The 41,737-nt window shown below is 58.3% G+C and carries 29 protein-coding genes (1 of these 29 only partly in view); 28 read left to right on the forward strand and 1 reads right to left on the reverse strand.

The features are described from left to right. The 6 genes from HYZ49_13820 to HYZ49_13845 all read left to right on the forward strand — a co-directional run. Positions 1 to 226: the 3' portion of a glycosyltransferase family 39 protein gene (locus tag HYZ49_13820; GenBank protein ID MBI3243362.1), read on the forward strand. Its footprint begins 1,418 nt before the window's first position; only the last 226 of its 1,644 coding nucleotides appear in the window; its start codon lies off the left edge, out of view; it ends in the stop codon at positions 224 to 226. Positions 227 to 425: 199 nt separating this feature from the next. Beyond that, the gene (locus tag HYZ49_13825; GenBank protein ID MBI3243363.1) at positions 426 to 5,063 is read left to right on the forward strand and encodes a hypothetical protein; all 4,638 of its coding nucleotides are present in this window, start codon (positions 426 to 428) and stop codon (positions 5,061 to 5,063) included. Next, entirely contained in the window at positions 4,984 to 5,679 is a 696-nt protein-coding gene (locus tag HYZ49_13830) for a class F sortase (GenBank protein ID MBI3243364.1), read from the forward strand. Before HYZ49_13825 ends, HYZ49_13830 begins: the two co-directional genes overlap by 80 nt. Before the next feature lie 320 nt (positions 5,680 to 5,999). After that, positions 6,000 to 7,460 (forward strand): glycosyltransferase family 39 protein, encoded by a 1,461-nt coding sequence (locus HYZ49_13835; protein ID MBI3243365.1) that lies wholly within the window; start codon positions 6,000 to 6,002, stop codon positions 7,458 to 7,460. Between the two features lie 48 nt (positions 7,461 to 7,508). Further along, the gene (locus HYZ49_13840; GenBank protein MBI3243366.1) at positions 7,509 to 9,902 is read left to right on the forward strand and encodes a twin-arginine translocation signal domain-containing protein; all 2,394 of its coding nucleotides are present in this window, start codon (positions 7,509 to 7,511) and stop codon (positions 9,900 to 9,902) included. Further along, positions 9,820 to 10,695 (forward strand): hypothetical protein, encoded by an 876-nt coding sequence (locus tag HYZ49_13845; protein ID MBI3243367.1) that lies wholly within the window; start codon positions 9,820 to 9,822, stop codon positions 10,693 to 10,695. Before HYZ49_13840 ends, HYZ49_13845 begins: the two co-directional genes overlap by 83 nt. Before the next feature lie 209 nt (positions 10,696 to 10,904). Here the strand turns inward: HYZ49_13845 and HYZ49_13850 are convergent, their stop codons facing one another. Then, complete coding sequence (locus tag HYZ49_13850; GenBank protein ID MBI3243368.1) at positions 10,905 to 11,813, reverse strand: hypothetical protein; 909 nt, start codon at positions 11,811 to 11,813, stop codon at positions 10,905 to 10,907. A 16-nt stretch (positions 11,814 to 11,829) separates the two neighbouring features. On the opposite strand from HYZ49_13850, the gene HYZ49_13855 reads away from it, so the two are divergent. The 22 genes from HYZ49_13855 to HYZ49_13960 all read left to right on the forward strand — a co-directional run. Continuing rightward, complete coding sequence (locus tag HYZ49_13855) at positions 11,830 to 13,122, forward strand: hypothetical protein (protein MBI3243369.1); 1,293 nt, start codon at positions 11,830 to 11,832, stop codon at positions 13,120 to 13,122. A gap of 126 nt (positions 13,123 to 13,248) precedes the next feature. Continuing rightward, positions 13,249 to 16,926, forward strand: a complete 3,678-nt coding sequence (locus HYZ49_13860; GenBank protein ID MBI3243370.1) for a hypothetical protein — start codon at positions 13,249 to 13,251, stop codon at positions 16,924 to 16,926. A 101-nt stretch (positions 16,927 to 17,027) separates the two neighbouring features. Continuing rightward, positions 17,028 to 17,888: a class I SAM-dependent methyltransferase gene (locus HYZ49_13865; GenBank protein MBI3243371.1), complete on the forward strand. Its 861-nt coding sequence runs from the start codon at positions 17,028 to 17,030 to the stop codon at positions 17,886 to 17,888. Then, on the forward strand, positions 17,885 to 19,348 hold the full coding sequence (locus HYZ49_13870) for a flippase (GenBank protein MBI3243372.1): 1,464 nt from the start codon (positions 17,885 to 17,887) through the stop codon (positions 19,346 to 19,348). The genes HYZ49_13865 and HYZ49_13870 overlap by 4 nt, the downstream gene beginning before the upstream one ends. Positions 19,349 to 19,365: 17 nt before the next feature. Beyond that, the gene (locus tag HYZ49_13875) at positions 19,366 to 20,691 is read left to right on the forward strand and encodes a glycosyltransferase family 4 protein (protein MBI3243373.1); all 1,326 of its coding nucleotides are present in this window, start codon (positions 19,366 to 19,368) and stop codon (positions 20,689 to 20,691) included. Between the two features lie 28 nt (positions 20,692 to 20,719). Next, positions 20,720 to 21,502, forward strand: a complete 783-nt coding sequence (locus tag HYZ49_13880; protein MBI3243374.1) for an ABC transporter permease — start codon at positions 20,720 to 20,722, stop codon at positions 21,500 to 21,502. A gap of 39 nt (positions 21,503 to 21,541) precedes the next feature. Continuing rightward, complete coding sequence (locus HYZ49_13885; GenBank protein MBI3243375.1) at positions 21,542 to 22,783, forward strand: ABC transporter ATP-binding protein; 1,242 nt, start codon at positions 21,542 to 21,544, stop codon at positions 22,781 to 22,783. Between the two features lie 24 nt (positions 22,784 to 22,807). Further along, complete coding sequence (locus tag HYZ49_13890; GenBank protein MBI3243376.1) at positions 22,808 to 24,013, forward strand: DegT/DnrJ/EryC1/StrS family aminotransferase; 1,206 nt, start codon at positions 22,808 to 22,810, stop codon at positions 24,011 to 24,013. A 30-nt stretch (positions 24,014 to 24,043) separates the two neighbouring features. Next, positions 24,044 to 25,477, forward strand: a complete 1,434-nt coding sequence (locus tag HYZ49_13895) for a glycosyltransferase (GenBank protein MBI3243377.1) — start codon at positions 24,044 to 24,046, stop codon at positions 25,475 to 25,477. Next, positions 25,449 to 26,639 carry a glycosyltransferase gene (locus HYZ49_13900; GenBank protein MBI3243378.1) on the forward strand — a complete coding sequence of 397 codons (1,191 nt, stop codon included), beginning with the start codon at positions 25,449 to 25,451 and terminating at the stop codon, positions 26,637 to 26,639. The genes HYZ49_13895 and HYZ49_13900 overlap by 29 nt, the downstream gene beginning before the upstream one ends. 5 nt (positions 26,640 to 26,644) lie before the next feature. Continuing rightward, complete coding sequence (locus HYZ49_13905) at positions 26,645 to 27,667, forward strand: glycosyltransferase (GenBank protein ID MBI3243379.1); 1,023 nt, start codon at positions 26,645 to 26,647, stop codon at positions 27,665 to 27,667. A 155-nt stretch (positions 27,668 to 27,822) separates the two neighbouring features. Then, complete coding sequence (locus tag HYZ49_13910) at positions 27,823 to 29,313, forward strand: flippase (GenBank protein ID MBI3243380.1); 1,491 nt, start codon at positions 27,823 to 27,825, stop codon at positions 29,311 to 29,313. A 24-nt stretch (positions 29,314 to 29,337) separates the two neighbouring features. Next, positions 29,338 to 30,672, forward strand: coding sequence for a glycosyltransferase family 4 protein (locus tag HYZ49_13915; protein ID MBI3243381.1), 1,335 nt, complete (start codon positions 29,338 to 29,340; stop codon positions 30,670 to 30,672). Beyond that, entirely contained in the window at positions 30,669 to 31,583 is a 915-nt protein-coding gene (locus tag HYZ49_13920) for a glycosyltransferase family 2 protein (protein ID MBI3243382.1), read from the forward strand. The genes HYZ49_13915 and HYZ49_13920 overlap by 4 nt, the downstream gene beginning before the upstream one ends. Before the next feature lie 297 nt (positions 31,584 to 31,880). After that, positions 31,881 to 33,023 (forward strand): glycosyltransferase, encoded by a 1,143-nt coding sequence (locus HYZ49_13925; GenBank protein MBI3243383.1) that lies wholly within the window; start codon positions 31,881 to 31,883, stop codon positions 33,021 to 33,023. Next, the gene (locus HYZ49_13930) at positions 32,995 to 34,461 is read left to right on the forward strand and encodes an O-antigen ligase family protein (protein ID MBI3243384.1); all 1,467 of its coding nucleotides are present in this window, start codon (positions 32,995 to 32,997) and stop codon (positions 34,459 to 34,461) included. The genes HYZ49_13925 and HYZ49_13930 overlap by 29 nt, the downstream gene beginning before the upstream one ends. Next, entirely contained in the window at positions 34,458 to 35,375 is a 918-nt protein-coding gene (locus HYZ49_13935; protein ID MBI3243385.1) for a glycosyltransferase family 2 protein, read from the forward strand. The genes HYZ49_13930 and HYZ49_13935 overlap by 4 nt, the downstream gene beginning before the upstream one ends. An 11-nt stretch (positions 35,376 to 35,386) precedes the next feature. Further along, positions 35,387 to 36,586, forward strand: coding sequence for a glycosyltransferase (locus HYZ49_13940; protein ID MBI3243386.1), 1,200 nt, complete (start codon positions 35,387 to 35,389; stop codon positions 36,584 to 36,586). Then, positions 36,583 to 38,112 (forward strand): hypothetical protein, encoded by a 1,530-nt coding sequence (locus HYZ49_13945; protein MBI3243387.1) that lies wholly within the window; start codon positions 36,583 to 36,585, stop codon positions 38,110 to 38,112. The genes HYZ49_13940 and HYZ49_13945 overlap by 4 nt, the downstream gene beginning before the upstream one ends. Before the next feature lie 24 nt (positions 38,113 to 38,136). Further along, positions 38,137 to 39,834, forward strand: a complete 1,698-nt coding sequence (locus HYZ49_13950; GenBank protein ID MBI3243388.1) for a hypothetical protein — start codon at positions 38,137 to 38,139, stop codon at positions 39,832 to 39,834. A gap of 15 nt (positions 39,835 to 39,849) precedes the next feature. Further along, positions 39,850 to 41,424 (forward strand): glycosyltransferase family 39 protein, encoded by a 1,575-nt coding sequence (locus HYZ49_13955; protein MBI3243389.1) that lies wholly within the window; start codon positions 39,850 to 39,852, stop codon positions 41,422 to 41,424. Between the two features lie 27 nt (positions 41,425 to 41,451). Next, the coding region (locus HYZ49_13960) for a hypothetical protein (GenBank protein MBI3243390.1) at positions 41,452 to 41,737 on the forward strand (286 nt) is incomplete at its 3' end.

Here is a 41,737-nt window from a genome sequence, read left to right on the forward strand (position 1 = left end):
CCCGCCGCAATTGTTGCTGTACACCGCCGTCAAATACATCTGGCTTGAAGATGCCCAAACCGCGCCGTCCGACGAATACCATTTCGTGGAAACCGAACGACCCCCTTACGTCATCATCTCAACCTTTGGCCGCTTCGTCGAAGTGTATCCTTACCAGATAATGGAAGCTAACTACGATCTGGTGACAACAATTGGCGAGTACGAACTCTACGAACTCAAGAAATAACGCCCGCTTCTAAACAAATGCCCCGGACACAGAGTCGGCCACCCCGGCTGATTCTGGTTTCTGAATCTGCCAACCGTCCACCTCGGGCTGACACTTTCCATATCTGCCTTAATTTATTACTAATTTCTGACCAGCCGTTGGTACAAACGGGCCAGTTCAGTTTGGGCTGAAAGTATTAGCAAGCCTGGCAGGGGAGTCCATGAAACCACAACATCACATTTGGAAAATAATCTCGGCAGTTTGCGTTCTGTTTTTGCTCACGGGTCTCTGGCAACCGGGCCGTTCACTGGCCGTTGCGCCCGCGCCCATTTTGCTGGTCGTCAACGACTCCGCCGCCAACAAATTTGGCCGCTACCTCGGCGAGATTTTGCGGGCCGAGGGCCTCAACGAGTTTGACGTGATCACGATCAGCTCGATGACATCTACCGAGCTGAGTTTGCATGATCTGACCATTTTGGCCGAGACGACGCTCACAGCCTCTCAGGCCACCACCCTCACCAACTACGCCAACGGGGGTGGCCGCCTCATTGCCATGCGGCCCGATTCTCAGATCACCGGCCTCTTCGGACTCGGCGCTTCCGCCGGAACGCTCACCGACGGCTATTTGAAGATTGACGACACGGCCCTCATCAACGGCACTGCGCCTGGCCAGGGGCTGGCGACGGCCACTCTGCAAATTCACGGCGTCGCCGACAGATACAACCCACTAGTTGGGGCCATCACCGTTGCCCAGCTTTACAGCAACGCCACCACCGCCACGACTTACCCGGCGGTGGTGAGCAACAGCGCCGGCTCTGCCGCCGCCTTCACCTACGACCTGGCCCGGAACGTGGCCTACACCCGCCAGGGCAACCCGGCCAACGCCAACGTGGATGTGGACGGCGACGGTGTTCTGCGAACCATTGACTTGTTCCAACCCGCCGCCAACCCCTGGGTGAACCGCGACCGCATTTACATCCCTCAGGCCGACGAGCAACAACGGCTGTTCGCCCGCCTCGTCAAGCAGTTCATCGCCAGCGTCAAGCCCTTGCCGCAGTTGTGGTATTTCCCCGGCTCGGCCAAGACCATGTTGATTCTAACCGGCGACGCCCACGCCAACCCGCAAAGCTATTATCAGAACGAGATCAACAGCCTCAACTCGCGCAACGGCAAGATCACGTTCTACATTTCCACCGGCGGCGGCATCCTGGCCGACTCGGTCGTTCAGGGCTGGCGGGCGCAAGGCCACGAGTTTGGCATTCACCCCTATCGTCAGCCCGACTTGAACGGCGGTTACAGCAGTTCGATGACGGCCTTCGATTTCTACTATTCAAGCCCGGCCTCGCGCACCGTCCGCAACCATCAAGTGGCCTGGTTGGGATGGACCGACGCCGCCGACGTGGCCGTGAGTTACGGCATGGGCATGGACACTAACTTCTATCACTGGGGTCAGTGGCTCAAGAAACCCGACAACACCTGGCCGCACGGCTACATCACCGGCAGCGGCCAGCCCATGAAGTTCGTCAAATCCGACGGCGCGATTGTGAACTACTACCAGCAGTTGACGCAGTTGGTGGACGAGCAACTCTTTGACGTTTACGACCTGGCCGGTTTTGAGAGCGAGCAACTCAGCGCCGCGCAAGGCATCACCGTGTCGCAACAGATGATTGACGCTAGTCTGGCCGGCGATTATGCGGCCCTGATGACTCAGCACCACGTGGATTACTACGGCTTTGGCACGCCGCAAACGTGGGCCGAGGGCACAATGGATTACGCCAACACCAAAGGCGTGCCGATCTGGAACGCCGACCAGTGGCTGACCTTCACCGAAACCCGCCATGACGCCACTTACAGCAACGTGGCCTGGAGCGGCGCAACCAAAGCCCTGACGTTTGATTTGATCTCGGACGGCACGAACTCGAACCTGACCACAATTCTGCCTTTGACTTATAACGGCAATGCCTTGCAGTCGGTCACCATCAACGGCATCGCCGCTTCGTTCAGCACCCAGACGGTCAAAGGCGTGAACGTGGCCTTTGTCTCAACTACTTCCGGCGGCACCAAAAATCTTGCCGCTTATTACCAGGTAGTGACGCCGACCAGCACCCCGACGGCCAGCAACACGCCGACAAATACGCCCGTTCCGACCAACACCTTCACGCCCACAGTTGGCCCGTCGCCGACGCCGACGAACACGGCAACCCCCACCTTTACATTCACGGCCACCCCGACAGCGACGGCGACCACCAGCGGCCCGACCGCCACCTTCACGGCGACGGCGACCCCGTCCTCCAACAGCATCACCCACACCACCTTCGGTGATTTTGGTCAGGGGTGCGCCACGCTCACCAACACTCACGTCACCGACATCGGCGGCGGAGCGGTGGCCCTGGCGGCCTCGCTCGCCGACGACTTCAACAGCCCCACCCTCGACGCGGCCAAGTGGGCCACAGGCAAGTGGAGCGGCGCGGCCTACACGCCGACGATCAGCGGCGGCATTCTCACCATCAATGGCGGCGACAGCGCCTGGGTGCGTTCGCAAACCACCTACACTCACGGCGTCATCGAAGCCAATGCCGAGTTTGGCCTCGGCGCTTATCAGCACTTTGGTTTCGGTAGTTTAGGTTTTGCCGGTAACCGTTACTTCCTCTTCAGCACCCTGAGCGGCGACGGCAACCTCTTCGCCCGCGTGAACAACAACGTCAGCGAGCAAAGTTGGAACCTGGGGCCGTTGCCCACCGGACTGCATCGCTATCGCATCGAATGGGCCGCCCTCAACGGCACGACCGATCGCATCAGTTTTTATCTGGACGGCGTCTTCAAAGTGCAGATGGATGTGACCAACGTTGGCGCATCCAACTTCCACACCTACATTTCCAACAACGGGGCCGCCGCCTGGCGCGTGGACGCGATTCAGACAACCCCGCCCTACCTTGCCAGCGGAACTTACACAAGTTGCGCTCTCGACGCCGGCGCAGGCAATGCCTGGCAGACCATTAGCTGGGCCGCCGCCGCTCCAGCCTCAACCGGACTCTCGGTGCAAGTTCGCACCTCCAGCGATGGCCTGAACTGGAGCGCCTGGAGCGCCGCCGCCAACAACATTGGTAGCGCCATCAGCCCGGCGGCGCAATTTGCCCAGTACCAACTCTCGCTCTCCACGAGCGACACCCAGAACACGCCCCTCGTCAACTCGGTGACGTTGAACTTTGCCTCTGCGCCGGCCACGACGACCAGCACGCCTCTGCCGCCAACCGCCACATTCACGGCTACGGCAACAGACACGCCGCTCCCGCCCACCGCAACCTTTACGGCAACTAACACTAACACGCCGTTGCCAACGAATACGCCGACGGCGACGCTCACAGCCACCTCGACTGACACGGCCACGGCCACTGCAACCAATACTCTTGAACCGCCGACGGCGACGTTCACGGCGACAGCAACCGACACACCGATCAACACGCCCACGCCCAGCAACACGCCGGTGAACACCGACACGGCTACAACAGTTCCATCCGATACACCGGTTCCACCGATAGCGACAGACACGCCCCTGCCGCCGACCGCTACCGCGACCTTTACAGCGACCAATACGCCCGTGCCACCGACGGCTACTTTCACGGCGACCAACACACCTTTGCCGCCAACTGCTACCGCGACTTTTACAGCTACAGCGACCAGCACCCCGACCCAGAACCCGGACTTGATCTTCGCCGATGGCTTTGAGTCTGGCACGCTCTCGGCCTGGACATCGAATGTCAACGACCTGGGCGACCTGAGCGCCCAGACCGCGGCGGCCCTGATCAACGCCAACGGCCTGCGGGCGGTCATTGACGACAACAACTCGATCTACGTCACCGACGACACGCCCAACGCCGAGCCGCGTTATCGAATGCGCTTCTATTTCGACCCGAACAGCATCACAATGGTCAGCGGCAACGCCCACTATCTTTTCTACGGCTACAGCGGAACGACTACAGTAGTCGTCCGCGTCGAGTTCCGTCGCTCAGGCTCGCTGTATCAGATTCGCGCCGCTTTGAGCAACGACAGCACCACCTTTACCAGCACGAGTTGGTTCACTATCGGCGACGCGCCGCATTACATCGAAATTGACTGGCGGGCCTCGTCGGCGGTGGGGGCCAACAACGGCGGCCTGACCCTCTGGATTGACGGGACGCAACAAGCTAACCTGACCGGCATAGACAACGACACTCGCCGTGTTGATCGCGCCCGGCTTGGGGCGGTCTCTGGCTTGGATAGCGGCACACGCGGCACTTACTACTTCGACGCCTTCGAGTCGCGCCGCACTACATACATCGGCCCGGCGGCCTCCGGCGCGCTCCTGGCCGTAGCATCGCGTCCTGATTCGAACGCGCCAGCGCCTACCCACCCGGCTAATGACCAGACGATTCAACTGACGACTTCTACCGATTCAGCCGGGCAGGTAGCGGCTTTTGCGCCTATTGTGCAGGTGGAAGCCGCCTCTCAATCTCAGGGCTTGATTCAGCCCCAAAACGCAGAGCAGGTGAGCGAGCCGCCGCAACCCATAACAGTGGCGGCCAGCCCTGCCACAAATGTTCCAGCCAATAGCCAGAATTTAATTTCCTTGTCAGATAAAACTGCGGTACAATCCGGTTCATCTGGTACTCAAGTCCCAGACGCGATAAACGGCCCAGGCCTCAACAGTTGGATAAGCCTGTTGCTGGCTTGGCTGTTTGCCGCTGTGTTGCCCATCACTGTGTGGCAATTGTGGCGTGAACTGCGATTGAAACCGCAAGATGAGTCTGCTCTCCATCCTGTTTGCCTTTCTGATCGGCCTTGCCTTCACTGTGTTGCTGGCCGAGTATCAATCACGTGAGGCTTCCATTTTTCGCCGCTCGCGCAAAAGTGTGAACCCGATGTGGTGGGTGGCAGGCGGGAGCGGCGTTCTTGGGTTAGGGCTGGTGAGCCTGGCCGGGCTGAGTTTGCTCACCGAGCGGGCGCCGGCCCCGGCAAACGCGCCGTTGCCGGAACCGACAATCAAGATCAGCTACGCGCCAGCCCGGTTGTTGATCCCCTTTTTAGGCGTCAACGAAAAAATAGTGTCAGTGCCGATGGCCGGCGGCGCCTGGGACGTGTCGCGGCTGGGTCAGCACATTGGCTGGTTGCCCACCACCGGCGAGCGCCCCGGCGACGACCTGGCGATGGTGTTCATCGGCCACGTGACGCTATCGGCAATGGAGCGCGGGCCGCTGGCTGACTTGTGGACTCTGCCGACGATGACCGAGATCATCTATCGTTCTAACGGCGCCGATTATATTTACGCCATTGACGACATCGCCGAAGTCGGCCCCAGCGAAGTTGGCCGGCTGTATGTGAAGAAAAGCGACCATGTTTTGCTGGTCACCTGCACGGCCTGGAATTACGTGACTGAGACTTACGACAGACGGCTGGTGGCCGACGCCGTGCTGGTTAAGCAGTTGCCTTCGCCATAGACTAAATTCCCCATTGCCGTTCCCGGCTTCAGCAAGTAAAAGTTCCCCATCAATTCAAAATCTAGCGTCGGCAGTTCAGATTAGAGCAGTTTCCTGATCCGATTATGGTTTGGGCGGCAGTTGCACTGCCGCCGCGCCACGTGCAGGTTCTGCACAAGACCTGACAGGTCTTGACTTTATTCTCGATAGAGTCCAATGAGTTTTGCCCGGCGACAAAATAAAAACTTCAGGAGTTTATGCAACCTTTGACCAAACCCGTTTCTCAGGCAAGAGTTTATCTGGACTTCGCGTGGACAAAATGGTTCGTGGCAGTCGCAGGGATGGCAGTGTTTCTGTGGCTCATGCTTTTCCGTCAGACTCTCTACCCTCACCCTTGGTTCGACGAAGGCCTTAACATCAGCACAGCGGCCATGCTGGCGCGCGACGGCGTTTATGCCCTGCCCGACAGCGCCGGTCTGCGTCTTATTGATCCGGCCATTCAAACCGGGCCAACCGTGCTGGGAGCAACGGCCCTCATCTTCAAGTTGTTTGGCACGGGCTTGTTGCAGGCCCGGCTGGTGATGTTGCCCTTTACGGCGCTGGCAATTGTCTCGATTGCTTTGCTGGCTCGCCGCCTGGGTGGCAACAAGGCGGCGGCCCTGGCCGTGCTCTTGTTGCTGGTTGGGAGTCAGGAGCCGTATCTCAGTTTTGTTTTTATGGCCCGCCAGGTGCTGGGCGAAGTGCCGGCAATTGGCTTTTACCTTCTGGCTCTGCTCCTCTGGTTGTGGGCGGTGGCCCAACCCAAACGGCACTGGCTGGCACTGGCACTGAGCGGGCTGGCCTGGGGCGTGGCGATGATCACAAAGTCGCAAGTGATGTTGCTCACGCCGGTTTGCCTGGGCGCGCTGGCCCTGCTCGACGGGCTATATTACCGTCGCGCCGGGTGGCTGGCTTTTATCCTGCCGGGGGCGGTGGCCGTGTCGTGTGTGGCCGGATGGTATGCCTTTCAAATTGCTGTCCTGGGCCTGGAGCAGTTTCAGGAGAACTCGCGCGTTTTGCGTGAAGGGTTCCTTTTGCACATCGTCGGCCTCAACCCGGCTCACTGGCTCAACGCCGCCCACTCCGTCTGGCGCTCCGGCTTCTGGCTTTGGGGCCTGCCGGGCCTGCTCTGGGGCATGGCGCAAGCGCGCCAGCGCACTGCTCTTGGATTCGCCCACGCCGCCGCTCTGGCTTTGCCTATTGTCGGTTTTATCTGGTTTGCTCTGTTTTCGGTGGGATGGTCGCGTTACGCGTTTTACACGGCGGCACTTGCGCCGATCTGGGTGGCCGGGCTGGCCGTTGATTTTTTACGCGGCGGTCTTCTGTCACACCGGCGACTCAACAAACCGTTGTTGTTGACTATTGCGCTGGGGCTGTACATTGCCTTCCACGGCTGGCCGATGGCAAAAGAGCTTCTGGCTCCGAATGATATTGGTTACGAGGACATGCGGCGCTATCTGGCAACGCAGGTTCCGGCAGACGCCGTCATTGAATCGTGGGAATGGGAGTTCAGCCTCGACGCCCGCCAACCGATCCATCACCCGACGACGCCGGTGACCAACGCTTACACCAACTATTTGATGAGCGGCCACCCCCGGCCAGTTGGCCTCTATGATTATCAGCAGGCAAACCCCGACTACATTTTGTCCGGCCCGTTCGCCCAGTGGACCGGGATTTACGATCCGGAATTGAAAGACGCCCGCCTGGTAGCCCGCTTCGGCCTGTACTACTTGTATCAACCCCGCCCGTCCAACGCCCGCTAAACCACCATCATCTTTGCTCGCCTTCACGACGCGCACTGGAGTGTTTGAATGTTCAACCATCCCAAAAGAGCGCGGCTGACTCGCCGCGACTTTCTCAAATTAAGCGGCATCCTGGCAGGCGGGGCCGCCGCCCAGGCGGCAGGCGTCTTTGAAACAGTGGCGGCTTCCCCGTCGTTCCAGGCCGCTGTCAAGAAAATCTATCTCGCCGCCGACGATCACACCGATTACATGTGGACGGGCGACGAGGCGGCCTACAAGACGGCCTTCCTGGAGATGATTGACTATTATCTCAACCTGGCCGACTCGACTCTGGGCAACGCCCCGGAGCACCAGAGTCGCTGGAACTGCGACGGCAGTTTTTGGATGTGGACGTACGAGAAGAACAGGACGGCGACTCAGTTTCAGCGTTTCATTAACCGCCTCAAGAGCGGCCACCTGAGCGTGCCGCTCAACACGCTGGTGTCGTGCTACGGCGGCGCTCCGGCAGAGGCGGTGTTGCGCGGCATGTACTACCCCGGCCAGATCGAACGCCGTTACAACCTGCGCTTCACGCTGGCGGTGGCCATGGAGAATCAAACTTTGCCTTACGGCCTCGGCGCGTTGTGGGCCGGCGCCGGCGCAAAGTATAGCTGGCGCGGCGTGTGCGGGTGCGCCACCCAGACGACCGGGCTGGGCAACCGCCAGCACGAAATTTACTGGTGGACCGGCCCCGACGGAAGCAAGATGTTGATGAAGTGGTACTCGTTGTTAGGCAATACCGAACTGGGCGGCTACGCCGAAGCCCGCAATCCGTCGGTGGCAGTAGATCAGGCCACCAACAAGTGCGGCGCGGCCAATTATCCTTACGACATTGCCGGCGCGTTCGGCCACGGTTGGGACAACCTCAAAACGTTTACCAGCGCGTTCGTCACCGTTGCCCAGTCCAAAACCAACGCCAGCCGCAAAGTCTTCGTCTCCAACGAGCACGACTTCTTCGAAGACTTCGAAGCCACTTACGGGGCCGGCCTGCCCTCGCTGGCCTGCTCCTTCGGCAACGAGTGGGATTTGTATTGCGCCTCGCTGGCTGAAGTCTCGGCCCGCGTCAAGCGCGCCGTCGAAAAACTGCGCGGCGCTGAGGCCCTGGCGACGCTCGTCAATTTGCAAAACGCCAGCTTCATGACGAGCCGGGTTGCCGACCGCGACCTGGCCTGGATGAATCTTGGCCTCTATTGGGAACACAACTGGACGGCGGACGGCCCGACGATCACTCGCCCCCAGCGCGCCGCCTGGCAACGCGGCCTCGCAAGCCAGATCGAAAGCTACGTCAACACCTTGCACGGTGACGCCGCCAGCGCGTTGGGCGGCCTGATTCAAAAGACCGGCCTCAACCAGCGCTTCTGCGCTTTCAATCCTCTCAGTTGGACGCGCACTGACGTGGCCGATTTTCCATACACCGGCGCCACGCCCGTTCAGGTCATTGATCTTTCGACAACTCTGGAGACGCCGTCTCAGATCGTGACGATTGACGGCCAGCAATACTTGCGTATTTTGGCAACCGACGTGCCGCCCGTTGGCTACAAAGTGTTCGAGATACAGTCCGGCGCAGGCGGCGGCTTCTCCGACGCGGCCACAGTGACGGGCAACGTGATCGAAAACGACTTCTATCAGGTCGCCGTCGCCGACCGGGGCGCAATCACCAGCCTGATTGACAAGACGCGCCTCAACCGCGAATTCGTCCGCAACATCAACGGACGCGACATGAACGATCTCGGCCCCGGCTCCGGTTCCGGCTCGCTTCAAGTGGAAAACGCCGGGCCGGTCTCGGTGACTCTGCTGGCAACCGACACCAGTCCGCTGGCCCACTCCAGCCGCGTTACCCTCATCCGCAATTCCAACCGGGTCGAGATTCGCAACGACATCACTCAAAACTTTGGCAGTGTGCTCACCTGGGGCTTCGGGTTTGAGATCAACACGCCTGAGGTCTGGCACGAAGAAGTGGGCGCGGTGATCCGGGCGAAATTGCTGGCCGACGGCGGCCACTACTCGCCCGTCAACGCCCGCTACGACTGGCTGACGCTCAATCACTTCGCCGACATCGGCGATGGCGTGGTGGGCGCTACGCTTTCAAACGCCGATTGTTACTTTATGCGGCTGGGCAACAGCACAGTGAATACGCTCGACACGACCACCCCACAGCTCTCGCCGCTCGTCGGCGGGCAGGTGGATGGCTCCAACTTCGGCATCCCCAACCAGGATGGCGATACGCAGTTCCGGCAACGCTTCGCCCTGCAAACACACGATGCCTACGATCCGGTGGCCGCCATGCGCTTTGCCCTTGAGCACCAGAATCCGTTGATCGTCTCGGAAGTGACGGGCGGAGATGCTTACCCCCGAAACCGCCTTCTCGTTGTTGACCGTCTCCGATCCCAGCGCCTTGTTGTGGGCGCTCAAACCCGCCGATGACGGCCTCACCCAGGGCCTCGTCGCCCGGCTCTGGAACCCGTCCCTCAACCCGATCAATTTTTCGATCTCGCTCTCCATGTTTGCAGCGACAGGGGCCAAGCGCCTGACTCACATTGAAACGCCCCTTGAGAATGCGACCGTGAATGCCGGGGCGGTCTCGGCCACATTGGCCGCCTCTCAACTGGGAACCTGGTCGTTCACCATCGCCCTCCCGGCGCCGACGCTCAAATTTCCAGGCGGGGGCGAGATGGCCATCTCAAGGCGGCCTTTATTCGATTGGACGAACGTGACCGGCGCGACTTCTTACACGTTACAAATCGCAACCAACAGCACCTTCAGCGTGCCGCTGGTGAACCTGAACATGACGCCGTCGGCTTATCAACTGACGAGCGACCTGCCGGCGAACACATTGTTGTTCTGGCGAGTCAGGGCCAACAGTGTCTTCGGGCCGGGCCTTTGGTCGCGCACCCGGCACTTCATGACTCCCAACCCGCCGGGCGTGCCGGTTCTGCTTGCCCCGGCTAACGCAGAGGCAGTGACGAGCCTCACGCCGGCTCTCGATTGGAGCGACTCGTCGCCGGGCGCGGATCACTACGAAGTGCAAATCGCCTCCGATCCGAACTTCACCGTCATCGCTCGCGGCCACCAGATGCGAGTACCCGTTTCGGCCTTTATGCCCGAAACGCCCCTCGCCCCAAGCCAGATTTATTACTGGCGTGTGCGAGCCGTGAACGCTCAGGGCCAGTTCAGCCAGTGGTCAAGCTTTCGGACGTTTAGCACACCGGCGTCTTAACTTTGTTTGAGTAGTTCACAACCGGATATTTTTTGTCCGAATCGTAAACCGCGATTCAAAAGTTGTCATTTCTGGATCGCGATTTGCATCTCGAAAAATCTTTACCACCTTGTAACCAGATGCTGACGACTCACGCGCCCTCAAAGCCTTTTCTGGTATCAGCGTAGGATAGGTGTTGCCAGGCGCATTCGTTACAATCCGATGCAGAGTCATGTGACGGCATGGGGTGCAACTTTGAATCGAGAACTCCGAATCTGGATTGTAGCAACTGCATTGTTGGTGATGGCTGGCGGCGCGGTGTTTTGCATTTTGTCCGCGCCGCCTCGGGCTTCGTCGGCGTTGCCGTCCACCGTCGTCATTGTGCCCTCCACCCAAACGCCGCCCGGCCAGGTGTCGGGTAGCATTGATCGCACCCGTGCCGCCGTCGCTTCTCTACCCGAATCTGCTGGAACAGAGACCGCCTCGCCCGGAACCCTGCCGACCAGTTCGCGACTCGTTTCAGGCATAGCGAAGAAGACGACCATCACACCCGGCTCGCCCGCCGCGTCGGCCAGCAACACCAAAACGGCCACGAGCGGCACGCCGACGGCGACCAGAACACCGTCGCGCACTCGCCCACCGTCCAACACGCCGACGATCACTAATACTCCGTCGAAGACGCTCACCCCCTCGATCACGTTCACCCCTTCCAAGACGTTTACCCCGTCCAACACGTTTACGCCGTCAAAGACGTTCACGCCGTCCAATACTTTTACGCCCTCCAGAACGTTCACGGCCACCAACACTAAGACAAACACGCCAACGCGGACGCCGACTTTTACAGCTTCGGCCACCCGCACCTCAACGGCCACCTCGACGAACACGGCCACGCGCACGCCAACCTTCACATTCACGGCGACGGCCACCCGCACCGCCACGTTCACGCCGTCGTTTACGCCGACGGCCACCGCAACTTCCGTCGCGCCAACAACTACTTTCACCTTCACGCCGACCGCCACTGCCACCTTCACGGCTACGTTTACTTCCACTTTCACGCCAACCGCCTCGGCCACCACTTCGGCTTCGATCCTGGAGCCGTTTGAAGCGGCGCAAGGCTCGTGGCAAACGTTCAGCGACACGTCTGGAACGGGCAGTGTGGCTCAGAGTAGCGCTCAGGTTGCCGCCGGAAGTTTCGCGGCGCGGGCTTCAACCTCAAGTAGTGGTAGCGCGGCCAAAGTGCGCTATAACTTTTCTGACTCTGCCGGGAGCCACGCTTGGGAAGAGCGCCCTGGCACTTATTACTGGCAATGGGCCAACGTCTATTTGCCTTCGTCCACCGTTGCCCAGCTTGGCCCAACCGAGTACCTCACCATTGCTGGGCTGTGGCCCAGCGCCTCTGGCACGCAAGGCTGGTTCCTGCGCGTGCGGCAGGGCGGCGAGATGTACGTGGTGGGCAACCGCGACTTCGACAACGCGCCGATCGAGTTCCGGGTCTACGGCACGTTCCCGCAAGACCAGTGGGTGGATTTGGAGATCGGCTTGCATTCACAATCCGGGCCGGGGGTGAAGCGGGCCTTTGCTTTCCTGCTCAACGGCAACTTTTACGGCTGGTATCACCAGGGCCGCATGCAAGGCGAGACCTACGACCAGGCCGGACTGGGCATCCTGTCTACCAACAGCAACGACCCGCTCAACGTGTTTGTGGATCAATGGCGGTTCTCCACCAGCGCCAGCCTGCCCTCCGGCCCCGACAATCGTTCGACCGCCAGCCTGCAACAACAGGATTACACCAATCAGAGTGGCGTGCAGTGGCAGATTGATTGGACGACGTGGGAATCGGATTTGCGGCTGGAGTCGCCTTACGGCCTCTACTCGAACACTAACCGCCTGCAATCGGGCCGCAACCTCGACCGTATGCCCGACTTGACCAGCGGCTGGGCCGAGATTGAAGTTGACTGGCCGAAAGGCACGCCGGGCCTCTCACCCTCCAGCTACTTTGGGCCGATGGTGGGCTTCCGCAAAGAGATCAACCGCGAAGAGAATCTGGAGATCATTCCCATCGGCTACGGCGGCGGCAATGTGAGACTGACCTTCGAAGCCTGGGTCGGCAACCCGGTCATCCTCGCCGACTGGCAGATGCCGTTGAACGCCGCCGGCGCCTCGCGCATCCCTGAGCCGGGCGATATTATTCGGACGCGCTGGGATCAGGTGACGGCCACCGACTTGAATGTGCGGGTGAGTTACTACGACGCCAGCACTGCTACCTGGCACGCCAACATCATCAACATCACGCTTGACGTGACGGCCATCAACGACTCCGATCCGGGCACGAACGCCGTGGACTACACCGACGGTCTCCACACCGCCTCTTCAGTCACAATTGACTCGTCGGTGTATTCAATCCGGCGCTTCCAGGTTGGTACTTTAGGCACATACCCAGGCCCGTAGCGTAACCTGAGCGCGTTTGGCGCGTTCTTACAAGAGACAGAACAGGATCGTTCGCGCCCTTTTTGCTTCGGGCGATGGGACGTGTTTTAGGGCAGGACCAACTGAATTCTTAACGGGGGATTTTGGGTGAACGCCGCGCCACATTCTGCCAAACAATTTCACCGCTACCAGGCCCGCACTGCCCTGCTGGCCTTGTTGCTGATCGCGCAATTGGCGTTCGGTTGGTTCCCGGCTTCGTCGGCTGGTATCATCCCGGCTCCGGCTTTGCCGGCGGGCAACGATCCAACTTATTTCCCGATCGGCGTCGGTAGCTCCGATGTCATCTCTCATCAACTCGTCCGCACCAACACCGACCGCCTCTACGCCTTCTCCAGCAGGCAATACACAACCACCCTCTTTGCCTACTGGACGACCGCGCCCGGCCTGCCCGACGCGCAGACGGCCTTCGACGGCTCGGCCACCGTTGCCGACAGCGCCAACTTGATCTCAATTGACGCAGTTTACGACGGAAGCAACACCATTCACGTCCTGGTCAACACTCAGGCAGGCGCGCTCAAAGATTATCCCTTCGACACGACGGCCAACACTTTCAGGCCTGCGCTCACACTGGCCACCGGCAACCCAACCGTGTCCGGCGACTACATCGGCTCGGCGGGTGTGTCGGGCATGGTGGACTTGAGCGGGACACTGCATGTAGCCTACTGGTCGAGCGACAATCACATCACGCATGTCTCTTACACTTACGACAGCCTTGCCAACAGCCTGACTCCGGTCGGAGCCGCCACTCAAGTGGACGTTTCCGGCAACGCCAATCACCCCTCGGTAGCCATCTCGCCGCTGGATAATTCGTTGACTATTGCCTGGGTTTCAGAGGCGGGGACCCCGAAGAAAATTCTGGCCCGGGTCCGGGCCGCCAACGGCGCGTGGGGCAGTGTCGAAGAAGTCAGCGCCTCACCCGTTTGGACGAGCGCCAACGGCGGCCTCAACATTGATCAAGGCCCCAGCCTCGTCATCGGCGCTGATGGCGTCAAACATCTTACCTACATCGAAAACTACGACGGCTCCGGCGATTATGGCCGCATTCATTACGCAACCAACAGCGGCGCAGGTTGGGTAGATCAACCGCTGGCCGCTTATACCCACAACCCGACTCTAGCCCTGAACAGCGCCGGCGAAGTTTATATCATCGGTCACGGCCATCCCAACAACCCGGCTTGCCTCGACCTGCGCGACATGTGTGTAATGCAGAAGAACGGCGACGGCTCGTGGACTGCGCCTCAGTTGTTTGCCGCTCACACTGGCCTGGACTCGTTCGATGCCAGCCCGTCGGTAAAGTGGTCGGCCATCGGCTTCAACCGGCCTGAGACGGTGGAATTTGTTTTCTTCCGGGCAGATAGCGGTAACTACAACAACCCGACTCTGTTTTATGGCCGTCTGGCAACTCCGGTTCCGCCGACACCGACCGGCACGCCGACCCTCGCGCCCTCTGCGACCAGCACTTCTGAGGCTGTGGCGACGAACACGGACACGCCTCTGCCGCCCGCCGACACGGCGACTCATACTGCCACGAGCACGGCCACGAATACACCCACCGCAACGGCCACCAGCGGCCCCACCATCATCACTATTCTGGTGTCGACCTCATCCGATGACGCCAATCAGGATGGCGCGACTCTTTCACTCACTTCACCCACTGTGTGGTTAGGCAACGGCTCGTCCACCACGTCCAGCTACACCGGCCTGCGCTTCAACGCCCTATCCATTCCACAGGGAGCGACCATTACGTCGGCTCACCTTGAAGTGTTCTCCAGCCAGAGCCAGTGGCTCAGCATTAACCTGAGCATCGCCGCCGAAGCTGCCGGGAACAGCCCGACGTACTCGACCGGCAACCTGCCGTCGCAACGGATTCTCACGACACAGAGGGTGGCCCATACCTCAAACACACAATGGTTGTCGTCCACCTGGTATTCGCTAAATGAAATGAAGCTGGTGATTCAGGAAGTGGTCAGCCGCGCCGACTGGCAGAGCGGCAACAGCCTGTCGGTCATTCTTAAAGGCACTGGCGGAAGCTGGGGACGCAAGTTCGTCGGCGGTTACGACGGCTCGATAGCCAATGCGCCCAAGCTGGTGATCAACTATGTCGCCGCAGGCGGAGCAACCAATACGCCCACGTTCACCTCAACGGCTACCGCCACCTTCACCTCAACCTCTACTGCGACTGCCACAGCGACAAACACGCCTCTGCCGACTTTTACACCACTTCCGACCGACACGCCGACCAGCACTGCGACATTCACGCCGACCGATATTATTCTGGCAACCGACACGCCAACCTCGACGCCGACCGCTAGCGCGACCGACACGCCTCTGCCAATTGTGACGGCCACCAACACCTTGCCGCCGACTGAGACGCCCACTTCGACGCCGACGGAATTGCCGACCGACACCCCGACGTTCGCGCCTACGCCAACGGACACGCCGGCGGCCACCGCCACGCCCACCAGCACCTTCCCGCCGACAGCCACAGTCACGAACACGCCCGGCCCGACCGACACACCGACCAGCACCGCAACCTCAACGCCGACGAACACAGCGCCGCCCACGTTCACAGCGACGGCTACATTCACCAACACCCCTCTGCCGACATTCACGCCCACCCCGGCCAGCGCCTGCCTCTATAGCCCTGGCATAAGCGGCGGCGCAGGCACTTATTTTGACGCCCAAGCCGAGAACTGGATGAGCAACTTGCCCGGCGCCGGCTCGCTCGCCGGCAAGAACTGGTCGAGCGTCACCAGCCCGACAGGTTACTTTGGCGCGTCAGCCATGCAGTCTCTCCCCAACTCCGGCGTGTCCAGCGGCGACGCCACCACCGGTCCACGTTTGGACTACCGGCTCAACTTCCCGGCAACCGGCGCTTACTATGTTTACGTTCGTGGCCGGGCCGACAGCCTCAATGCCAGCGGCAGTGATTCGATTCACGTTGGCCTGAACGGGGTCGCCGTCACACTGGGAGCGCAAGGCGTCACCGGCTACACCTCAGGCAATTACACCTGGCGACGCACTTACGGCGGCAACGCCGTGACTCTGACGATCTCAACTGCCGGAACTCACACCCTCAATATCTGGATGCGTGAAGATGGCACGATCGTTGACGAGATTGTGGTGAGCACGATCAACAACCTGAGCACGACGACTCTCAACGGTTTGGCCGACAGCGCCGGGTGGGCGGCTTCTTGTTCGGGTGGAACCTTTGCGACGGCCACGCCAACTGCTATGTTCACAGCCACCATCGCGCCCTCCCTAACGCCAACGTTCACCCCCACCTCGGCGGGCGCCCCGGCGCTGTTGCTGGGTGTTCAAACGATCGGCTCGAATCAGGATAACAATCCTGCCGGCCTGGCCGAAGCGTTCCAATACACCGCCAGCGCCAGCGGCGCGGCAAATCAGTTGTACGTTTATGTGGATGGCAATAACGCAGCGACTCAAGTCATCGTCGGCCTTTACACCAACACGGTGACCGACGACCCGGGCAATTTGCTGGCGCAGGCGACCATCACCAGCCCCACACCCGGCGCGTGGAACCTGGCCGCGATCCCGGCGACCAATCTCACCGCTGGAACAAAATACTGGATTGCTGTGCTGGGGCCAACCGGCGCGGGCACAGTGCAATTCCGCGACATGGCCTCAGGTAGCAAGGCCCAAACCAACGCCGCCAGCAACCTCACGGCGCTCCCGGCAGCCTGGTCGCCCGGCACAACTTTCGCCAACTCGCCGCTCTCGGCTTATGCTGTTCAAAGCCCGTGACCTCTGTCTCCCCGCTCGTGGCGCTCAAGCGTATAATGCTGGCTGGACGATGAACTGACTGGGGTCAGTTCATTGATCGCTGACGCGAGCCGAACGACCTTATGAAACCGACCCAGGTTGTCGAACGCATTGAAGTTGATCCGGAGAGCCTGTTCTATCACGAACATGCGGCTCGTTACGAATTTGCCCGGATGCATGTTCAACCCGGCTTGCTGCTAGACCTGGCCAGCGGCGCTGGCTATGGCGCGAATCAGCTTTGCCGCAACCCGGGCACGCGAGTGGTAGGCGTTGACATTCACCTGCCCAGTGTTGGCAAGGCCCAGAAGTCTTACCCGGATCGCCGGATCAGCTTTGTCGCTTCCGACGGCCTGAGCCTGCCGTTCGAGAACCATTGCTTTCAAAGCGTGGTCTCGCTGGAAACCATTGAGCACGTGGCCGACGACGCCGGATTCCTGCGCGAGGTCGTGCGCGTGCTCAACCCCTACGGCCTTTGCATTCTCTCGACGCCCAACCGGGCTTACTCGGCGCGGCATTCAATCGTGAACCCTTATCATGTGCGCGAATATTCGGAATCGGAACTGCGGGAACTGCTTCAGGCTTTTTTCGCCAAAGTGCATATTCACTACCAGGGCTTTGCCGACAGCTTCTATGCCGAAGTGAATCGCTATGCAACTGCTATTCAAACCCACAAGAAAACCATGCCTCCACTTCTGCAGTTCGCCGTCAACTACATTTATCGGCCAGTCAAACGCCTGGTTCCAGAGCCGTTGACCAACTTCTTCATCAATCGCTGGCTCAAGCTGTCTTATCCAGCGCCTCACTTGACCGACATCACCATCTCCGGCGAGCCGCTTCAGGATACCAATGTCTTCGTCGCGGTCTGCCAACACCCTCGCGACTGGCAAGAGCCGGCTTTGCGCGCCCGGCTGGCAAAGCCTCGAAAGAAACGAAACACTTCATGAAAAAGTTTTCCATCACGGTTCTCCGCAACTCGGCCTTTGGCATGGTTGCTCAACTGACCATTAAAGCCCTGTCGTTTGCGTTTTCGGTGCTGGTGGTGCGCAACCTGGGCGCCGAAGCCTTTGGCCAGTATGCGGCCGTAATGGCCTTTGGCGCCCTCTTCGCCTTCATCTCCGATCTCGGTCTTGGCGTTTACAGTGTGCGCGAAGTGGCCCGCTGGCGCGATTTGCCGGATGGGCCGGCGCAGGCCAACGCCCTCTATGCCAACGTCTTGACCTTGCGGCTGGCGCTCTCCCTGCTGGCGGCCCTGCTGGTGACGTTGACCGCCTGGCTTTCGGGGCGGCCTCTGGTGATGGTAGGCGCGATTGCCCTCAACGCCTGCGGTTTAATCCTGTACGCCGTGCAAGGCACTAGCGAAGCTGTGCTGGCCGGGTTTGAACGACTGGATTTATCGGCCGGGGCCAAGGTCGTCAACCAGTTGGCGTTTGTGGTTGTCGGTGCGGCCGCCTTGTTTTGGGGATTCGGTTATTACGGGTTGATCCTGGCCACCCTGCTCGGCGTGGCCTTGATGACGTTTGTGTGCTGGCGCGGGGTGCATGCTCTGGGCGTGCGCGCCGCCGGTGTGCAGGCCCAAAGGTGGCCGGCTCTTTTGCGAGCCAGCCTGCCGTTTGGCGTTATCGGGTTTGCTCTGGGGCTATCTTATAAATTTGACAGCGTCCTGCTCAACATCTTCCGCAGTGACGCCGAAACCGGCTATTACAACGCGGCCTATAACTTGATCTTCTCGGCGGCCATCATTTCCAACGTCTTCAACACCGCCCTGTATCCCTCGCTGACGCGGCGGGCGGTGACAGAGCCTGAAAGTTTGCCGAGGGTGTATGAACGCGCCCTCCGCTACATGTTGCTGATCGCGCTGCCCATCGCCGTCGGCGGCTGGACACTGGCCGATCAACTCATCCCGTTCCTCTTCGGCGCTGATTATGCGCCCGCCGTCCCGGCCTTCAAAATCGTGATCTGGGTATTGCCGCTGATGTTCGCCTCCGAGTTCCTGGGCTACGTCGTGTTGATCTCAGGCAAAGAGGCGCGGGCGGCGCGGGCGGTGCTGGTTAGCACCGGCTTGAATGTCGCCGCGAATCTGCTGCTGGTGCCGCGCTTCGGATTTATAGGCGCGGCGGTGATGACCGTGCTGACCGAGGCGGTGCTGGTGGGGCAGTACGTTTGGACGTTGCGCCCGGTGATGCAAAAAATTAATTGGGGCAACAGTCTCCTGCGCCCCTTGCTGGCCGTATTCCTGATGGGCGGATTGGTGTTGCTGGTTCATTCTTTGTTGCCGTTGCTGGCCAGCGTGGCTGTGGGAGGAGTGACGTATGGCCTCTTGTTGCTGGCGCTGGGCGTGATTGGCATGGACGACCTTCGGTTTGTGCAAAATATCCGCTCGGCATCAAAAGCGGCGATAGGCTAACAGGGCCGAAGACAATCGTGAAGATTTTATTCGGCATTCATCATTTCCCGCCGCACTACAGAGGCGGCGCAGAACTGGAAACCCACCGGCGGGCGCTTGCTCTGCAGGCTCATGGTTACGACGTTCAAGTGATCTGCGTAGAGAAAATTGATCGCGGGCCAAAAGAGGGCGTGTCCTGGGTGGATGAAGTGTACGAGGGCGTAAAGGTTCGCCGGCTTTCTTTCAACATGGCCGCCACCCCCGACCCGTTCCTTTGGGAGTATGACAATCCCTGGATTGGCGATCATTTGCGCCAGTTGATGCTGGATTATCAACCTGACATTTTTTACTTGGTGAGCGGCTACCTGATGTCGGGCCGCGCTCTGCTCGTGGCTCGTGAACTTGGCATTCCAACCGTGGTGATGCTGACGGATTTTTGGTTCCTCTGCCGCCGGATTACACTTTTGCGTAGTAACGGCCAGCTTACGACAATGCCGATTGACCCGATGAATTGCGCTCGCTGTTTGGGCGAAGAAAAGCGCCGCTATCGGTGGCCGGCGAAACTTGTGCCCGGCCTGATGGATTCTTTCTGGCGACTGCAAAAACACAAGCGGATCAGGTTTGAGGCCAGGGCGAGGTTTCTGCTTGAGACTCTGGGCCAGGCCAACTGCGTGATCAGCCCCTCTAATTTCCTGCGGTTGGCGCATATTGAAGCTGGCCTGCCCGCCGACAAGATTATCTTTTCGCGTCAGGGACGGGATTTCCCCGGCCTGACTGAGGCAATGTTGGAAAAGAAACCATCCGGCGCACTGAGGGTGGGCTATTTGGGGCAAATTGCTCACCTGAAGGGCGTTCACGTTTTGCTGGAAGCCGTGAAACAACTGCCGCAAATGCCGATCGAGGTGCAGGTCTATGGCGACTTGAAACACTTCCCAGGATACGTGGCAAAGTTGCGCCGCCTGATCGGCGACGATAGCCGGTTCCATCTCAACGGGTTGTACGACCAGCTCACCAACGCCTTGCACGAGTTGGATGTGGTGGTGGCGCCGTCGTTATGGTACGAGAACAGCCCGAACGTGATTCTGGAAGCTCTGGCGCACTGCACGCCGGTGCTGGCTTCGAATCTGGGCGGCATGGCCGAACTGGTGCAGGATGGCCGGAACGGCCTTTTGTTCAAAGCGGGCGACGCCGGTGATCTGGCCCGTCAATTGCGACGTTTGCTGGATGAGCCGGGCCTGCTGCCCAAATTGCGGGCCGGCATTCAACCGGTGAAGACGGTGGCCGAAGAATTGGACGAACTCAAAAGCATCTGTCAGGAACTTCTGGCCGGTAAAAGCCGCCCGGCTTCGGAAATTTCAGGCTGACGGCCAACCCCGCCAGACAAAAAGAGCCATGCTGACTTACATCAAAGAATTGATAAGGGCCAGGGAACTGTTGTGGACTTGGACGATGCGCGACTTCAAGGTGCGCTACAACCAATCTTTTCTCGGAGCGGCCTGGGCCATCCTCCAACCTTTATCACTCATGGCAACTTTCAGCGTCATTTTTTCGGTGTTTATCAAAGTGCCCACCGACGACGTGCCATACCCGATTTTTGCTTATGTGGCCTTGTTGCCCTGGACGTTTTTTACCAACTCGCTGAACTTCGCCATCCCCAGCCTGGTGGGCAACATGGATTTGGTTGGCAAGATTTATTTCCCGCGAGAGATTTTGCCGCTGTCGGCAATCCTGGTGGGTTTTATTGATTTCCTGATCGCCTCCCTGATTTTTATTGTGATGCTGATCGTCTACCACATCCCGGTTGGCTGGACGGCGGCCCTGGCGCCGTTGGTGTTCGCCATTCAGTTGATATTGATCTTTGGCATCAGCCTGTTGGCCTCAGCCATCAATGTGTTTTACCGTGACGTGCGCTTCATCATCCCCCTCATCCTGCAAATCTGGATGTACGTGTCGCCCGTCATTTATCCCGCGACTCTGGTGCCGGAGATTCTGCGGCCTCTCTATTTTCTGAATCCGATGGCGACGGTCATTGACACCTATCGCCGATTACTGCTTCACAACCAGATGCCGGACTGGCCCTATCTAGGCCTGGCGGCTCTGGTTTCCATTGCGTTGCTGACGTTTGCTTATCGCTATTTCAAGCAAGCCGAGCGCGTTTTTGCTGATTTGATCTGAAATCAAAAAGACAATCACCGAGATTGCCAGAGACAAGACATGGCTGTTATTGAGTTTAAACATGTTTCCAAAGCGTACCGCTTGGGCAGTCATCAGACAAGCCTGAGAGCGGCCATCGCCCACCAGGCCCGCCGGTTATTCCGGGCGAATGACGGGGCAACCGCCGATGAACTGTTCTGGGCTTTGGATGACGTGAGTTTTGAGATCGAGGTCGGCGAGGTGGTTGGCGTAATCGGCCACAACGGCGCCGGCAAAAGCACCATTCTCAAGCTGTTGTCCAAAGTAACTTTCCCAACCGAGGGCGAGATTCACACCCGGGGCCGCCTGGCCTCGCTGATTGAGTTGGGGGCCGGGTTTCACCCCGACCTGTCGGGCCGCGAGAACATGTATCTCAACGGCGCCATTCTTGGCCTGAAGCGGAGTGAGATTGACGCCCAGTTTTCAAACATGGTCGAGTTTGCCGGGCTGGAAAAATTTATTGATACGCCGGTAAAACGCTACTCCTCCGGCATGTACGTCCGGCTGGCGTTTGCCGTGGCCGCTCACGTGAAGGCCGACTTGCTTCTGGTGGATGAAGTTTTGTCGGTGGGCGACCTGGAGTTTCAGCAAAAATGCCTGACCAAGATGCGCGAATTGCGAGATAGCGGCGTGACCATCGTGTTTATCTCACACAACATGTGGAACGTCAGCACCTTTTGCAAGCGCGTTTTGTTGCTGCAGAGCGGCCAGATCAAAGCAGACGGCGCGCCTGATGAGGTGATTCAGATTTATAGGTTGCAGGAAAGGGAGAAGGTCGTGGGCAGGGCCAATGCCGCCGGAACAAACGGCGGCGACGGTCTGGAAGCGGGTGAGGCAACGTCTGCCGTTACCGTTGAATTGCTTAATCAAGACGGTCAACCCGAAAGAGAGTTTAGTCCTGAAGATCATTTGCGTATCCGCTTGCATTACAACACGGCTCAAACGATCCAGTCGCCGCTGTTTGAGATTCAGATACGCCGGGCCGACGGATTGATTTGTTGTTCGCTAGCCAGCGACAGTGACACCGCTTTTGCCAACCACAGCATTCAGGGCCGGGGCGCTTTCGAAGTTGTCGTAGGCCCGTTACAGCTCGTCCCGGACGTTTATGCCGTAGAGGCGCATCTTGCCGATATTGAACAGCCGATTGTTTACGCCAGTAGCGCCGGGGAAATCTTCCGCGTAACAGGCCACGTCTCTGATCCTGATAATGCCGGCGTCTTCAGGCCGCGAGTAGAATGGTTGCCGCAACGAGTGACGGAATGAGTTGCTCAAATTACGAAGATGAAAATGAAATCGAAATTGGCAATTCAGGGCGGTGAACCTCAGCGCAAAACATTTCTTCCGTTTGGAGCGCCTTATTTGGGCGAAGAAGAGATCGCCGAGGTTGTGGCGACTCTGCGCTCAGGCTGGATTGGCACCGGTCCCAAAACCCAGCAATTCGAAGAAGACTTTGCGAAATATGTTGGGAGCAAATATGCAGTGGCGGTCAATTCCTGCACGGCCGGCCTTCACCTGAGCCTGCTGGTCTTAGGCGTCGGCCCTGGCGACGAGGTGATTACGTCGCCGCTGACATTCGCCGCCACCGCCAATGTCGTTGAGCATTGCGGGGCCAGACCTGTCTTCGTAGATATTGATCCCGCTACTTTGAATATTGACCCGGCCAAGATTGAAGCCGCCATCACCGCGCGAACAAAGGCTCTGCTCCCCGTTCACTTCGGCGGCCTGCCCTGTGATCTGGATCGAATTTTGGAGATCGCCAATCGCCATCACCTGATTGTGGTCGAAGACGCGGCACACGCGGCAGGAGCGCGTTACCGGGGTAAATTAATCGGCGCAATCGGGCACATGACCAATTTCAGCTTCTACCCCAACAAGAATCTGACGACCGGCGAGGGCGGCATGGTCACCACCGACGATGAGAGTTGGGTGGAGAAACTACAGGTCTACCGGCTTCACGGCCTGAGCCGGGATGCTTGGAAGCGTTTCAGCAGCCGTCGCCTCATGCTCAGCCAGGCCGTCCTTCCGGGCTACAAATACAACATGACCGATCTGCAATCGTCATTGGGCATTCACCAACTGCGAAAGCTGGAAAGGTTCCTAGAAGTGCGTGAGCAATACGCGCAGTTGTACGATCAGGTATTTGGGAAATTGCCTGGGGTGCGGTTGCAACCCCGCCCGACGGCGGACGGGATGCGTCACGGGTTGCACCTCTACGTTTTGATCCTGGATACGGATCAATTCACTGCCAGCCGGAACGAGATCATTGATGCCTTGCTGGCCGAGAATATCGGGGCCGCCCTGCATTATCGGGCCTTGCATACGCATCCTTATTATCAGGAAAAGTATGGTTATCGCCCGGAGGAGTATCCTCATGCCTATCATATCGGCGAGAGTATTCTGTCACTGCCGCTTACGCCCGGCATGTCGCAGGCCGACCTTGAGGACGTGATCAGCGCCGTTGAAAAAGTGTTGAGCTACTACCATCGCGCTTAAAACGCGAATAGTTTGATTGAAAGCGTATCTATGAGAATCGGACGCCGACCGCCCAAAGTTTCGGTAATCATTCCAACCTATAACCTGGCAAGTTTGTTGCCTCTGACTATCAACAGTGTTTTGGAACAAACTTACCCCGACCTGGAAACCATTGTCGTGGACGACGGCTCAACCGACAACACGCCCGAGGTGATGGAGCGTTACTCCGGGCGAGTGATCTATATTCGGCAACCCAACCAGGGGGTGGCGGCGGCCCGCAACACCGGCATTCGCGCCGCCAGCGGAGATTGCCTGATGTTCATGGATCACGATGATTTGTTGTTGCCTCACAAAGTTCAACGCCAGGTGGACGTGATGCAGGCCCGGCCCGACATCAGCTTCGTCCATTGTCGCTACTATCACATAGATGAGAAAGGCGCGCCGTTTGAAAAAGTCGGCCTCCTGCCTGAGGGGGACGTTTTAGCCCAGTTGATCATCGGTGATTTTGTCTGGGTGGGCGGCCCTCTGATTCGCCGGGAGTGTCTTGAGCGCGTCGGGTTGTTTGATGAAGAGAATCCCTGGAGCGCTGACTGGGACATGTGGCTTCGGATTGCGCGAACCGGCTACGCCTTCGCCTGTGTACAGGAGCCGCTCGGGTCTTACCGGATCTTATCAAGCAGTATGACTGGCAACGTGCTCAAGCTGGAACAGGGGGCCATTCGAGTCCTGGACAAGGCCTTTGCCGACCCGGCGTTGCCCGCCGACATTGTGGCTCGGAAATCTCTTGCTTACGGGCACACCCGCTTCTGGCTGAGTTGCCGTTACTACGCGGCTGGCGCCTGGGAGGACGCCGGGCGGAACTTTAGCCAGGCGCTGGCGCTCCACCCCCAATTTTTGTCGCGCATGAATGAGATGGCGCAAATGCTGGCCGATGATGCTTTGAGCCTGCGGGTGACGGAGCCGCTCGGATTTTTAGAAGGCGTTTTTGCTCATCTACCGCCCGAACACGAGGCGTTCCGGCGGCGTCAATCAATGATCTTTGAGAAAACCTACTTAGGTCTCGCGCTTCGCAATTACGCCCTGGGCAACGTTGATGAGGGGAAACGCTTTCTAGCCGCCGCCCTAAAACAGAATCCGGCGCTGCGGGAAAACCCCGAGGACTTTGGCTCGTCGCTTTATTATCACGCCATGCGCCTGCCGTCCAACTCACCTCATCAATTCGTGGACAGAGTTCTCCAGAACTTGCCCGATGGCGCGCAACGGCTGGCGGCAGTTCGGCAACACGTGATCGGTGATGTGAGCATCGGGAACGCGTTTCAAGATTACTTTTCCGGGCTTCGTCTTTCCGTCGTGAGACAAGTTTTAACCGGGATCAGATGCCGACCGTCATGGCTAAAGAACCGGGGCGTCTGGTCAATCTTTTTGAAGTCGTTGACGGGGTGGCCGACAACAGGGCATGTTTCGCAGGCTCGTCCGTCAGCTTAACCCTGTTGCCTATAGTTCTATACCAATGACTCAGCCATGCGTTTCCATAGTCATCCCGACTTACAACCATGATCGCTTCGTATGTGATGCAATTGATAGCGCCCTGGCGCAAACCTACCCTGAGGTTGAAGTGGTCGTGGTTGATGACGGTTCTACCGACCACACACGAGATCGGGTAACTCAGTATGCAGGCCGGATTATTTACATCTATCAAGAAAATAAAGGCTTGTCGGAGGCGCGAAACGCGGGCGTCAGAGCCGCACACGGCGAACTCTTTCTTTTTTTGGACGCCGACGACCGAATCCCAGCTAGCAAGCTGGCGTTACAGGTGCCTCTTTTCGAGAATAGACCTGAGTTGGGCTTGGTCTATTCAGGCTTTCAGTATGTTGATGAATCCGGCATCCAGGTTTTAGGCGTCGTCAGGCCCAACAAACAAGGGCAAGTGCTTCGGGATTTGTTGCGCCGTACTTTCTTCTTTCCTCCGGGCGCGGCAGTTGTGCGTCGAGAGTGTCTGAACCAAGTGGGATTGTTTGATCCGGTATGTTCGTCGGCGGCGGACACAGACTTGTGGATACGGATTGCGAGAGCCGGATATGCTTTTGGGTATGTTGACGAGCCTTTGTTCCAATATCGCGTCGTTAAAGACAGCATGTCGCGCGATCATCGCAAACAGGCCCGGCATGAATTAATTCGACTCGAAAAGTTCTTCTCCGACACAGAGTTGCCTGATGATATCAAAAAACTTCAGCCGGAAGCCTATAGCGTTTTGCATTACGAGTTTGCCGCCAAGCATTTCTCTGCCGGTCAAATTGAACTCGCCCAGGGACACCTTCAACAAGCGATCGCCCTCTGCCCGGCCCTGGCTTCAGATAAGGAATGGTTGCTGGAGTGGATAGCGGGCTTTGCTCTGGAACGTTACCCTGATACTGCTCACCAGATAATTGATTCGATCTTTGATAACCTGCCGCCCGAAGCAAACACCTTGCGAACTTTGCGCCGCCGGGCGTTTGGCCGCTACCACGTGGCCGCCGCCTTTTCTGAGCACCAAAACCGTCATCTGAAAAACGTCCGCAGGCATATCCTCCCGGCCCTGTTGGGCGACCCTGGAATCATTCAGAATCGTGGTTTCATCAGCATCGCCATTAAGTCGCTACTCGCCTGATTCGTATGACGCGCAACCTTCCAGAACAGCGCCCCGCGTTTTGCCCTTCGGTTAGCGTCATCATCCCGGTTTATAACGGAGCAGAGACGATAGCCGCTTGCCTGGAAAGCCTGCTTCAGCAGGAATATCCTGCCGGTGCTTACGACGTCATCGTCGTTGAGAACGGCTCAACCGATAATACCAGCCGGATCGTAGAAAAGTATCCGGTTCGCCTCTTTCATAGCGAGAAGCGCGGCCCGGCCTCGGCCCGAAACTTTGGCCTGGCCCAAAGCCAGGCCGACATCATCGCCTTCACCGACGCCGACTGTATTGCCGATCCGAACTGGCTTGCAGAGCTGGTTAAACCTTACGCCGAGGCCGAAATTGGCGGCGTGGGCGGATCAATCCTGGCTCACGTCCACCCGGCTCAGACATTAGTAGAAAAATTCTCCGAAGAACACTCGCCGCTCGTAAACTTTATCAGCGGCGCAGGCGAGTTCCTGCCCCATCTTTACACAGCCAACGCTTCCTATCGCCGCCCACTCCTTGAGGCCGTCGGCGGCTTCAACGCCTGCCTCATCACGGGCGAAGATGTTGACTTGGCATGGCGGCTTCAACTTCAGAATCGGGTCAGGCTGGGCTTTGCGTCACAGGCCATCATCTATCATCAACATCGGTCAACGAAGGCCGGGCTGGCGCGCCAGTATCGCCAATATGGCTTTGGCGAAATTTTACTGGACACGCTCTATGGAAAGCATTCGGGCTATCCACGAACCAGAGGTTTTCAACTGCGCCGCATTTTGTCGCAAATGGCCGCTTTGCCACGTTATGCGATTTCAGTTCTGCTTCGCCAGACTCGTTTAATGCTCAAGCAGATCAACCGTTACGAAGCAACGGCGCCGGCACTATGGTTTTTAATTGAAAGCAACAACGTCCGGGGCAAGCTGGATGCGTTGTTCGCGACCCGGTTTATGACTGATGCCCGGCCAATATTGCAGACAGAGGCGGCGATACTCATCACCCGATACTTTCCTCAGGGAAAAGAATAGTCGGCACAATGATGACGATACCTTGACCAATCTTTGGCGGCTCAAGTGTAGAGTCCTGCGAGTGAAGCTGTAATTCGCCCTTCTTCGCAGAGGTGAAAAATCCCGCGAGGAAGCTTTTGTTTTTGGAGCGGGTCTTCGCATTAAAGGAGTGTTTAGTGGCCGAGTTAGCGCCAAAAGGCAACCGCTCGCCGGACCTAAGGCAGATCATCGCCAAGAACGTTGTCGTGGTCACGGCGGGCAATACGGCTCTCAAAGCCGCAAATTTTCTCTTCAACGTCTACGTGATTCGCCGCCTGGGCGATCATCGTTTCGGCCAATATTCAATTGTGCTGGCGTTTGTCGGCCTGTTCCAGATTTTCGCCGAGCTTGGTATCTCGCAGTATGTCATGCGCGAGATCGCCCGCGACCGAAGCAAGACGCCCGTCCTTTTTTGGAATCTGGTGGCATTGCGCTTCCTGTTGGCGATTGCCGGCGTCATTGGCATCACCCTGGCCGCTTCAACGCGCTACTCGCCGGAATTGGTGTTAGGCATCTTCATCTACACCTGCGGCTTTTTGTTGTCGGCTTTTGAAGCCTCTCTGAACATCGTCATCTTTGCCAACGAACGCCTGGATTACGCCACCATCATTGGTATCCTGGGCCAGGTTGTCTCGCTGATGCTGGGAACACTTTTTATGTTTCTCGGCCTGAGTTACATTTGGCTGATCGTCGCCGGCCTGATCAGCATGTTGCCGCAGATCTGGTTGGGGACGCGGGTGATCCGGAAGCACAACATGGTCAACCTGAAGTTTCAGGTAGACCCAAAGGTGTGGCCGACACTGATTCGGGCCGGCCTGCCGTTCGGCATTATTTCGCTGGCGTTGACGATTGCCTTCAGCATTGACACGGTGATGCTCTCGATGTTTGTGCGCGAGAATGAGGTCGGCTGGTATAACGTTGCCTATAACCTGGCCCGGGCGTTGTTGTTCTTCTTTGGCGGCTTTGCCACCGCCATTGTGCCCTCGCTGACGCGAGCTTATGCCAACGATGCGGCTGAAGTCGAGCGCTGGTATTATCGCTCGGTGAAGCTCATTATGCTCTCGTCTCTGCCAATTGCCGTAGGCGGCATGATGGTGGCCTTCCCCCTCATCCGGTTTTTATACACTAACGAGTTTTTGCCCTCGGCCCTGGGGTTGCAGATTTTGATCTGGGATGTGCCGCTGTTGATGTTCACCGGATTCTGCGGCAACATGACGACGATTGTCGGCGAAGAGCGGGCCGCGGCCCGCATCTACACCATCAATGCCCTGGCCAACATCATCCTGAATCTATATGCAATTCCGCGCTACGGTATGGTTGGCGCGGCGCTGGTCACGGTGATAACTGACCTCATTGGCGCGTTGCAGTTTCATTTCCTGCTCCGGCGCAAGTTGCACCTGCCCAACATGGTTTCGGTGGGAACCCGGGTGGTTTTGGCGGCAACGATGATGGGGGTCGCCGTCTACGCAATGGGCGACCTGAACTTTTTTATCATCATCGGGCTGGGGGCAGTCGTTTACAGCGCCCTGGTGCTGGCTTTGCGCCTGCTGGACGAAAAAGAATGGGCGCTAATCAAGCGCCTGGCGCAGAAATTTACAGGCTCTCAACCGACAAAAGAGGCGGCCTGACCTTGAGAGACTCAGGAAGATGACATGAAGATTTTGATGGCTGTTCACCACTTTCCTCCTCGCTACAAAGGGGGCGCAGAGTGGGAGACTCACCGGCGAGCCAATGCCTTACAGGCGCGCGGCCACCAGGTGCGGGTCGTAAGCGTGGAGCGGATAGACGCCGGGCCGGAGCAAGGTGTGTCCTGGGAAGACGACGAGTTCGATGGTGTGAAAGTCCGCCGCCTCTCGTTCAAGATGGCGGCGGCTCCCGATCCCTTCCGTTGGGAATACGACAATTTGTGGATCGGCGATCACCTGAGTCAATTGATAACGGAAGATCGGCCCGATATTTTTCACCTCATCAGCGGCTATTTGATGTCGGGCCGGGCTTTGCTTGCCGCCCGTGAACTCGGGATCCCATCGCTGGTGTCGCTCACCGATTTCTGGTTTTTGTGCCGCCGGATCACAATGTTACGCAGTGACGGGAGTCTTTCGACCTTGCCGATCAGCCCGATGTCGTGCGCTCGCTGTTTGGGCGAAGAGAAGCGCCGCTACAGCCTGCCAAACAAGTTTGCGCCCGGCTTGATGGATGTTTTCTGGCAGACGCAGAAGAAAGAGATCGGCCAGTTTGAAGCGCGGATGAATTTTTTGAAGAAGGCCTTGTCTCAAGTCAACGGCGTCATCAGCCCGTCCAGGTTTTTGCAGTCGGTTTACGTTGACTGGGGTGTGCCCCAAGAAAAGATTTTTTTCTCGCGTCAGGGGCGCGACTTCCCTGATTTGCCGACCGGCGCGCTGGGCAAGAAGCCGTCAGACACGTTACGTGTCGGCTACCTGGGCCAGGTCACTCACCTCAAGGGTGTTCATGTCCTGATTGAGGCGGTGAAACGCCTGCCGAACTTGCCCATCAGTCTTGAAGTGCATGGCGACCTCTCTCATTTTCCCCATTACGTGTCTCAGTTGCGCCAGTTGATTGGCAACGATAGTCGAATCCGCTTAGCCGGGCCTTACAACCGCCGGAGCGAGTTGACTCGGGTGATGCAAAACCTGGATGTCACCGTGGTGCCATCGCTCTGGTACGAGAACAGCCCAAATGTGATTTTGGAGTCGTTTGCTCACCAGACGCCGGTGCTGGCTTCAGATATGGGCGGGATGTCGGAGCTGGTGCAGGAAGGCGTCAGCGGTTTGCTCTTCAAGCTGGGCGATGCAGGCGACCTGGCCCGGAAACTGCGCTGGTTGTTGGATGAACCCGATCTGCTGGTGAAGTTGAGAGCCGGCATCCGGCCGACGAAGACGGTGGCTCAGGAAATGGACCAGCTTGAAGCGGTATACTGCCAAATTGTCGGCGGCGGCCCCATTCAGATCGATCAACTGCCTCAATGACATCGCCCCGTGTCGCCATCATCATCCTGAACTGGAACGGCCTCAAGGATACGCTGGCCTGTCTCGAGTCGTTGACCAGGCTCGACTATCCCTCATTCGAATTGGCAGTGGTGGACAACGGTTCGACCGACGACTCGGTTGCCAGGATTGGCGCCGCACACCCGGCTGTGGTCCTGATTGAAATCGGCGAGAACTTGGGCTACGTAGGCGGCAATAATGCGGGCCTCAAACATGCCCAGACCATTGCGGCAGATTACGCCCTCTTGCTCAACAATGACACAGAAGTTGATCCGGGATTCTTGAAGGCTTTGGTGGATGTTGCCGAGAGTGACCCAAAAGTCGGGATCGTTGGGCCAATGATTTACTACTACGATCAGCCAGACGTAATTTGGTCGGCAGGCGGGGCCATTGATTGGAGCAAGGGCCTCACCTGGATGATGGGCCTCAACGAGCGCGAGCAGGGACAATTTGGGACGCAACCCCGCCCGGTGAGCTTTGTCACCGGTTGTGCCTTGCTGATCAAGATGCCGATCGTCGAACAGGTGGGCCTGCTTGACGACCGTTTCTTTGCTTATTACGAAGAGACCGAGTGGTGCGTGCGCGTGACCCGCGCCGGCTACAAGATTCTTCACGTGCCCTCAGCCAAACTCTGGCACAAAATTTCTCCGGTGGCGCGGGCGGCCTCCCCGACCGTTCATTACTATATGACGCGCAACCGGCTGTTGTTTTTAAAGTCGGCCCGGGCCGGCTGGCGAGCCTGGTTGCATACGCTGGTCTTTGAATATGCGCGAACCTTGTTCAGTTGGAGCGTCCGCCCAAAATGGCGCGGGATGCGCGCTCAACGAAATGTGATGTTGAAGGCCATCGGCGATTACTTCACAGGCCGCGTCGGGCGAGTCTCGCTGAGATAACGCTTTTAGTACCCTTATGCTACCGGGCGTAATTCGTCAGCGGGCCTGCAATTTGATCCGGCAATACTGACTATACTTTGACCAATCTTTGGCGGCGCGGGCTTAGAGTCTAAATGGCATACCCTTGAGTTGTCCTTCTTCGTAGAGGTGGAAAATCCCGCGAAGAAGCTTTTGTTTTATTGGGCTTGGTGAGAGATGAGACTTCTTTGGCTGTCGCGCTGGTTTCCATACCCACCAGATAACGGATCTAAAATCCGCATCTTCAATCTGCTTAAATATCTGTCTGTGAAGCATGAAGTGGATTTGATTTCGTTTGCTTCGGAAGATGTGACCGACGAACATCTGGCCGCCCTGCGCCGGTTTTGCCGCCGGGTGAATGTGGCGCCGTACCGACCTTTTCAGCCTAGCGGCGCCAAAGCCTTGCTCGGCTATTTCTCACTCAAACCGCGTTCTATTGTTGACACCCACGACGCCGAATTACAACAGCTTGTGGCGCAAGCCGGGCGTGAGCGATCCTACGACGCCGTCATCGCTTCCCAGCTTGACATGGCTCAATACGCCCTCGCTTTGCCTGAGGCAACTCGAATCTTTGAGGAAGTTGAACTCACCACGCTTTATGAACGATTTGCCAAACAGGAGCGATTGTCCAAAAAATTATCGGGCGGGCTGACGTACTGGAAGACCTCGAACTATGTGGCCGATCTGTTGAAAGGCTTCGCCGGTTGCACCGTCGTCTCGGAACCGGAACGTGAGCGTGTGCGTCGGGCATCGCCCTTTTATGCGCCCATTAAAGTTGTGCCCAACGGCGTGGATATTGTGGCTTATAGCGGCAACTTCGGCCCGCCCGAGCCCGACACCCTGGTGTATTCCGGCGCGCTGACTTACGACGCCAATTTTGACGCCGTTGACTTTTTCCTGCGCGAAGTTTTCCCTATCATCCAGGCCCGGCGATCCAAAGTCAAACTGTCGGTGACGGGCAAGCTGGATGGTGTGCCGGTGGATCGGTTGCCTCTTAATAGCGGCGTAACCTTCACCGGCTACCTTGATGACATCCGGCCCCGGGTGGCGCGCAGTTGGGTGAATGTGGTGCCGCTGAGGGTGGGGGGCGGAACCCGGCTCAAGATTCTAGAGTCGCTGGCCCTGGGCACGCCGGTGGTCGCCACTCGCAAGGGAGTCGAGGGCCTCGATCTGGTTTCGGGCCGCGACATCCTGATCGCCGACACCCCGTCAGAGTTTTCCAAAGCCGTGCTGAGTCTGCTGGACGACCCGGCGTTGCGCGAAACTTTGAGCCGCAACGGACGGCGAGCGGTGGCGGCCAAATATGATTGGCAAATCGTGGGCCAGATGCTGAATGAGTTTGTGGAACGTCTGACAGCCAAGCCCAATCCTCCTCGTCGGGAAGCTGAGAACCATGAGCACTATCAACATCAAACCAACTGAGTACCGCATTATCCAGGGCTACAAGTCTCGGCCCGTCGAGTTTGACCCGGTGAAGACCAAGCGCCTTGCCGTGATTGGCGGGGTGCTGATGCTGTCGGTTCTGGCGGGCACGATCCTGGGCGGTGTTGATCCGCTGTATGGCCTGGTAGTCGTGGCCGCGCCTCTGGCGGTGGTAGGGCTGTTGTATTTCCTGGGCCGGTTTGACCTGGCGCCGTTGTTAGTGTTGCTGGCGGCGGCCTTTCTGCCGGTGGGCGTTCCCACTGGCACCGGCAGTAAGCTGGTGGCCAGCCTGGTGCTGACGCTGGTGTTTACTGGCATCTGGTTTATGCGGATGGTAGCGGTGGAGAAGCGGTTTTATCTGGAGCCAACCTCGTTGAACATCCCTCTGTTCGGCTTCATGATTGCTACGGTTGTGTCTCTGTTGTGGAGCAATCTCTTGCGTGACCCGCTGGTAAACTGGCGCACTTTTTCGCCGGTGCAACTTGCCTCAACTGTGGTGATGATCATGCTCCCTGGCGCATTTCTGCTGATGATCAACCACGTCAAGAGCCGGCAGGTATTGATGGGAATGACGGGCCTGATGCTTCTGGCCGGGACGATCGGGCTGGTCAAGCAATATGAAATTGTTTACTTGCCAATCAACACCGGCGGCATGTTCACCATGTGGATCATCAGCCTGTCTGCCGGGCTGGCTATTTTCTGGAAACGGTTGCACCCGTTTGGGCGACTGATTTTGTTGGGCCTGACCGGCGTCTGGGTGATCTGGGGCTTCGTTCTGCATATCTCCTGGCTGGCCGGCTGGTTGCCCGGCTTGGCCGCCCTCGGCGTGCTAACCGCCATGCGCTCGAAGAAGATGCTAATCGCCATTGCCCTCGTCGGCGCAGTCATATTCTTCTTCAATTCAGATTACTACCTGGGCAAGGTGTTGGGCAATGAATCAAATGAAAGCGGCGGCACCCGCCTGGCCGCCTGGGAAGTGAACTGGCGCGTGACCGGCCAGCATTTGCTTTTTGGCACCGGCCCGGCCGGCTACGCCTCCTACTATATGTCCTACTTTCCTCACGATGCGATGGCAACCCACAGCAACTACGTTGATATTGTGGCTGAGACCGGCCTTGTCGGCTTCGCGTTCTACATTTGGTTCTTTATTGCCCTGACCTGGAAGGGCTACAAGCTTTGTCTCCGCCTCAAAAACCGGGGCGACTTCTACGAAAGCCTGGCCAACGCCGCCCTGGCCGGAACTGTGGCCGGCATTGTGGCCATGGCTATCGGCGACTGGCTGATCCCCTTTGCTTACACCCAGACCATTGCCGGCTTCGACTATTCGGTATACTGCTGGCTATTCATGGGCGCGATTGTCGTCATTGACAAGCTGACAAAGGAAGAAGTTGCCGCCGGGAAACCCGCCATTGCCGTTCAGCCCGCCCAAGCTCAATGACCACCCTCGACGTCTCGATCATCATCCTCAACTGGAACACCCGCGATCTGTTGGCCGATTGTCTCGGTTCCATTGCTCTGACCAGCGGCGCGCTCAAGGTTGAAACCATCGTCGTGGACAACAATTCCAGCGACGGCAGTCAGGCGATGGTGCAAGAGCAATTCCCTGAAGTGCGCCTGATTCAGAATCAACACAACGTCGGTTTTGCCAAAGGCAATAATCAGGCCATGGAGACGATGCAGGGGCGTTACGCCCTGTTGTTTAACAGTGACGCTCTGGCCACACCCGGCTCGATTCAGGCTCTGATTGAACTGGCCGACTCGCAACCCCGCGCCGGTATCGTCGGGGCGCTGTTGGTAAACCCCGACGGTAGCTTCCAGGCCTCGCACACGCCGTTCCCCAATCTGTGGCAGGAGTTTCTCATCCTCAGCGGGTTGGGCCGACTCTTGCATAGACGCTGGTATCCCAGCAAAGGGCCGGAAGAAGCCAAAGGCCCGCAAAAAGTAGATTATGTGGAAGGCGCGTGCTTGCTGGTTCGCCGCGAGGCCTTTGAACAGGCCGGCGGCCTGGACGAGGGCTACTTCATGTATGCCGAGGAAGTGGACTGGTGCTATGCCATGAAGAAGGCAGGCTGGCAGGTCTGGTATCAGCCCAAATCGCGCATCGTTCATTACGGCGGCGGCAGCAGCAAAAACCGCCGCACCCAGCGCGAAGCCGACCTCTATCGCAGTCGCGTCCGATTCTTCCGCAAGCATTACGGGAATGCCGCCGCCTCGGCCCTCAAATTCCTCATCTACACCCTCACCGCCGTGAAAATTGTGGCCCACCGTTTCCTGCGCCTCGTCAGCGGCAACCGCCGAGGCCGGCCTGTCGTCGGCATGGGCGATCTCATGGCCTCGCTTCGCGAAGTGTGATTCCCTCTCACATGAAGGTTCTCCTCCTCACCCAAGTTTTGCCATACCCGCCCGATAGCGGCCCCAAAGTCAAAACCCTCAACGTGCTCAAGTATCTGGCCCGCCATCACGAGGTCACGCTTGTCTCGTTCGTGCGCGGCGATCAATCGGCGGACGTGAAGCAGTTGGATCGCTACTGCCGGGCCATCCACACCGTGCCGATGGAACGAGCGGCGATCCACGACGCTTTAGCTATGGCCCGCAGTCTCCTCACCGGCCAGCCCTGGATGATGGTGCGCGACGACCGGGCCGCGATGCGGCAACTCGTTGACCGATTGTCCGCCGAGACTCGTTTCGACATTGCCCACGCCGACCAGCTCAATATGGCCCAATATGCCGAGCGCGTGAAGGGCGCGCGCAAAATTCTCGACGCTCACAACGCCCTCTGGCTTCTCTACAAGCGCCTGTGGCAAACCATGGGCAACGGCCTGCGAAAAATTTTGCTGGGCCGCGACTGGCAGTTGATCAAAAAGTACGAAGGCCGGACGTGCCGCGACTTTGACGCAGTGCTGGCGGTGAGTGATGAAGACAAGGCGGCGCTGGAGGAGGCAATGGGCCGCCGGGGCGGCATCACCGTGATCCCCATTGCCGTTGACACCGACGAACTGGCCCCGGTCAACCGCCTCCCCGACGCCGACCACATTCTGCACATTGGCACAATGTACTGGCCGCCGAACATTGACGGCATCTTGTGGTTCATTCGTGACATCTACTCGCGCATTCGGGCCGGGCGGCCTGGCGTGGAGTTTGACGTAGTCGGTGCGCGCCCGCCGCAGGAAATTGTGGAACTGGGCAAGAACGGCTCCGGCATCAACGTGACCGGGTACGTGGATGACCCAACGCCTTACCTGCAAAAGGCGGGGGCCATGGTGGTTCCGCTCCGGTCAGGCGGCGGGATGCGAGTCAAAATCCTCAACGCCCTCTCGCAAGGCCTGCCCATCGTCACCACGACTCTCGGCTGTGAAGGCATCGCCGTCGAACCCGGTAAACACGTGCTTGTCGCCGACACGCCCGAAGCGTTCGCCCAGGCCACCTTGCGTTTGCTCGAAGATAAGGCGCTGGCCGCCGAGTTGGGCCGCAACGGGCGGCAACTCATTCAGTCCACTTACGATTACCGGGCCGCCTGCCGCCCGCTTGACGCCGTGTATCAAGGTTCGAAGGAACGCAAATGAAGCAAACGTTGAACTGGATCACTCGCGAACGACTTAATACGCTAATGCTGTTTCTGCTGTTGCTGGCTTCTTACAGCTACACCTTCCCGCGTTGGGCCGACCCCAACCAGAACTCGCGGCTCGACATGGTCGTAGCCGTCGTGGACGATGGCACGTTTCAGATTGACAAGTACGTGGCGAACACGGTGGACTACGCCAAAGTCGGCGGCCACTACTACAGCGACAAAGCGCCGGGCGCGGCCTTTCTTGGCATTCCGGTTTACGCCGCTCTCAAAGTTGTTTTAGACTTGCCGGTGATAGACGGCCTGACAGAGCGGCTAGCAAACAGTTCGGCCTTTCAATCCACGTTGCGCTCCGAAGGCTCCGGTGTGCTGAAGGACAAGGTGCGGTTTGCCCTGGCGCAGGTCGCCATCACATTTGTCGTGGCCGCGATTCCCTCAGCCCTCATCGGCGTGATGATGTATCTTCTGCTGGCGAAGTTCACGGCCAGCGCCTGGCATCGCCTCAGTGTGGTTTTAATTTACGGCCTGCTCACTCCGGCGTTTGCTTATGCAACAGCCTTTTACGGCCACCAACTGAGCGCGGCGTTGTTGCTTGGCGCGTTCTATTTGATCTTCATGGCCGGCTCGACGCCCTCGACGAAATCATTGCTCTTCGTCGGACTCTTGTTGGGCTACAGCGTGGTGACGGAATACCCGTCGCTGTTGATGGTGGGCATTCTCTATCTTTACACCTTGCACCGGTTGAGCCGCCTCGGTCAGTGGAAGCGAATCGGTTGGGTGACGTTGACCGGCGCAGTTGTGGCCGCCGGTTGGATGTTCTACAACAAGACCGTGTTCGGCGGCTGGCTGAGTTTGGGCTACAGCAATTCCGAGTTATGGGTGGCGCAACATCACACCGGCTTTATGAGCCTGACCCTGCCGAGTTTGGCCGCCGTGTGGGGCATCACCTTTGGCGGGTTTCGCGGCCTGTTTGTGCTCTCGCCGATCCTGCTGTTGGCCTTCCCCGGCTTCTGGCTGTGGTGGAAGCGCGGCGAGCGCCGCGCCGAATTTTGGGTGGCGGTCGCCAGCGCCCTGAGCATCTTTCTGTTCAACTCCTCTTCGATCATGTGGTGGGGCGGCTTCTCAATTGGCCCGCGTTATCTTCTGCCCATGTTGCCCTTTATGACCCTGCCCCTCATCTTCGTCTTCCGGGAATGGCTGAACCAGGTTTGGGCGCGAGTGGCGGTTGCCACGTTGTCGCTCTGGTCTCTCTTTGCCCTTTGGGGTCTCACCCTGGCCGAGCAAGCCTTCCCCTCAGACGCCATCCGCAACCCGTTGATTGAGTATGCTTTGCCTAACTGGATAGCTGGTAACATTGCCCGCAACCTGGGAACGATTTTGGGTTTCAAGGGTGCGTCGAGCCTGCTGCCTCTGGCGGCTGTTCTGGCAGTGATCATGCTGGGCTGGTGGTGGCTGGGCCGCGGCCTCGAAGAACAGGTCCCGATGACTTCGCCCGTTTTGCCCGTTGCCCGAAATGTTCGCTAAAGCCAAAACTTCAGGTAAGCATTTATGAATGTAAATACGATTGATACGGTCGCCCGGCCTCGCGCCGCCGAAAATGAAGCTGAGGCCTCGGAGTGGCGGTTTGTCTTGGCCACCATCGCCTTCGTGCTGATCATCACCACCCTGCCATACATCTACGCTTACGCCTCGGCCCCGGCAGACAAGCAGTTCATGGGCATCATGCTCGACGTGCCTGACCACGGCCAATACTTTTCGTGGATGCGCGAACTGACGGATGCTAATCTCTCGGCCAACAAGCTCACGCCCGAAGCCAACGAGCCGCTGTTTTTCAACTTGCTGTGGTGGAGCATGGGGCGGCTGGGCCGTTTGCTGGGCCTGGGCTTCGACGGCATGTATCAGATCATGCGAGTGACGTTTGCCACACTCTTCCTGCTCGCCGTTTACCGGCTGTGCGCCTGGTTTTTCGCCGACAAGCTCATGCGCCGCACTGCATTTCTGGTGACGACGTTTACTTCCGGCTTTGGCTGGGTGCTCATCGTATTGAAATATACGCTCACCAGAGGCACGCTCCTCAACCCGCTCGACGTGTTTGTGGCCGAGGGCAACACCTTCCTGAGCATTTTGGGCTACCCGCACTTCGTGGGGGCGGCGCTGTTCATTTTTGTGTTTGACCTGATCCTGCGCGGGCAGGTGAAAGGGCAGTTGCGTTACGCAGTGGCCGCCGGTCTGGCCGCCCTCTTTTTAGGCTGGCAACATGCTTACGATCTGGTGACGGTCTACGCCATCATGCTGGCTTACGCGATTTTGCTCACGTTGCGAGATCGCCGCCTGCCCAGGTATATGATCTGGACGGGCATCATCGTCGGCCTGATCTCCTGTTCACCCGCCATTTACTCGGTCATCCTCACCAAAGTTGACCCGTTGTGGAAAGAAGTGCTGTCTCAGTTCGCCAACGCCGACGTGTACACGCCGCCTCTGTATCGCCTGCCCGTTCTTCTTGGCCCGGCTTTTCTCCTGGCTTTGTTCACGGCTCTCAAAGACAAACCGCTTCATCTCAAAGGTCTGAGCGATAACGACTTGTTCCTGAAAGGCTGGTTCTTTAGCACCTTCGTGCTGGTTTACCTGCCGGTGGATTATCAAATCCACCTCATCAATGGCTGGCAGGTGCCGATTGCCATTTTAGCGACTCAGGGCCTGTTCAAGTATGTGTTGCCCTGGGCCGAAAAGGCGGGGCAACAGAGGCGGCTCACCCTGTCGCCCGAAGCTTTGCGCCGCGCCCTGGCTCTCGCTTTGATCACCGTCATCCTGCCGACGAATTTGTATCTGTGGGCCTGGCGCTTCCTCGATCTTTCGCGGCACAGCTATCCGTTTTATTTGCACAAGGATGAAGTGACAGCGATGGCCTGGCTTGAAGCCAACGCCGACGGCGACAATGTGGTGTTGAGTTCGTTGGAGGTGGGGCAGTACATTCCGGCGTATGCCGGCACACACGCCTTTCTGGCGCACTGGGCGCAAACGCTCGACTTCTATGGCAAGACTGACATGGTGAATCAATTTTTTGCCGGGGACTCGAACGACGCCCGCCGCCAACAAATTCTGGTGTTATACAATGTGGATTACGTTTTCTACGGCCCGGCAGAGCAGGCGCTGGGCAACTTCTCGCCCGACACAGCCAGTTATCTCTCGCCCGCCTTCTCCAACTCGACGGTGAAAGTGTATGCGGTGAAACTGGCGACGCCTTAGATTGGGATTGGACGGATGAAAAACGCGCAAGCTCTTGACTCGACGGGAACGTCGGCGGCGACTCTCAAGCAATTGTTGGAACGCGATAACGTGGTGGCCGGCCTGCTCTTTCTGGCCGGTCTGGCGAGCCGCCTCTTGTTCCCCAGCCACATTCTTTATCATTGGGACTCGGTGAACTTTGCCTTTGCCATTAACGAGTTTAGTGTGGCGAAGGAGCAGCCGCAACCGCCGGGTTACATTGTGTACGTCTGGCTGACGCAGTTGGTGAACGCCGTGACTCGCGATGCGCAAATAACCATGCTGGCTATCAGCTTCATTGCCAGCGCCTTGTCGGTGGCGGCGTTGTTCTATTTGGGCCGCTCCATGTTCAGCCGCCGCGTGGGCGTGATCGCGGCCCTGTTGCTGGCCTCATCGCCGCTGTTCTGGTTTTACGGCGAGATTGCCTTGCCGCACACGCTTGACACGTTGCTGGTGATCGTCACCGTCTGGTGGTTTTACGAGACGATGAAGGGCAACCACCGTTTTCTGTACCCGGCCATCGTCGTGGCCGCTGTGGCCGGCGGGGTGCGCCAGCAAACCCTTATCTTCCTGGGGCCGCTGATGTTGTTTGCCATGCTCCGGGTGGGCTGGAAGCGATTCGTTATTTCAGGAATATTGGGCGCTGTCATTTCAGTGGCCTGGTTTGTGCCTCTCGTTACTTTGAACGGCGGCTTGCAGAATTACTTGCACGTCATGTCGGTCTTCAGCGATCGTTTTCAGAGCACCACCTCGGTGTTTGCGGGCGGCGGCTGGTTTGGCATCCGGCGCAACCTGATCAAGCTCACCTTGTACACAGCATACGGCTGGGGCGCGGCGCTGGCCGCGATGGGCGTTTATACTTTGGCCGGCCTCTGGCGGCGCAACTGGCCGACCGAATGGAAACGGGCCATCTTTTTGACTTTGTGGGTTGCGCCGACTGTGCTGTTTTATCTTTTTATCCACATGGGCCAGCAGGGGCTGGTGTTTGTTTACCTGCCCGCTTTGCTGTTGGTGAGCGCCGCCGGGCTGGAGTATTTGCTGTCGGCTCAAGCGCGCCGGCTGGCGGCGGCCACCGCGGCTCTGGTTCTTATCAATATTGGCGTCTTCGTTCTGGGGCCGGAGTATCCGCTTGGGCCTGACGCTCAGCGTTTGCTCACTCGCGAAACCCTTGTCAATTCCGATGAGTATTATCAAGCCCGGTTTGAGGCTATCAGAGAAAACTTTCCAGCCGGCACAACGCTCATTGTGGCCTCCAACTGGCGGCATGTGCAATACTATTTGCCGGAATACCGGCTGGCGCCATTTGGCATTGTGAGCAAATGGGAGTTGGGTGAAGGCTCGTTCAGGAACGACGTTGGACAGGAGGTGGCGGCCACCCCGGCTGAGATGGGTTTGCAACTTGACGCCGCCGGCCACGTCACCGTTATCATCTTTGATCCCGACCTGCTTGTTTTCAACGCCACGCCAAACCTGGTCAAGACACTGGCTGGCGGCCAACTGGCTTACATGGAACTGAGAGCAGACGATCAACTGGTTGTCAATGCCGAGTCGTATGGCATACTTACCCGGTAACATTTGTCGAAGAGAAGGTGCTTCAGGATGCTCAAGAAAACTTTTTGGTTGAAAGCAATAAAACTGCTTTCAATATTTGCGGTGCTGGCGTCTTTGTTGGCTTCGACCCTGCCGTCTTTTGGCCAGGCTTCAAACTGGACGGAGCCGTCGGTGATTTCTTTTGGCTGGTTCCCGGATATTACGGCAGACGCCTCGGGGCGGGTGCATCTGGTTTGGTCGTCGGGGACGGCGGGTTACAACGTGGTGTTGTATACCTCTTCAATGGACGGCGTCAACTGGAGCACGATCAACGACATTGCCGCCCTGCCAGACA

The organism is Chloroflexota bacterium, assembly GCA_016197225.1.
GTDB lineage: Bacteria > Chloroflexota > Anaerolineae > Anaerolineales > VGOW01 > VGOW01.

What these genes read in the sequence shown, in the direction of transcription:
- HYZ49_13935 (MBI3243385.1), top strand. Translation starts at nt 34,458, where the DNA reads ATGACCACCCTCGACGTCTCGATCATCATCCTCAACTGGAACACCCGC.
- HYZ49_13845 (MBI3243367.1), top strand. Translation starts at nt 9,820, where the DNA reads ATGCTTACCCCCGAAACCGCCTTCTCGTTGTTGACCGTCTCCGATCCC.
- HYZ49_13865 (MBI3243371.1), top strand. Translation starts at nt 17,028, where the DNA reads ATGAAACCGACCCAGGTTGTCGAACGCATTGAAGTTGATCCGGAGAGC.
- HYZ49_13880 (MBI3243374.1), top strand. Translation starts at nt 20,720, where the DNA reads ATGCTGACTTACATCAAAGAATTGATAAGGGCCAGGGAACTGTTGTGG.
- HYZ49_13890 (MBI3243376.1), top strand. Translation starts at nt 22,808, where the DNA reads ATGAAATCGAAATTGGCAATTCAGGGCGGTGAACCTCAGCGCAAAACA.
- HYZ49_13955 (MBI3243389.1), top strand. Translation starts at nt 39,850, where the DNA reads ATGAAAAACGCGCAAGCTCTTGACTCGACGGGAACGTCGGCGGCGACT.
- HYZ49_13885 (MBI3243375.1), top strand. Translation starts at nt 21,542, where the DNA reads ATGGCTGTTATTGAGTTTAAACATGTTTCCAAAGCGTACCGCTTGGGC.
- HYZ49_13940 (MBI3243386.1), top strand. Translation starts at nt 35,387, where the DNA reads ATGAAGGTTCTCCTCCTCACCCAAGTTTTGCCATACCCGCCCGATAGC.
- HYZ49_13945 (MBI3243387.1), top strand. Translation starts at nt 36,583, where the DNA reads ATGAAGCAAACGTTGAACTGGATCACTCGCGAACGACTTAATACGCTA.
- HYZ49_13950 (MBI3243388.1), top strand. Translation starts at nt 38,137, where the DNA reads ATGAATGTAAATACGATTGATACGGTCGCCCGGCCTCGCGCCGCCGAA.
- HYZ49_13835 (MBI3243365.1), top strand. Translation starts at nt 6,000, where the DNA reads ATGGCAGTGTTTCTGTGGCTCATGCTTTTCCGTCAGACTCTCTACCCT.
- HYZ49_13915 (MBI3243381.1), top strand. Translation starts at nt 29,338, where the DNA reads ATGAAGATTTTGATGGCTGTTCACCACTTTCCTCCTCGCTACAAAGGG.
- HYZ49_13840 (MBI3243366.1), top strand. Translation starts at nt 7,509, where the DNA reads ATGTTCAACCATCCCAAAAGAGCGCGGCTGACTCGCCGCGACTTTCTC.
- HYZ49_13830 (MBI3243364.1), top strand. Translation starts at nt 4,984, where the DNA reads ATGAGTCTGCTCTCCATCCTGTTTGCCTTTCTGATCGGCCTTGCCTTC.
- HYZ49_13870 (MBI3243372.1), top strand. Translation starts at nt 17,885, where the DNA reads ATGAAAAAGTTTTCCATCACGGTTCTCCGCAACTCGGCCTTTGGCATG.
- HYZ49_13930 (MBI3243384.1), top strand. Translation starts at nt 32,995, where the DNA reads ATGAGCACTATCAACATCAAACCAACTGAGTACCGCATTATCCAGGGC.
- HYZ49_13920 (MBI3243382.1), top strand. Translation starts at nt 30,669, where the DNA reads ATGACATCGCCCCGTGTCGCCATCATCATCCTGAACTGGAACGGCCTC.
- HYZ49_13905 (MBI3243379.1), top strand. Translation starts at nt 26,645, where the DNA reads ATGACGCGCAACCTTCCAGAACAGCGCCCCGCGTTTTGCCCTTCGGTT.
- HYZ49_13900 (MBI3243378.1), top strand. Translation starts at nt 25,449, where the DNA reads ATGTTTCGCAGGCTCGTCCGTCAGCTTAACCCTGTTGCCTATAGTTCT.
- HYZ49_13895 (MBI3243377.1), top strand. Translation starts at nt 24,044, where the DNA reads ATGAGAATCGGACGCCGACCGCCCAAAGTTTCGGTAATCATTCCAACC.
- HYZ49_13825 (MBI3243363.1), top strand. Translation starts at nt 426, where the DNA reads ATGAAACCACAACATCACATTTGGAAAATAATCTCGGCAGTTTGCGTT.